The organism is Flavisolibacter ginsengiterrae DSM 18136 (assembly GCF_059568575.1).
The window spans coordinates 1-57,671 of the sequence record NZ_JCANTR010000008.1; the positions used below are offsets into that span (position 1 = coordinate 1).

Consider the following 57,671-nt stretch of genomic DNA (forward strand, 5'->3'; position numbering starts at 1 on the left):
CTTTTTTATTGCCCTGAACTGTATAAACTTATTATCCTCTTTCCAAAACTACTCATCAAAGGTGGATAAGCCCCTCATGGCCGATGGTACTGCACTCCCGCCATTGGCGGGACGGGAGCCCCGCCCTGCGGCGGGATAAAATACGGTAGCTGCCATATTTATTATAAAAAAGCCTTTCACTTGTGAGAGGCTTTTTTATTGTACCTATACCAAGGATATGAACCACTGGACGCATAGAATGTCGAATATCGAACAAGGAATATCGAAGGAAGAAGGAGGCTCAGGTCTGACAGACCTTTTTCTTAACGGTCTTTAGTTAGGGCATTTAGAAATGCTCAATGTTCAATGTTCAAGGGAGGGAGGAAGGATTATATATCCTTTATGCGGGTCTCAAAAAGATTTCTACTTCATGCCGGTACATACGGCTGATAGGCAATTCCTGCTTGGCAATCCACACTAATTCATGATTGTAAGATTCAATTTTTCCTGTAGCTACAATATAGGAACGGTGAATACGGATAAACATTTCTTTTGGTAAAATTTCTTCCAGTGAAGAAATGGATTGTTTAGTCACAATTGTATTTGTCACCGTAAATACTTTTACATAATCCTTTATGCTTTCTATGTACAAAATATCATTTAAAGCAACCTTTATCATTCTTCGGTCACTGCGAAAGGAAATGTAAGCAGGAGAGACTGTTTTTTTATTTTGCATTTCCTCTTCTGTTCTATTGTCTCCAAAGGAGGTATGCATTACTTTACTTACCGCTTTCAGGAAACGTTCAAATGATATTGGCTTTAATAAATAATCCACTGCGTCGAGATCAAATCCCTCAATGGCATATTTTCTGAAAGCTGTTGTGAAAATTACTTTTGGAGGATTGACAAGTGTTCGTATAAAGTCAGTGCCAAGAATCAAAGGCATTTGAATATCCAGGAACAATAAATCTATTGATTGATTTTGCAACTTTGTAAGGGCATCTACTGCATTATTACAAATGCCTGCAAGTTGCAAAGATGGAACAGCCGCAATATGTTTTTCAAGCACATGCAATGCTGGGGGCTCATCATCTACAGCCAGGCAAGTTATTTTCCTATGGTTTGTCATCGCAAAATGTTTTTAGCAATGTCTCTATTTAAGTTACGATAGTTAAGCGGCATTTGTATTTTCCACAGGTATCTGCATATTTACAGTAAAAGTATTTTTTGTTGATTCTATCACCAGTAAATGTTTTAAAGGATATAAAAGCGCCAGCCTTTTTTTTACATTGGTTATACCAATTCCATTTTTCCCATTTGTAATTGCATTTGCAGGTTTACTATTGGTTAAAGAGAAGTAAACCAGGTTTTTATCCGTTCGTATCAATAACTTAATCCATGGGTTTTTTAATATTTTACTGGTGCCATGTTTGAAGCTATTTTCCACAAAAGGAATCATAAGTAAGGGTGAAATTACCTTGTTAGTATAGTTCCCTCTTATATCCAACTGGATATTCAGGCTGTTTCCGTAACGTATGCGTTCTAGTTCAAAATAATCCTCGATAACTTTTATTTCATTGTTTACAGGGACAAGTGGCTGTTGACATTCTTCAATCATATAATGAAGCATGTCTTCTAACTTTGTTATGATATTTTTTGCCTGTGGAGACTTATCCAGGGTGAATGAATAAATATTATTCAGGGTGTTGAATAAAAAGTGGGGATGGATCTGCGCTTTTAATAATTGTAATTCAGCATTTGCATTTTCTTTTTGCAGCGTGAAATTTGCCCGTTCCTTTTGTTGAGAGTCTTTAAAAAATTTAAAAGAAACAAAAAGAAAGCTTATGAACGCAGGACCATTGATTGTTTGCAGTATGCTGAATAAAAAAACATGGGGAGCTGGATTAGCAAAAAAATTCAGGCGTTGCATGACAGGATTATAAACATAGCTAAATGCAGTATATCTAAAAAAAGCTACACTGATCCATAAGAGTAAAAGCATGCAAATGAATGTCAGGTATTTCTTTTTCCAGAAAAATACGGGCATTAAAAAATACAGGAGGGGATGGCAAAATATCATTTGAAAGACCAAATGAAAAAATGATCTTATTACCACCATTTCATAAAATTTAATAAATCCATCTGCATTTATTCCATTGGCAGAACCGCCTCCGCGTGGAGGATAAGAAATTATCAATAGTATGTAACATGCAACCCATAATACCACATGTCGTTGTATGCGTTGTTTGCGTTGTGTAGAAAATATTAAGTCATTAATATTCATATATCAGGCTTTCGCCAGTTTCAGTATTTTGATTTTGCATGTAAAAGCTTTTTTCTTTTTCGATATCAAGCATTATCGCAAAGCTGTCTATAGTTGGATGAACGTCTATTTTATATTTAGATAAATGGAAGAGTTGTAACCTCTTTTTCAAACCTTCAAGGGTTTCTTGTGCAGAAGTATTTTCCATAATTTGAATGCCGGGAACATTATTTTTTAATTGGAAATAAATCTTTGATCTGTCTGTTTTTAATGTAATCGATATAGAAAATGGTTTGCCTGGTGTTTCAACAGGCACAAAGCCTAACTCTAATAAAGGAAGAAATAAGCCAGGTGTAATATAACAGCCATTCGTATCCCGGCTTATTTCGATATTCAAAACCAAATTGTTTTTATAGGCTATTTTTTTTAAGGCGATATAGTCTTCAACCATTTTTACTTCCAGATGCAGGGGCACTTGTTTCAACTCACCTTCATACAATAAATAGCTTAACAGGTCAGAAAACCTTATGATCATTTCCGGGGCATATAAGGTCCCTGCTTCTATATCATTATAAATATTGTGTAAACACTCAAACAAAATGCGTGGATGCATTTGCATTTTTAATAATTGTATTTTGTTCGTGGTATTATCGATTGCCAGCATTTCGCTTTCGCGTTGCTTTAAAGAGTAATCTTTTATGATCTTTATAATGATGGCCGATCCGGAAATTATAATTTGCTCGCCTATCGATTTTCTAAATACTAAGGTTAATACATCGAGTTTATCCCAGGGCCAGGCAACTTTTTCAAAAATTTTTGTAGATATAAAATAAGATATCGCGACTGTGATGGTTACTAATAGGGAAAATGAAAAGATAAGAAATGCATTGCTCTTTTTATCCAGGTAGCCCGGCAATATGTAATAGATTGAAAAATAAACGGATAACACGTAAACCGGAAGAAATTCAACTGCTTCATAGAATGTGTCAATATAAAGCGATGGAGTTGTGAAAGTGTTTAAATGGAAATCAGGCAAATTGGTAAAGACTGTATATACATAATACATTAACCAAAAGGCCAGGTGCCTGGACATCTTGTATTTTAATTTCTCTGAGAATATACATTTATTTACAAGCACAAAATGTTTTTACCCTTATTAAAGTTAAACTGCAAATCATTGTATTAATTCTGTTTTTGCATAAATCGTTTTTTGGTCGACAGATGCCATTCGTCGCCAATAGTTTGAATACCTGCTTCGTTTTTGTTGTAATATCCTGTTACAAGTTCATGTTGCCGAAATATAAGGATGCCAGCCTTTGAGAGAATTAGTTTTAAAGCCTAATTGATTTTTCATCCTTAATTTTTTTAAAATGAAACCAGTAACTAATTTATTTGCTGCTAAATGGCTTTTCCCACTAAGCTCCCTCTTTATTCTACTTTCTTGTCAAAAAGAAAGTACCCAGGTTCCCGGTAATGAAGCATCATATAAAGCAGGGGCTTCTACGGTATTAAGGGAAAATGATCCCGAATTAAAGTACAATACATTTAAAGGCCCTGAGGTTGAAGTAGGAAACGGCATCGCCCGATCTTTTGTAACTATTAGCCATACTGGTGTGCCCCAGGAAATCGGTGTGGTCTTTACTGATGAAGCGCTTAGTGGATTGCCTGACGTGAATACGCCTTATGTGTTGGAGTTGCATAATAAGGCTTTGGAGGCTACGCCATTTGAACATATTGCCCTCGGTTGGAGTGCACACGGACATCCGTTGCCAGGTTCATTTATAAGCCCACACTTTGATGTGCGATTTTTTATGATGAGCCTTGAAAACAGGCTTGCGATTCCTGCACCACCGGCACCAGGCTTTACAAATCTTCCTCCTACAGGTTATATGCCTTCGAACTATTTTCCGGATGCGCCAGGGCCACAATTAGGGCTGCATTGGACTGACAAATCATTCACTGCTGGGGTAACTGTAAATCATACAATGATCTTAGGTTCTTATAATGGCGCATTTACATTTGTTTCACCAATCGTTGTAAAGAATGAGTTGGAAAGCGGTCAAAGCTTTTCAATAGCTTATGCCCAACCACAATCATTTGCAAGCCATGGTTATTATCCTACAAAATATAATATTTATAAGGACTCGAAACAAAGTCATTATGTAACACTTTCCGATTTCATGTGGAGATAGTCAAATGGATAAATTGATAGGAAAATGGGAATAATGCGAATGATTATTAAGCCTTAACCCATTACTCCAATTGAGATGGTTTAATGTATGTTGCCTGCTTCACTCATTTTAGCTTAAGCAAACAAAGAAGTAGGTAAAAATTGAATGGCCGTTCAAAGTGCCAGGCAGGGCCTGACCAGGTCTTTACTTTACCAACTGTTATCTTTTGGTGGTAATCATTCAAAAGTCCGGATGGGATAATAAGTTCATGACCCTGGAATACATTCAGACCCTGCTTTTTTGTACCAAAGCTGTGCAGTATTGTTTGGTTACAATTGTAAAAATGAAGGTTGTAACCACAGCTAACTGTTTAAGTGTATGTAGTGTCATACTAATAAGTCTCAGCCATAAAACTGAGACTTATTTTTGTAATATGGCTATCCATATCAAAATCAGGGAGCATTCCTTACTGGCCAGGTTGGCAGCCTGGAAATTAAATTCAGGTTCTGTGGCCATAGTTTTTGGTAGAACCATCCATTTATGGAAAGTGGATAAAAACAGTTTTTTGCAAAACCAGAGATGGCTACTCCATGAAATGGAACATATCCGGCAATACAAGGAGTTGGGTTTTACGCGTTTCATTTGGCTATACCTGCTGGAATCTATACGTAAGGGCTATCATAATAACCGGTTCGAAGTAGAAGCCCGGAAGGCGGAGGAAAAAACTACTTGTCCTGATTTTCTTATTTTATAATACCCGTGGTTTATATTATATTTATAAACAGCTTTCCTTATTGACCATATAACTTTATAACTTTCTGAATTCTTACCCCAAAGGTTTATAGAAGACATAGATCATCCAATCTGCTATTCAAGAACGTAGTTTGTTATCTAATTGATCTGCTATGAGCTTACTTAATTCCTGCTTTAAGAAACTTGAATACGTACTTTATTCAGGCTTATTATGTTGCTTAATTCCAAATTACCTTTTGGCACAGGGTAATGGAGAAAAGGGCTTGCCTTTCATCACTAACTACCTTCCTAAAAATTACAAGGCATTACCTCAGACCTGGTGCGTCATGGAAGACAGTCGGGGAGTCATGTATTTCGGTATCCAGAATGGCATACTGGAATATGATGGTGTCAAGTGGAGAAAGGTTCAGTTTAAAAGTATTCCTGTGGTTACCAGGGCGCTGGCCAAGGATAAGAATGGAAGGATCTATTATGGTGCGATAGGAGACTTTGGTTACCTGTCACAGGATAGCCTGGGGCAAACGGTAGGACGTTCCCTTGTGCACCTTTTGCCTGCCCGTTACCGCAATTTTTATGATGTCTGGACCATACATGCTGCTGATGAAGGCATTTATTTTCAATCTCGTGAACTGATAGTAAGGGTCAATGCAAGAAATGAGGTCAAAGTGTGGACCCCTAAGGTAAAATTTATGTACTCCTTTTACCTGGACGATAACTATTATGTACATGAACAAGGAGTAGGATTATTTAAGATGGTCAATGATTCACTGCAATTAATTCCCGGCAGTGAATTTTTGGGACAGGAACGCATGCAGGTGATGCTACCTTATACCATTCCTGGTGAGGAGAAAAAGACCAGTGAAAAAAAGTACCTGCTGGGCTTATTTTACAGCGGTTTATATCTTTTTGATGGAAAGAAATTTCAACCTTTTAACTCAGAGGCAACTCAATTATTGAAATCGGGTACACTTTATAAAGGTGTCATAACAAAGGATGGTTATTATGCACTTTCGACTACGGGAAAAGGATTGGTAGTGATAGACGCACGTGGTAAGATCATTCAGCAGATCAACAGGGATGTGGGATTGCAGGATGAATCTGTTTATGCCGTATATGCTGATAGCAAAGGAACGCTTTGGCTGGCATTGGATAATGGTATCTCCAGGGTGGAGACCTCCTCTCCATTAACACAATTTACCAACCAATCTGGCATCAATACAGCGACATTGGTTATAGACAGGTTTAAGGGTACACTTTACCTTGGAACAACTAATGGACTTTTGCGGTTTAATGACAAGGCCTCAAAATTTGAGAGTGTTTCAGGCGTTCCTCCCAATCAAACTTTTTCATTATTAGCAGACAATAATAACCTGTTGGTACCCAATGATGGTCTTTTCATGGTTGAGAATGGCCAGGTAAAAACTATACAACCATCTATTGGAGGAAATATGCAGTTGGCAGGCATGATGCGATCGAGGAAATATCCTCAAATGTTATATGCGGGAGCCACTTCAGGTGTAAAGATCTTTTATAAGGCATCATCGGGTTGGAAATATGCCGGTCCTATTCCTGGTCTTGATGACCAGATATGGACCTTTTCAGAAAATAATGATGGAACTGTTTGGGTAGGCACACAGGGCGGAGTAGTTTATAAAGTATACCCTGCCGTTGACCAATCAGGCACTCCATTAACAAATAAATTCCGTTTTGAGCGGCTAGGTGAAGAGCATGGGTTAAGGAAAGCATCGGGTAACGTATATAAGATCAAAGGTGAGGCTTTGTTTCCTGCAGATTCTGGCATCTACCGATTTGATGCGAAGAAACAATACTTCATAAGAGATACAACCTTTGGTAAGTTCAATGGTGGTGGTTTAGAGGAGTTTTATATTACCGAGGATAAAGGGGGAAGGGTCTGGTTACGTTTTGGCAAGGAGACCATTATTGCCACACCACAGCCTAATGGAAAATATCGTTTGGATAAAACCGCTTTATTGCCCATTGCCGACAGGTCTTTTTCCAGTATTTACCCAGAGGATAATGGAATTACCTGGATATGTACAACTGATGGCCTGGTTCGTTTTGATGAAAAACTGGAAAAGAATTATAACCAGGAATTTAAAACCATATTAAGGCATGTAACAGCAGGAAATGAAATATTAAATCCTTCAACAGATGATAGTATTTCACCTTCCATTTCATTTAAAAACAGTACGCTTCGTTTTGAATATGCCGCGCCTTTTTTTGAGCAGGAAGATAAAACGCAATACCAGACCTGGCTGGAAGGGTTTGAAAGTGGGTGGTCTGGATGGGACAATAACTATTATAAGGAATACACAAACCTTCCAGATGGTCATTACAAGTTTCATGTAAAGGCCTTGAATGTCTATCAAAAACCAAGCAATGAAACTGTATACACCTTCTCTATTTTACCACCGTGGTGGCGTACCTGGTGGGCTTACCTCTTATATGGCCTGGCTGCAATGGCAGTTGTGTACTACCTGGTCAGGTGGCGCACCCGCCAATTGGAGGCTAAGCATAAAGAACTGGAACAAACGGTTGCATTAAGAACCGCAGAGTTAAGCCATCGCGTAGAGGAGCTTGCCGTCATCAACCGGGTGCAGGAAGGTCTGGTGAGTGAAATGGAAATGGAAGGGATATACAACATGGTTGGTGAAAAGATCCGGGAGATATTCAATGCCCAGGTAATAGATATAGTTACCTATGATAGGAAGACAAATTTGTTGGAAGATCATTATTCTTTCGAGAAGGGTGACCGAACAAAAGTTGGTAAATGGGAACCTAAAGGATTCAGAAAGCATGTTATTGATACAGGCCAGGTTTTCGTGATCAATAAGGACCTGGATACGCTTAGTAAAAAATTTAACTCACAGGTCATTTATGGGGAACAGCCAAAATCGGCCGTATTTGTACCAATGATATCGGGTGGGGAGGTTAAAGGTATGATCAGCCTGCAGGATCTGGACAAGGAAAATGCATTCTCAGATTCAGCTGTCAATTTATTGACCACATTGGCCAATAGTATGAGCATAGCACTGGAAAGTGCCAGGCGTTTTGATGAGACCAACCGCTTATTGAAAGAAACAGAACAGCGAACCGCGGAATTGGCTGTAATAAATAGTGTGCAGGAAGGATTAGCCAAGGAACTAGATATGCAGGCTATTTATGACCTGGTGGGTGACCGTATCCGTGATGTATTTAATGCTCAGGCAGTCATCATAGCCACTCTTGATCAGCAAACCGGGACAGAGGATTTCAAATACCTCATCGAGAAAGGAGAAAGATTTTATTTAAAGCCAAGGCCTTATGATAAGTTACGCCAACACCTGATACTGACCAGGGAAAAGATCCTGATCAACAAAGATTACGAAGCAGCAGCCACTAAGTTTGGATTGAAAGTGTTGCCGGGAACCGAATATCCCAAGTCCCTGTTATTTGTTCCACTGATGACAGGAGATAAGGTCAAGAGTTATGTTAGTCTTCAAAATATTGATAAGGAAAATGCTTTTACCGAATCTGACGTAAGGCTACTAGAGACGCTTGCCAATAGTATGAGTGTGGCACTGGAGAACGCCCGTTTATTTGATGAGACCAACCGGTTATTAAAAGAAACCGAGCAAAGAAATGCTGAACTGGCGGTGATCAATAGTGTCCAGGAAAGCCTGGTGGCCCAAATGGACATCAAATCTATTTATGAATTGGTGGGAGAGAAGATCCGCGAAATATTCAATGCACAGGTAATTGATATTGTTACTTATGACCCGTCAAAAAACCTGATAGAAGATCAATATGCCTATGAAAAGGGTGACAGAACAATATTGGGCCCCAGGGCTCCCAAGGGTTTCCGCAAGCATGTAATTGAAACAGGCGAATTGTTACTGCATAATGACAATGTAGAAAAGGCAGTTCAGGAATTTGAAAATGAGATATTGATCGGTGAGATGCCTAAATCACAGGTGTATGTACCAATGATCGCCGGTGGTAAGGTGAAGGGTGTAATCAGCTTACAGAATCTTGACCAGGAGCATGCCTTCAGTGAGTCAAATATAAGCCTGATCACTACACTTGCTAACAGTATGAGTGTTGCCTTGGAGAGTGCCAGGCTGTTTGATGAAACCACCCGGTTGTTAAAAGAAACCGAGCAAAGAAATGCTGAACTGGCAGTGATCAATAGTGTACAGGAAAGCCTGGTGGCAGAAATGGATATGAATGGAATTTACGAATTGGTGGGTGAAAAGATGCGGGAAATATTCAATCCTCAAGTGATCGATATCGTTACGTATGACAGCCGGGCTAATTTGATAGAAGATAAATATTCTTTTGAAAAAGGTGACAGGACATTGGTTGGGCAAAGAAAGCCCAAAGGATTTAGAAAACATGTGATCGAAACAGGGCATATATTATTGCATAATAACAATGTTGAAAGAGCCATGCGTGAGTTTGGGAATGAGATCCTGATCGGGGAAACACCAAAATCACAGATATATGTTCCCATGATCGCAGGGGGAAAGGTAACAGGTATCATCAGTTTACAGAACATCGACCATGAGAATGCTTTTTCAGAATCTGATGTGAGCCTGCTTACTACGCTGGCCAATAGTATGAGTGTAGCACTTGAAAGCGCACGTCTGTTTGATGAAACCAACAGGTTATTGAAAGAGACAGGTCAGCGCAACGCAGAGTTGGCTGTCATCACCAGTGTCCAGGAAAGCCTTGTGGCGCAAATGGATATCCAGGGCATTTATGACCTGGTAGGGGAAAAAATGCGTGAGATATTTAATGCGCAGGTGATCGATATTGTAACCTATGACAGGAAGACGAATATTATAGAAGACCGGTATGCTTTTGAAAAGGGTGATCGCACATTATTGGGCCCTCGTGAACCATATGGATTTAGAAAACATGTAATTGAAAGTGCCCAATTGCTGGTGATCAATAAGGATATGGATAAGCTCAGGTCGCAATACGATAATACTGTGATAGTGGGGCAGGCTGCCAAATCACTGGTATTGGTACCTATGATGGCAGGAGGTGAAGTGACAGGAGTTATCAGCCTTCAGAACCTTGACCAGGAAAATGCTTTTTCTGATTCGGATATCAACTTATTGACAACGCTTGTTAATAGCATGAGTGTTGCCCTTAAGAGTGCCCGACTCTTTGATGAAACAACAAGACTGTTGAAAGAAACTGAGCAGCGTACCGGAGAGCTTGCAGTGATCAATAGTGTACAGGAAGGATTGGTAAGGGAAATGGATGTACAAGCGATTTACGACCTTGTAGGTAATAGAATCAGTGAATTATTTGATACACATACGGTCATCATACGCACGCTTGATGTAGAAAATGGGATGGAGCAATGGCGTTTTGCCTTAGAAAGGGGAGAAAGATTTTACAATGAGTTACGGCCGATGATCTGGGCAAACAAACAATTGATAGCGTCCCGTGAACCATTACTGATCAATAACAATTACCTGGAAACGGCAAGGAAATTTGGTGGAACAGGGGTAAGTAAGGGTCAGCCTCCCAAATCTGCAGTATTTGTTCCTATGATCGTCGGTGATGTAGTGAAAGGATCGGTGAGCCTGCAAAATATTGATAAGGAAAATGCATTTACGGAATCAGACCTTAGGTTACTGACCACATTAACCAATAGCATGAGCGTGGCGCTGGAAAATGCCAGGTTATTTGATGAGACGGCGCACTTGCTGTCAGAAGCCAAACAAAGAGCAACGGAATTAAGTACAGTGAATAGTATCAGCAAGGCATTGGCTTCGCAGTTGAATCCTGATGAATTGATAGAATTGGTAGGCAACCAGATGAAGGACTTGTTCCGGGCCAATATCGTGTACCTGGCATTGTTAAATCAAAAAACAAGGATTATTCATTTCCCTTACCAGTTTGGTGATAACATGTTGCCAATAAAACTGGGTGAAGGCCTGACCTCTAAAATTATTCTTACAGGCGAACCATTATTAATCAATAAGGATGTAGAAGAACTTAGATCTCATTTAGGTGTGCAACGTGTGGGTATACCGGCAGCCTCTTACCTTGGAGTTCCTATACCAGTTGGAGAGGATATAATCGGGGTATTAAGTGTTCAAAGCACTGAACATGAAAACAGCTTCAATGAAAATGACCTGCGACTTTTGTCTACCATAGCTGCATCCGTAGGTGTTGCATTGCGCAACGCCAAACTTTTTGAAGAAGTGAAGCAAGCCAAACTAGAAGCAGAAGCCGCCAGTAAAATTGCAGAGAAAGCAAATGAAGCCAAGAGTGCATTCTTATCGACTGTCAGCCATGAATTAAGAACTCCGCTTACGTCTGTATTAGGATTTACAAAGATCATACGTAAAAGATTGGAGGATAAGATATTCCCTGCCCTTGACAGAAATGATGGAAAGAATGAGAAAACCATCAACCAGATATCTGAAAATCTTAACGTAGTCATATCGGAAGGTGAACGATTAACTCATTTAATTAATGATGTTTTAGACCTGGCCAAAATTGAGGCAGGTAAAATGGAATGGAATTTTGAGAAGGTATCTCTTCCTGAAGTGGCAGAAAGAGCTATAATGGCAACATCATCTTTGTTTGATCAGAAATCGCTTCAGCTCGTAAAGAATATAGATACCAATATCCCTGAAATATCCGGTGACAGGGATAAACTGATCCAGGTGATCATAAACCTGATTTCCAATGCTGTGAAATTCACAGATTCAGGTTTCGTAACCTGCGATGTTTACCGTAAGAATGATGAATTGATCGTCAGTATTACTGACACTGGTATTGGAATAGCTATGGATGATTATTCGGCAGTTTTTGAACAATTTAAACAGGTAGGTGGTGATACGCTGACGGATAAGCCTAAGGGAACTGGGTTGGGATTGCCAATCTGTAAAGAGATCGTTGAACATCATGGTGGACGGATCTGGCTTGAAAGTGAAGTTGGTAAAGGAAGTACATTCTCTTTTGCTTTGCCCGTAATTCAAACTGATAATGTTCAACCTATTCATTTGAACGAATTGGTGAAGCAGTTAAAGGTGCAGATGGCTCAATCCAGCATTCATATCGATGGCCAGAATGCAACCATACTTATAGTAGATGATGAGGAAGCCATCCGTTCACTGCTGCACCAGGAGCTCAGCGAAGCCGGCTACCTGATTGAAGAAGCCTCCAATGGGAAAGATGCATTGGAGAAGATACGTGTAAACAAACCTGACCTCATCATATTGGATGTAATGATGCCGGAAATGAATGGATTTGACCTGGCAGCTATATTAAAGAATGATCCGCAAACAATGGATATCCCTATAATCGTTTTGTCCATAGTACAGGATAAAGCAAGAGGATATAGAATAGGTGTTGATCGCTACCTGACAAAACCTATTGACACTGCCCAGTTATTTACAGAAGTAGGCACATTACTAGAGCAGGGCAAGAGCCGCAAAAAAGTAATGGTGGTAGATGAAGATTCAGCTGCAGTAAGATCATTGACAGATGTGCTACAAGCTAAAGGCTACCATGTAGTGGAATCAGACGGCACCGCTCTGGTTCAAACTGCCATTGCCACACAACCGGATATTATAATTCTGAATTCTGTTCAATCAGGTAAAAACGAAATGGTACAGGCACTACGGTTTGAGAAAGGGCTGGAAAATGTATTATTCTTAATGTACCAGTAAACTACTTACTAACTTTTAATTTGAAGAAATGGAAAAGAAACTATTGATCGTTGATGACGAAGCACATATAAGGATGTTGATAGAACAAACATTGGAAGAACTGGAAGATGAGGGTGTTAATTTTTTAATGGCAGAAAATGGTGAGCAAGCCCTCGAGATCATTCAATCTGAGAACCCTCAGCTTGTGTTTTTAGATGTGATGATGCCCAAAATGAATGGAATGGAAGTTTGCCGCCGCGTAAAAAAGGAACTGTCTATCAATGTATATATTGTATTGCTCACAGCCAAAGGCCAGGAGCTTGACCGGCTGAAAGGGCAGGAGGTGGGGGCTGATCTTTACATGACAAAACCCTTTGATCCTGAAGTGATACTTGCCAAGGCAAGGGAAGTACTAGAGTTAAGCAACTGATCTCAACAAAGCATAATGGGAAGGATAAGTTTGAAAAACATTGTCGGTAAGAAGGCAGAAACGCTGTCCGCTATTCCATCATTACTTGATAGCCTTAAGGCCCAGGTATGGATTGAGGACGATAAAGGAAATACGCTTGCTGGTAACAAAACAGGAACAAATACAATTGAATATCCCATCCGGTACGAGGGAGAGCTATTAGGTTGGGTTAAAGGCGATGCGCAAACAATAACAATTGGAAATTTAATGGACCTTCTTGTTCAAAAGGAAGGTGAAAAAAAGAAACTAGGCACTGAAGTGCTAAACCTGTACCAGGAAATAAACCTCATATTCAATTTCTCAGAAAAACTGGCTAAGACCATTGATGCGCCAGCTATTTGTGCCATTACATTGGAAGAAGCAACGCATGTGATCAGGAATGATGACGGTGTGATCGTTTTGTGGGATGAAAAGGAAAAACGGTTAAACGTGATCGCTTCTACAGGGGATGAGTTCTTTCACACAGAAGTTATCAACTTGCAGATCCCTTTATTGAGTAAAATTATTATAAGCGGGCAGTCAGAAATCATAACTGATACTTCAGCACTGGTCGAAAACGGCATTGTACTACCGGAGATTCAGTCAATCATTTATTCTGCCCTAAAGGTGAAGCACAGGGTGATGGGTGCTATTATTCTTGCCAGTAATGAATCAGTTCAATATACGGCTGCTGATCTAAAATTACTTACCACGCTGGCTTTGCAATCTTCAGGGGCTATAGAAAGCGCACTGCTTTATGAAAAAAACATAAGGGAGGCAAGAGAAAGTGAAGAAGCCATGCGCAAGGTTTATGAGGTTACAGGCAAATTTGTGCCTTATGAATTTATTGGGGCATTAGGTCATCAGGTAATTACCGACGTTCAATTAGGCGAGCATGTTGAAAAAATAGTGACCGTACTATTTACAGATATCAGGGATTATACGACTCTCTCAGAGAACATGACACCGGAAGAGAATTTTCGTTTTGTATGTTCATTCAATGAGCGAATGGGACCCATTATCAGGAGCAACGGCGGTTTTATCAACCAGTACCTTGGTGATGCCATCATGGCCATATTCCCTGGTAATGCTGTTGATGCATTGAAGACAGCCATTGAAATGAGACGGGCTTTGGAAGAATTAAACACAGAAAGAAGATCCATTGATCTTCCGGTTATACAGATGGGTGTAGGTATGCATACAGGGCCACTGATCATGGGAATAACCGGTGATCATCACAGGCTCGACGCCACTACCATTGCAGATACTGTGAATACCGCCTCGCGAATTGAAAGCCTGACCAAGTATTACAAGGCGGGGATCATAATCAGCGAAGCCAGTTACAGGCAATTACTTGATGTTTCTGATTTTCAATTAAGACACCTGGGATTGGTACAGCTGAAAGGAAAGCAGGAAGCTATCGGTATTTATGAATGCTTTAGTGGTGATAATGAAATGGAAAGAGAAATCAAGATGTCTACTCTTTCAGTTTTTAATGAAGGTATGATCCAGTACGTCAACCAATCATACGAAAGTGCCAGAAAAGCTTTCCAGGAGGTTATTGAGCTTCATCCCTATGACAGGACTGCAGCATTTTTTCTCCAAAGATCAGAACTGTTACTCAACGGTGTTAGGGAGGAGAGCCTGGTGGGGGTGGTAAAAATGATGGAGAAGTAGATCCTCTTTATAATTTTTGCCAGGTATAATAACTATTTCTTTTTGTAAAATGGAATCGATATTTCTTCATGCGAATCAACAGGGCGGTTATGTGAAACTGCCGGATACCATTCCTTCATAGTTTCAAATAATCTTTCCACTTCTTTCTTTAATTCATCTTTATCAGAGGATATTTTTAAGTCAATAAGGTTACCTTCCTTTGTGATCGTAAAACTTACATCTACAGTTCCTTCTATTTTACTTTTAATTGCTTCCTCTGGCCATAACAGGTTTCTGAAAATATATTCATTATAATTTCCTTCAGGATTTAACATGGGGGGCTTACTGATACTACAAAATTCACCTATGTTTTTCCCGGTGCTGTCAAAGCACTGCAAGGCAGAAATTTTCCCTTCAATATAATATTCTATTGTACTTGTAATCCCATTAGTGAAATACCATTTCCATTCTCCATCCATTATCTCATTGAAATAATTTCCTCTTGATTCCATATTACCATTTTCGTACCATGTGGTATACAAGCCTTTCTTTGGACCTGTCCATGGCATGTCCAAAAATGCGGAATTGGTTGCTGTTTGTATATCGGAATAACTGCACTCTTTTTTAATCTGGCCATTGGGGAACCATTCTTTCCAGAGGTTGACCAATTGATTATTTATAACAAGTCCGGAATCTTTTTTATTACCATTAGGATGCCAGGTCTGCCATACGCCATTCATCTTATTGTTAGTATAAAAACCAGTGCTCGCCATTATGTGCTTTGGATAGTATATGGTATAGGGACCATTTTTAATCTTCAACTGTTTGTCCTGGAATGTAGCTTTGATTACAGGTGTGGTATCCGGATAAATGGCATACAACAACCAATACCCGTTTTGTTTGATGGCTACACCAAAGTACATTCCATTTTTTTCATCCGTTGGCTGGAGATTCGCATCCAGGTATTTATAAACCGTATCCCTTTTTTGTGAAAGGCAGACTAAGGGTAAGCAGATCAAAAAAAGAAAGAGGCTTTTCATCTTATTGTTTTGGAACCCTGTACACCGGGTATTGCAGGAATGCAGGTTCAAAATAGGGTGAATTCTGGAACACAAAGTTCAATTGAGCGCCACCATTTTTGGCAAAGGCAGAATCAGTTTTTTTTCTTTCGTCCAAACGCGACCTCATTTCCGGATGTTTCTCAAGGTATTCTGCAGCCACATCTTCGAAATGATAATCAGAATAGCCTTCTTTCTGTCCAAGTATTGGATCAAAGAAGTTCCAGGTGAAATAACTATCCTCGGCCTGTGGTTCCAATGTTTCAATTAAAAAGCGATTGGCTTGTTGATTCATTGATACATAATAGTCTCCTTTGCGGAAGTTCATTTTTTTCGTGTTGGTCGAGATCTTTACGTTAGTATTTGGATGATGACCTTCATAAGGCCTTGGGCTGGCCTGGTAACCCTCTATTTTATACCACTGAACCAATAATGTAGTATCTCTCGAAAGCTTTCTGACTTGCACTTTATTGGCCTGGAGTCTTTCTATTACTCTCCACCATCCCTGTGGAATAATATAGGCCTCAGGTTTTGCTACATCCAGTGTATCAACGTATTCATTGTAAAATGGAATTTTAGATTCAAAAGGCTTATTGCGGTCATAGTAAAGCCTGGGTAAACCTGAAACACCACTTGGTTTGTGGCCTGCTTCAAACCCCTTGAAATTTATGGCAACTGATCTTGATTTATCCAGTTTCCATGCCAGGGGAAAGCTATCCTGGAGGCTAATAGTTTTTTTAGACTGTTCTCTCAGCCCAATGATCTTTGTATTATTCTTCGAAGTGAATTCTATAAAGCTTTCTATCAAAGCCCTGGTGGCTTCTACTCTTTGCTTATAGGGTTTAAGCATATGGGTCTCAGGTGTAAAGCTAAAGGTGTTCCACAGGCTGGTATACCCACTGCTATAACGGGGACTGTCCCAAAATTCACTCCATCCCTTTTCGGGTGTTTCGCTAAAATGATTGACATAGGGCACCAGGTCATAACCTTTACCCTTCATTAAAGTATACAGAGCTGGTTCAAATTGTTTGTTCATGTAATCTCCCATTACCCCACCTAATTTATTATGCTGGGAGGTAAGGAGTGTCATAATATGCTGGTAGTCTGCGCCGTTACTTACATGGTTGTCAACAAAGACCTCCGGGTCGAGATAATGGAAGATTTTTGTGAAAGTAAGGGCCTCCTTTGAGTCACACTTTATAAAATCACGGTTAAGATCCAGGTTTTGAGAGTTACCCCTGAATCCAAATTCCACCGGGCCATTCTGGTCAACCCTGTAATCAGCACTCCTGTTTAGGCAGCCTCCTATATTATATACCGGGATAATAGCCAGGACAACATTTCCTGGCAATTTGTATCGGTTCTCCGCAATATCTCTTACCAATAACATACTGGCATCAATTCCATCCGGTTCGCCCGGATGAATGCCATTATTGACAAATATGATACTCTTCTTTTTCGCCTTTATAGAACCTATACTAAAATCTTTATCTGCCGAAACCATTACCAGGTGTAATGGGTAACCAGCATCGGCAGGTCCCATTTCCTGCATTTTAACGAGAGGAGACATGGCATCCAAGGATGTCCACCATTTAATAATATCATTATAGGTGGGGGTTTCTGTGCCATTGGAACGTTCAAATTGTGTTAAGATCTTTTGGCTAAATACAATAAGGGGTAGATTCAATAAGAGTATAAGGATCAACTTTCGCATGATGCTAAGATAGTAGTTGATACCCAGACAGCTAACCATGTTGCAGAGAGGGCATAAAAAAAGTCCCGCAATGTGCAGGACGTAATATAATCACAATGAAAGTAAGCTTACGCTAATACATTCACTCTTCTGGACAATTTGCTTTTCAAATTGCTGGCTTTGTTTTTATGGATCACTCCACGTTTTGCCAGTTTATCAATCATTGATATAACTTCAGGCGTTTTTTCACCTGCGGCAGCTTTTTCAGTTATTGTTCTAAGGTCGCGAATGGCATTACGGGTGGTTTTTCCGTAATATTTATTTCTTTCGCGGCGCTTAGCAGCCTGACGCATATCTTTCTTTGTTGCCTTATGATTAGCCATGTTCTTTTAATTTCGGACGGCAAAAGTAGGGTAAATTAATCAAAATTGGAAAGTAGCTGTGAAAAAATTTAAGGTTTTAAGGCGTTTTAAGAATCCTTAAGGGAAATTTTCGCTTTTGGGCGTATTCCAGACCAGGAAAATTTGGATTCTTATTTAAAACCACAAACAAAGATGATTTATATGTGAAATAAAACATAAGGTAATAAATTAATGAATGATTTATCCGGATGCAACAACTAAGCTCATCGGCATCATTTCATTCAGTAAATCAAACCAGCTATTTGTTTACAAGGTTCATTAACTGCATTTTGATCTTTTCAATCATGGATGTTACTAAACTTACTGTTTGGGCTGACATCTTTTTTTAAGCGATATTTGCCTACCCAAATTCAAATTTCCTTTCATGAAGGACTTTTCGTACATCACTCATTCTCACCCGGCTTATATTGAAAGCCTTTATAATGATTTTATTCAAAACCCTGAAAGCGTAGACCCGGAATACCGCAAATTCTTTGAAGGTTTTGATTTCGCCCTTTCCAATACTATCAATGGCCAGGCAGTTACTGCTCCGAAGGAAGAAAAGGCTGTAGATGCCGGGAAGTTAGTTAAAGAATTTTCAGTTTATAACCTGATACAGTCTTACAGGAAAAAAGCACACCTCGTGGCCCGTACCAATCCTATACGTGAGCGAAAGGATAGGGGGGCTAACCTGGACCTAAAGTATTTTGGATTAACTGAAGCAGATCTGCAACAAAATTTTGTTGCCGGCCAGTTCATTGGGCTTCCTGGCGGATCACTGCAACAGATCCTTGACCGCCTTCAACAGATCTATTGTAGCCATATAGGGGTTGAATACCAATATGTGGTCAACCAGGAACGAATTGAATGGCTGCAAAATGAAATTGAAACAACCTTGCAGAAGCAAGTGCCTTTAGACCAGAAAAAGCGAATCCTGGATAAGCTGAATGAAGGCGTTATTTTCGAAAAATTCCTCCATACAAAATATGTGGGGCAGAAACGTTTTTCGCTTGAAGGAGGAGAGACCACTATTGCCGCACTTGATGCAATACTCAATGTAGCGTCAGAAAATGGGGTACAGGAGGCTGTAATCGGTATGGCCCATCGGGGAAGGCTGAATGTGTTGGCGAATATATTAGGTAAAACTTACGAGCAGATATTCAGCGAGTTTGAAGGAACAGCAATACCTGATCAGACCATGGGTAGTGGTGACGTTAAATATCATCTTGGCTTTAGTAGTGAAGTGGAAACAACTAATGGCAAAAAGATGCATTTAAAGTTGACCCCCAATCCATCTCACCTTGAAGCCGTTAACCCCGTTGTGTTGGGGTATTCAAGGGCGAAAGCAGATGTATTGTATAAATCAGAATTCGATTCAGTGCTTCCTATATTGATCCATGGTGATGCCTCAGTGGCTGGCCAGGGAATCGTTTACGAAATCCTGCAAATGAGTAATCTGAAAGGTTATTATACAGGAGGAACTATTCATTTCGTTATTAATAACCAGATAGGATTTACCACTGATTTCGACGATGCCAGGAGCTCGGATTACAGTACTTCAGTAGCTGCATCTATCCAGGCGCCAGTATTCCATGTAAATGGTGATGATCCTGAAGCGGTGGTCAAATGTGTTGAAATAGCCACCCGCTACAGGCAGGAGTTTAATGCAGATATTTTTATTGACATGGTTTGCTATCGCCGCCATGGACATAATGAAGGTGATGATCCCAAATTCACCCAGCCTCAGTTGTATGCCTTGATAGATAAACATGCCAATCCCCGTGAAGAATACGTTCAGTATTTATTAAAGAATGGTGAAGCAGATGCTCAATCGCTGGCAAAAGAAATGGAAAAGAAATTCTGGGGCGACCTGCAGGAACGTTTGGATGAAGTAAAGCAAAACCCCCTTCCCTATAATTACCAGCAACCAGAGCTGGCCTGGAAAAGTTTGCGCAAGGCCAACGCCCAGGACTTTGACCAGTCTCCCGTAACCGCCATAAGTGAAGCGGATTTTAAACGGCTTTTTGACGGATTGATGAAATGGCCTGAAGGATTTAAACCTCTGAGAAAGGTGGAAAAGATCCTGCAGGACAAAATAAAACTTTATAATGCCGAGCAAAAAGTTGATTGGGCTACCGGAGAACTACTTGCCTATGGCAGTTTGTTGATTGAAGGCAAGGATGTACGCATGAGCGGGCAGGATGTTAAAAGAGGTACATTTTCTCATCGCCATGCAGTGATCTATGATGAAACAACTAACAAGGAGCATAACCGTTTAAATAGCTTCCAGGAAAAGCAAGGTGAGTTTCGGATTTATAATTCATTATTAAGTGAATATGCGGTACTGGGTTTTGAATATGGCTATGCCCTGGCTAGTCCCGATTCTTTGGTGCTGTGGGAAGCGCAGTTTGGGGATTTTGCCAATGGAGCTCAAATTATTATAGACCAGTTCATATCATCTGCTGAGACCAAATGGCAGCGTATGGATGGTGTTGTGTTGTTGCTTCCTCATGGTTACGAAGGCCAGGGCCCGGAACATAGCAGTGCCCGGCTTGAACGATTTTTGCAATCATGCGCCGAGTTGAATATGGTAGTTACCAATATTACTACTTCTGCCAACCTGTTTCATGCATTACGTCGACAATTGGCCTGGCCATTCCGTAAGCCTTTGATCAATTTCTCTCCCAAGGCAAACCTTCGTCATGCGGGCACTTATTCCACAGCCTCTGAATTTACCAGTGGTGGATTTAAGGAAGTGATTGATGATCATACTGTCAAAGATGCCAGCCTTGTAAAAAAGGTACTATTCTGTTCAGGTAAAATATATTATGATCTTGCCGAAAAACAGGTAAAAGAAGGCAAGACTGATATTGCTATCGTGCGCCTTGAACAGATCTATCCATTACCATTTGTTCAATTGGAATCTTTATATAAGAAGTACAACAAGGCTACATGGTTCTGGGTACAGGAAGAGCCCTTAAATATGGGTGCTGCATCATTCCTCCAGATGAACCTGAAGACCATAAATTTTGGTATCATCAGCCGTCAGCCAAGTGCTTCCACGGCCAGCGGATACAGTAAAGTACATGCCCAGGAACAAGCGGAAATAGTGGAAACGGCATTTGCTATTTGAAACTTAGGCTGATCTCATGTATTTACCATGTTTAAATGTGTAATAGAAGCTTAGGCAACAATAAATAAGAAGTTTAATAGATTTGTCAGCCTGTTTAATTAACAAGTAAGACATCAATAAAGGAATTATAAAGAAACATCTGAAATAGGAAACCATGATCGATATTAAAGTACCAACAGTAGGAGAGTCTATTAATGAAGTCACCCTGGTCAAGTGGTTGAAAAACGATGGTGATTATGTAGAGCGGGATGAAGTGATAGCTGAACTGGAAAGTGAGAAGGCAACCTTCGAGGTTAATGCTGAAAAAGCTGGTGTTTTGAAAACTGTTGGTAAGGAAGGTGACACTTTAAATATTGGCGATGTTTTGGCGCAGATAGATGATGCTGCAGCTAAGACAGAAACTGTAAAACCTGTTGCTGAAACAAACCTTGCGCCCACAGCCGAGGCCAAAGCAGCTCCGGCAGAACAACCCAAAAAGGAAGATGCGGCATCTCATTCCCATCCATCTGTTATTGCGCCAGCAGATGTAAAGGCAACACCAGTAGCTTCTGCAATTATCGCAGATAAAAAAGTAGATCCCAAAAGCATTCAACCGAGCGGCTACAATGGTAAAATATTAAAGGATGATGTTTTAAGCGCTTTAGAACACCCTGGCAGAAAACCTGGCATACAGGCATTCGGCAGGGAGGAGAAGAAGGAAAAAATGAGTAATCTCCGTAAAACAGTTAGCCGGAGGTTAGTGGAAGCCAAGAATACAACTGCCATGCTAACTACTTTCAATGAAGTGGACATGAGCAGGGTAATGGCCATTCGTACTCAGTACAAAGACAAATTCAAAGAATTACATGGAGTGGGCCTTGGGTTTATGAGTTTTTTTACAAAAGCGGTTTGCTATGCCTTGCAGGAATGGCCTGCGGTAAATGCCTATATAGATGGGGATTCTTTGGTCTATCATCAATACTGTGATATTTCCATAGCTGTTTCGGCTCCTAAGGGCCTTGTAGTGCCAGTTATAAGAAATGCTGAAAGCCTTAGCATGGCTGAGATTGAAAAGAAAGTTGTTGAACTGGCAACGAAAGCGCGCGATAACAAATTGAGCATGGAGGAAATGCAGGGAGGTACCTTTACTATTACCAATGGTGGTGTATTCGGTTCGCTTATGTCTACGCCTATAATTAATATTCCCCAATCTGCCATACTGGGAATGCATAAAATTGAAGAAAGAGCAGTGGTTGTTGATAAGCAAATTGTTATCAGGCCCATGATGTACCTGGCTTTAAGTTACGATCACCGCATCATTGACGGTCGTGAATCTGTTTCTTTCCTTGTTCGTGTAAAAGAATTATTGGAAAATCCTGAATTATTATTATTTGGAAAAGACCCTGTAAGAACTTTACTGGAATTGTAATATTTTACCCTGGAAATCTGCTCAATGAAAAAACTACTAACTGCTTTGCCATTTATGGCTCTTATATTTTTTTCCTGTCAAAAAGAAGTGAATTTTGATGATATAACTGATCCTGGAAATAATAACGGGGGAGGTGTTGTTCCAGGAACCTCAGGTGATCTTCTTGTTAAAACGATCGCTGTTACCGGTGCAGAAACACTTACAACCTTATATAGTTATGATGGCCAGAAGCGCCTGGAAACATCAGTAATGGATGAATCTTCAGGAGGAATGAAAATTCACAACTTTACAAAATATATAAGGGATGCATCCGGTCGTATTACCCGGATATTGCAGAAGGTAGACCAGGATGGTATGGCCTCGGATACCGCAGTGAACCTTATTCATTATCCTGATGCCACTACGTTGGAGTATGATTATAGTGTGAATAATATTAGTATGATGGGTTTTTCTACATTGGATAGTGCGGTGTATAAGTATTCTTCAGGAAAAATGCTAAGCGCTGTTCATTACCTTTCATCTCCCTTATTTGGTGCTCCTATACAATCATCAAGTTATACTTTTACGTATGATGTTTCTGGCAGGGTAACGATATTAGACATAGCTGCGACGCTTTCACCAACAGGAGGCAGTTTATCGCCAATTGCAAAAGAAACTTTTACTTATGGCAATTCTGTTAATTACTTGTGGGCCACTAATAATGCCGCACAAAACTTTTTATTAGGCGGAATGCCAAACAAGGTCAATAATGAGGTAACAAAAATGCAGATGGATGATCTTACAGATCCATCTAACAGCCTATCTATTACGTCTGCTTTTGTTGTCGGTGCAAATGGAAAACCTGCAACAGGTAAAGTAACTTCTGTTAGTCCTAACCAGGGAACACAGGTTACAAATTATACTTTCTTTTACCAGTAATAAAGTTCATACTGAATAGATCAATAATGGCTGCCAGGGCAGCCATTATTATTTAAAAACATGTTGGTTGCCTTAATGGATATTCATAAGTAATATCAATGTGATAAAACAAAAAGATTTAACATTGAACCTTCATAGCTACCGACAATGAGCAGATTTTATTCCTGGTTAAATGCTTCGAAGGAACTGGTATCCCGGTATGATGGAAAGGAACCATTTGCTTCTTTTATTAAGAAGCATTTTGCGCAGCATAAAAAGTATGGATCCAGGGACAGGAAGATCATTAGCCAGCTTTGTTATGGATTATTCAGGTTGGGAAATGCATTTACACGGCAGCCTGTTGAAGAAAGACTATTACTTGGTATTTTTTTGAGTTCCACCAATTACAGTGATATACTCCAGGAATTAAAACCGTTATGGAATGAAAATATCAGTTTAACAGTAGTACAAAAATTTTCTTTTCTGGAGTCGACTGAAGAATTGTCAAAACTATTTCCTCTTCATCAGGAATTAAGCGATAAGATAGATAGGGATTTCTACGAGATTTCCCTGTTACAACAGCCTTTGTTATTTATAAGGGTTAGACCTGGCAAGTTGAACATTGTTAGTCAAAAGCTACAAGCTGCACATATTGATTTTGAAAATTTAGGTGACAGTTGTTTTTCCATGACCAATAGTGCGAAGGTTGACAGTATTATAAAATTAAATGAAGAAGCGGTTATCCAGGACCTCAACTCACAAAAAGTGCTTGATGTTTTGTTACAGCATATTAAGGATAATCAACCTCTTAATGCATGGGATTGCTGCGCAGCCAGTGGTGGCAAATCAATATTAGTATCAGATAAGTTTCCAGGAATTCAGTTAACAGTTTCCGATATAAGGGAATCAATAATTAGGAATTTACGCCAACGCTTTCAGCAGGCTGGAATAAATAATTACAATGCTTTTATAGCTGATCTTTCCAATCCTTCCTTTTCTTACAAAAAGGAGTTTGATTTAGTGATTTGCGACGCCCCATGCAGTGGTTCAGGAACATGGGGGCGTACTCCAGAGCAATTATGCTTTTTCAAAAGCGAAAAAATCGAATATTACACCCAATTGCAACAAAACATCGCATTAAATGCGATCAGCTCTGTAAAAAAGGGCGGATTCTTTTTATACATAACATGTTCTGTATTTAAAAAGGAAAATGAAGATGTTGTAAATTTTATTTTAGCTCATTCTTCATTACAGCTTATTTCTTACCAGTATTTTATTGGTTATGATAAAAGAGCTGATACTTTATTTGCTGCATTGTTTACGCTATAATCTAACCAGTTGCCGGGTGACTATTCTTGTATTGGATTCATACAGGCTAACAAAATATTTTCCGGCAGCCAAATGAAAAACGGGGATTTCAATAATTGACAGACCTGCGGGTTTTGAAGTGTGCCTTTCAATTACCATCTGACCTAAAGAATTGAAAATTCTTATAGTAATATTTTGAGATGCGGTGGATGTTGTTAGCTTGATGGTAAGCGGTCCTTTGGTTGGATTAGGAGCAATTGTAAATGCATTCAAACCTGTAAAACAATTGCCAGGTACATCAATACTGGTTGTGTCAATATATCCGCCAACTAGTCCTGTTGAAGTACTATCTACAATTTGCCTGATCCGGTAAGTAACTGAACCTGCTGGAACATCTGAAAGGTCATCCTCAAATTCCCTGGTTTGCTTGCTGAATGAGGCACCAGTTGCTCTTAGTTCTCCTACTTTTATAAAATCGTTTTGGCCGGAAGTTTTTCTTTCAATATCATATTTCATGGAACCCATATCCTTACTGGTCCAGTTTATTCTTGCCTTGCATCCATTTAACTGTATTGAAGAAGTGGCTAGTTCATCCAAAAGAATTAAGGTTGCTTTTCTGACATCGGGAATACCATATCCAATTGTGTCATTAGGGTTAGAAGCCCTGCTTCCTGAGCGACGCAAGGCATCAATGATCTGGTAATTATTAAATTCAGGAAACCCCTGCCATATACAGGCTGTTAACCCGGCCATATTCGGGCAGGCAAAAGACGTTCCATTTCCAGTGCCTATTGTATTATTTGGTAATTGAATTACTGTTGCCACACCAACAGAGGCAACATCTGGTTTCACTTGTCCATCTGAGGATGGACCCCGGCTGGTAAAGCCTGCGGGCACACCTGATGCATTTACAGCACCCACTGCCATTACACTATCTCCATCGGCTGGAGTAATGATTTTTCCCCAACTGCCGGCTCCTTCATTTCCTGCTGAATTGACAACAAGTATTCCTTTTTTAGCCGCCATGTCCGCCCCGATGGCCGCCATGGTTATATTGCCATTCATGTCAGCATAAGTATGATCAAAAGCCGGATTGTCAAATTGGGAGTATCCAAGCGAAGAAGAGATCATATCGCCACCTGCACTGTCAACTCTTTCTGCAGCACATACCCAATTGTGTTCTTCAATAGGATTTTCTGATCCGGCATCTTCACTTCTGAACAGGTAAAATGAGGCCTTAGGGGCTGTACCTACAAATTGCCCCGGGATATTAGCAGCGATTGTAGACAGGCTTTCCATGCCATGCTGGTTATCTTCATTTACGCTTTCTTCCCTGGCTACAAAGTCCCAGGTGCCTAATATTTGCCCATTTGCACGCGCACTGTCAAATGCTTTAACGGTCAGGTAATTCATATAGCCTGCATCAAGCATTCCTATGACCATATTTTCACCATGCAAACCTATGTTATGGAGAAACTCACCATTATGAATATGTACCTGAGCCAGGGATGCGCCATAATCAAAATGGTCGGCTGAAATGCCATTTTCCCTATTTGATATGGAAGTTTCATTTGCCCGGGTGCTATCAGATTTGATCCGTTTCTGGGAAAGTCGTGCACCAACTGCTTTCGAACTTTTAACAAAGGGAAAGCTATTGATCTTTGCTAAAGCCGTAGCATCAGTTGTCTGTATGCTAACAGAATTTAGCCATTTCGAAGCATTTAGAATGGTTACAGCTCCTGCCAGGCGTACACTATCTATATATTTCTTTGTAACAGGCAAGTCTGAACTATCAATTTCAATAGCATATTTTGATCTTCTTGCTAATGCCCGTTCGGATAAAAAAGCTGAAGGATTGCTTAGGGAGAAAGAATTGTTGTCTTTATCTGTAAACTGAATTACATACCGGGTAGATTGTGCCTTTATAAATTGAGTTATTGAAATGGCTATCAATAAACACAGGGCAAATTTTTTCATATCAATTGTGATTGATCATTCTTCTCTTTACACCAAAGCCTGTTTTAGTGCCGTCGTCATTGCCATTGGAGATCTTGTATTGATATTCCCATAATACGTATTCCTGGTAAACAAGACCAATGCCTTTTGCATATTTATCAACCATTAAAGACCTTGACCCAAAAGGCAATTCAGGATTTAATACATCAATTCTGTTGCCATTATTATCTTTTGTACCGAAAGTCCAGTTGCCATTTACAAATTCATAAGTTCTGCCCTGGCCAGCCGGAACAGCTATACCGTTCAATGAAAGTGGCTGGTTCGTCCTGTTGTAGAGTGCCAAAATGGAAGCATTAGGAACAGGCGTTCCAGCAGTAATGCGAATAGTATCGGAAGCAGTACCCCGTAAATAAACAGTTGTTTTACTGGAAACATTAGCAGCGTTGCCCGAAACCGTAATAGTATCTGCAAGGTTTGCATAATCTATCCCGGTCACAGTAACGATATCATTCAGTTTGGTAGAGTTATAGGAAAATTCATCATTCAGTTTAGAATAGGTATAAGCCCAGATATCCATCCTGTTGTCATTGCTGAAATTATACATTGTGCTATAGGGCTCATCTGGCAAATACAGGTTGCCATTCCAGGTAGTTCCCTGCCGTAATGGAACTGCCAGTTTTACGAAACGAAGGTTATTTTCGATAACCTCTACTGTGGATGAAGTAGGGGTAATAAAATAGGTGCCGCTGCTAAACCATGGTCTTAAAGCATTCATGTCTTGCATAAACCGTGTGACACGATAACTGGTGCGGCCCATAGCATCCAAAAACTGGTTGTCAATAGTATCCTTTTCTATATATGAATGGATTTCCTCATTGCGGTTAAAATTGGTAAATACCAGAGAGTCTGTTTGGTACGTAATGGTTTTGCCCACTTGCAAAGGGAGTATCTCAGCCAGGCGGGCTGCTTCATAATCATGGCCATCAGGGACTTCAGTTTCTTTTTTGCAGCTAACTATTGCAAGTATGATAAAGGCAGCACTTAAGCAGTGTGTAAGAATTGCTCTCATAAGTATTATGGATTCATAAGCTTACCGGCTACTGGCCAGTATATTGATACGGGCTAAAGCTAATTAAAAACAATGGAGTTGGCAAGCTCAATCCCCCGAAACCTAAGGGGTAAACATGCCAGGAGCTAACTAACTCTTGTTACTTAATTATAGATTCACGCTGAATAATTCCTCCTCCAATAACATCATTGCCTTCATAAAAAACAGCACTTTGGCCGGGAGCTATACCTTTTGCTTTCTCAAAAAAGCGAACAGATACACCCTGTTCTGACGGAATGATAGTAGAAAAGCTTCCTTTATCTTTATAACGAATTTTTGTTATAACTTCTTTTTCAGCATCCAGTCCAGGATATTTTATCCAGTTGATACCAGTTACTCTCATGTGTTCTTTTTCCAGTTCTTCTTCATCACCCAAAATAACTGTATTTGTATCCGGGTCAATAGCTGTCACATAAACGGGCTTGCCAAAGGCTATATCCAGTCCTTTGCGTTGACCAATGGTATAAAATGGGTAACCTTTATGCTGACCCAGGATATTTCCTTCTTTATCCACGAAGTGCCCTCCATTAACCCGTTCTTCTAAGCCGTCAACTTTACGTTTTAAAAACCCCCGGTAATCATTATCTGGTACAAAACAGATCTCGTAGCTCTCGCTTTTTTTGGCCAATTCGGGATAACCGTAATCATGAGCCATTTGCCTGATCTGGGTTTTTCTATATCCGCCCAAGGGCAACAGGGTCCTGCTTAAAAGGTCTTGCTGCAAGCCCCAAAGCACATAGCTCTGGTCTTTGGTTTCATCAACTCCTTTGGTCACTACATATCTTCCATTTTCATGCTTGTATACTGAAGCATAGTGACCGGTAGCAATAAAATCACATCCCAGGGCATCAGCACGTTTCAAAAGCGCTCTCCATTTAATATGGGTATTACAAAGCACACAAGGATTTGGAGTACGTCCTGCAAGGTATTCGTCTACAAAATTTTCCACTACGAAGCTTCCAAATTCAGCCCTGATATCCAGGATATAATGGGGGAAACCATGCTGTACTGCGGCCATTCTCGCATCATTAAAACTATCAAGGTTACAGCAGCCTGTTTCTTTTTTTGAACCACCGCTTGCCGCATAATCCCAGGTTTTCATGGTAATGCCTACAACCTCATATCCTTCATTATGAAGCATTAATGCCGTGACAGTACTGTCAATACCGCCGCTCATTGCTACCAATACTTTTCCTTTCCTGCTCATATTTATTTGAAAGATATCCCAATAGGGATAACCGGGCGGCAAAGATAAGAAGAGTGAAGGTGTTAATGGTTTACAGCCATGTTAAGGTATGGAACTGCCAAAAACCAGTTGTTTGCCTATTTATAGAGAGCTGCAAAATATGGGCACATATTATAAATAAGTCTCAGGTTAGGGCATAATTACAGCAATGCAGTCTCTATTTTTTTTATACAAACAATGTTCAATCAGTTTCTAATTCTTTAACTGTTTATATACTCATCAATAAAAGATGAGTTTATAAACTATTAAGTACTCCAATACATGAACATTTTATTGAAGTAATTATTGAACTAAGCTTTCAATGACGGCTGTCACAAAAGCTTGTAATGGGGGTCATATGAATGAATAGTGTTGGGTTATTAGATTTGGATAAATGGGTTTTTATGGAAAAGATCTTACTTGTCATTAATGCCCACAAGCCAAATGTAAAAGCCATCAGTTTTGCCTGCGGTATAGCCAGGGATGCAGGCTCAAAACTAACAGGAGTATTTGTTGAAAATGTATACTTCGAATATATCCCATCGTCGTTGCAGGCAATTTATGATGAACACACTGTAAACGGTTTTGGAAATGCCTTAAAAGAGCCAGACCTGGTTCTGGATACCGATTTAAGCATACGCATATTTAAAGAACAGTGCGAAAAAGGAAATGTGATTTATGAAATTTACGAGGATAAAGGAGAGCCTATACAGGAAATAATTTTTGAAAGTCGTTTTTCTGATTTGCTAATAATCGATCCTGCAATAAATTTTCAGGATAGAGAAGAAGATGTGCCATCGCATTTTACCAAAGAAATCCTTCTTCATGCAGAATGCCCTGTATTACTTACCCCTGATGAATTTGATGAAGTTGAAGAAATAGTATGTTGTTATGATGGAACAGCATCTTCTGTGTATGCTATCAAACAATTTATCTACCTGTTTCCTTTTTATAGCCATAGGAAAATTACCATTTTGGAAGTGGACCATAAAAATGCAGAGGAATTCAATGAGTCACGCAGGAAGTTAATGTACCTCCTTCGTTGTCATTTTTGTTCAGTGCATACAAAAGATCTGAAAGGAAATGCAGAGGAAGAGCTATTTAAATATTTTTTCAAGCAAACTGGTAAAATCATTGTCATGGGCGCCTATGGGCGGGGTTCGCTGTCAAATTTATTTAGAAAAAGTACTGCTGAAATGCTAATACGCATGGTAGATCTTCCACTTTTCATTACACACCTTTAAACTTATTTTATGAAAAAGATAATTGCCGCTTTTGATGGATTGAGTTTTTCGGAAAGTACAAAAGACTATTCCATTTTTATGGCGAAGCATATGGAAGCACACCTGGTGGGTGTTTTTTTGGATGATGTTACCCGTCATAGTTACAGTGTTGCTGAACTTACAAAATATGCTGGCTCATTTGATGACCACCTGGAAGAATTAAATCAAAAAGACAGAGATGCCAGGGACCAGGCCGTTGACAATTTTTCCAGGGATTGTCAGGAGGCGGGAGTGAACTTTTCCATACACAGGGATAAGAATGTGGCTTTGCAAGACCTTCTTCATGAATCAATTTACGCAGACCTGCTGGTTGTGGACAGTAAGGAAACATTGACAAGATTCGAAGAAATTCCCCCTACACGTTTTATGCGGGATCTCCTGACAGATGTACAGTGTCCCGTGCTTGTAGTACCATCCAGTTATAAGCCTGTGGAAAATATTGTATTCCTGTATGATGGGGAGCCATCATCCGTTCATGCAGTGAAGATGTTCAGTTACCTGATGCCGGGATTTAAAAATTTCGATATCGAGTTTCTGTGCGCCAAAGGCGAGGATGAATCACTTCACCTGCCAGAGAATAAACTGATGAAGGAATTTATGAAGCGCCACTACCCCAAAGCAGCGTATGTAGTAATTAAGGGATTTATTGAGGATAAGATTGTCAGCTACCTGGCACATCAAAAGAGAGAATCACTTATAGTATTGGGTGCCTATCGTAGAAGCCGGATGTCAAGGTTGTTCAGGCAAAGTATGGCAGATGTATTAATGAATCATTTAAAGCTCCCCCTTTTTATTGCTCACAATAAATAATAGCATGTGTTATTGGAAATTGATGATAATAAAACAATAGGTGATCTGCAGGAGAATTTTAATGAAAGTTTTCCCTATTTAAAACTTGAGTTCTATGATCGCAAGTACCGGGCTGTAAAGAATATTCATTTGCTATTTCCATTACCAGCCAGTGCACAGCTAGAATCTATACGGAAGAAACATGAACCTGGCATTTTAACGATCAAATCATGGTTCAAAACAGGAGAAGTGGAAGATGAGCTTTGGGAGATGTATGGCTTGAATGCGCGAATATACCGTATGGAAGGGAGTAAATGGGTTCCATCGCATCCTGGTGAGGCCCTGGCAACTCGTATAAATTCTATATAAATGCAGGATCAAATCCAAATGGATTACGCAATTGTGGAAGGGTAATCCAATAGTTCTATGCCCGCCAGCCTGGCTGGCGGAATCTTTTTTAACTCAGATAAATTAATGTCATATGAAATCGTATGTAAAAAGTTTTTCCGGGATAGGTATCAGTGATGTTCCAATAGTGGGTGGAAAAAACGCATCTCTTGGTGAGATGTTTAACAAGCTTTCATTAGGTGGTATCAAAGTACCTGACGGTTTTGCTACTACGGCATTTGCTTTTGAAACATTCCTGGAACAAAATCATTTAACAGCACAGTTAGAGGAATTGATGAAACATCTTGACCGAATTTCCTTTTCCAATCTTAAAGAAACAGGTGCAAAGGCAAGGGAAATGATTCTTGGTGGAGAATTGTCCAGTGAAATAAGTGAAGAAATAATTAAGGCGTATGGAATACTGGGGGAAGGGACGGTAGTGGCAGTTCGTAGTAGTGCTACTGCAGAAGATCTTCCTGGGGCCAGTTTTGCCGGTCAGCATGAATCGTATTTAAATGTGCAGGGGAATGCACCATTGCTGGAAGCCATTAAGAAATGTTTTGCGTCACTCTACACTGACAGAGCTATAAAATACAGGGAAGATAGAGGGTTCGCTCATGAAAAAATCTCTTTATCTGTGGGTGTTCAAAGAATGGTCCGGGCCGACAAGGCCTGTTCAGGTGTGGCATTTACATTGGACCCTGAATCTGGTTTTCGGGATGTTATTCATATAAGCGGTGTTTGGGGCTTAGGAGAAAACCTGGTACAGGGAACCATAACACCTGACGAATTCTATATTTTCAAACCTACCTTGAGAGATGGGAAAAATGGCATCATACAGAAAAAGCTAGGTGCAAAAGAACTGACCATGGTATATGATGATAGATCCAGGTCAGCCACTGTCAATACGGAAACACCAGTTGACAAGCGAAATCAATTTGTGCTTACTGACTTTGAAATTTCAATGTTGGCCAAATGGGCCATGGTTATAGAAGACCATTATCAAAAGCCAATGGATATTGAATGGGCAAAGGATGGTTTGACAGGTGAATTGTTTATCATTCAGGCAAGGCCGGAAACAGTACATTCTTCAAGAAATCCCATGCTTTCAACTGAATACCAGTTATTGTATAAAAGTGACGTTTTGTGCAGCGGCAATGCAATAGGAAGTAAAATAGCTACAGGTATCGCCCGATTGGTTCAATCACCAAAAGAAGGAGATAAGATAAGTAAGGGAGATATAGTGGTCACAGATGTGACGAGCCCTGACTGGGACCCTCTTTTACAAAAATGTGCAGCGATTGTAACTAACAAAGGTGGAAGAACCAGTCATGCCTCTATTGTAGCCAGGGAGTTGGGTGTGCCTGCAATTGTTGGTTGTGGTAATGCTACCGGAACAATCAGGGATGGAGACGAAATTACAGTATCCTGCTGCGAAGGTAAAATAGGCTATATCTATAAGGGGAAGATAGGATATAGGGTAAAAGAAACGGATTTCTCCACCATTAAAAAACCTGAGATAAGCAAACCTATGTTGATAGTGGCTGATCCTGACCAGGCTTTTCAATTATCTTTTTACCCCAACGATGGAGTAGGATTAATGCGGCTTGAGTTTATCATCAATCATTCAATCAGGGTACATCCTATGGCATTGATTCATTTCAATAAATTGAAAGATGGTAAGGCAAAAATTCAAATTGAAGAGCTGACACATTTTTATCCTGATAAGAAAAAATACTTCGTTGATAAACTGGCACAAGGAATTGCAACTATAGCGGCAGCTTTCTATCCCAAAGATGTCATTGTACGATTAAGTGATTTTAAGACCAATGAGTATTCAAACCTCATTGGTGGCAAAGAATTTGAGCCTCATGAAGAAAACCCTATGCTGGGATTTCGCGGCGCTTCGAGATACTATCACCCATTGTATAAGGAGGGGTTTCAACTGGAGTGCCAGGCAATTAGGGAAGTAAGGAATGAAATGGGCCTGACCAATATCAAATTGATGATCCCATTTTGCAGAACTGTAAGAGAAGCTCACCAGGTGCTTGATGTATTAATGGAGTATGGGCTGGATAGAAACAGGGATCATACCCTGCAAGTATATATGATGGCAGAGATACCAAGTAATGTTTTGCTAGCTGAAAAGTTTGCTGAATTATTTGATGGGTTTTCAATTGGATCAAATGACCTTACACAATTAACTCTTGGGGTGGACAGAGATTCTGAACTGGTAAGTAATATTTTTGATGAACAGGATGAGGCTGTGAAAATGATGATAGGCATGATGATCGATAAGGCAAAAAAAATGGGTGTTACAGTAGGTTTATGTGGCCAGGCGCCAAGCGATATGCCACAATTTGCACAGTTTCTTGTAAGAAAAGGTATCCATAGTATCTCTTTTAATCCTGATGCCTTGCTGAAAGGAATTCAAAATATAAATGCAGCCGAGCAAAAGTTAACTGTTTCTTTATAACAAGATTCAATTGAGCTAAATGGGAAACCCTTTAAAAAAAATAAATAAAAATTATAAGGGTACAATTAAAGATTTTGATAAGGAGGAGGTGCATAAATTTAGGGTGGGGGTGAAGAAATTGCGGGCCTTGTTGCGATTATTATTTTACAATAAAACAGGAAATATAAACAAGGTACCCTCCCGTGTAAAGGGTCTTTATAATTGTTTGGGAAATATCCGAAATCTTCAACTTCAGGAGGAAAGGATTGTTCAGTTTACTTTCAGGAGCAATGTATGGCCTTATAATTATGTTGGTTTTATTGGGTCAGAACAACAGGTATGGAAAAGGGAAGCAGGGAGGTACAAACAAAAAAAACTTGTTAAACGAAATGAAGCAATACGCATCAGAAAAGGGATGAAAAAGCCGGATAAAAAACAACTTAAAGCATATGCTATCCACCAGTCAGCGTTATTGCAAAACTTACTGCTTGTAGAACATTTTAAAGACGATGACCTGCACGAGTTGCGAAAGATCTTAAAGGATATACTATATAACTGGAAACTTATTAAACATTATATAACTCCGCTGCTTCCTCTTTTCCTGGAGAAAAGGGAAGATGTTGAAGCTTTTACTGTTATTTTAGGAGAGTTCCAGGATGCATGTATATCCCTGGAATTCCTGGGAAAAGAATTTTATCCTTATCCTGAAAGTACTGAGGATCTCATTTTAAAGGACTTTCGGAAAGAGGTAGAGTCAAATAAACTTTATCTTAAAAAGAGAATCCTGAATATGATATCGCCTTCCATTATTCCAGTTCACAATACTACCATGGAAAGCTTCCTTTTCAGTTTTAGAAATGGTTTGCTATAAATTTACCAGGAATAGTTATGGGCTCTCTATTAAGCGCTCAATATAAAAGATGAACTGGCATAATACAGACATTGATACAGTTCTCAATCTTAATAACTCTTCTAAGGAAGGCTTGTCATCTTTATTAGCTGAGCAAAGACTGGAGGAATATGGTCTTAATACGCTGGAAGAAAAAAAGAAAACCCCTGCATGGGTATTCCTTTTAAACCAGTTCAAAGATTTTATGATCCTCATTCTTCTTATTGCTGCTATTATTTCAGGTATAATGGGGGATAAAGCCGATACTATAATCATTCTAGTCATAGTTTTATTAAATGCTCTTGTTGGTTTTTTGCAGGAATACAGGGCGGAAAAGGCAATGGAAGCTTTACGTAAAATGGCTGCGTCGAATGCTACAGTTTTACGTGATGGGATGCCAGATATTATCCCGTCTGAAAATTTAGTCCCAGGCGATATTGTATTAATGGAAGCAGGCAATACCATACCTGCCGATCTACGTTTAATGGATTCGCACTCACTGCGAATAATAGAGTCCTCTCTTACAGGAGAATCAGTTCCTGTGGATAAGATAACCAAGTCAATCGTTGAAAAGGACATCCCCTTAGGTGACCGGTGTAACATGGCCTATAAGGGAACGCAAGTGGCCAATGGAAGGGGAAAGGGAGTTGTGGTCGCAACAGGCATGGACACAGAGATTGGCCATATCGCCAGGATGTTAAAGGAAAAGGAGCCAGCTACTCCTTTACAGACACGGATGGCCGATTTTGGTAAAAAACTTTCCTACCTGATCATTTTGATCTGTTTCATACTATTTGCTGTTGGTTTACTGAGGGGAGAAGACCCTGTAAAAATGTTACTTGTATCGATTTCATTGGCAGTAGCCGCCATCCCTGAAGCATTGCCTGCACTTATAACTATCGCACTATCACGGGGTGCCAAACGTCTGGTAAGGAATAATGTGTTGATCAGGAAACTGGCAGCTGTCGAAACATTAGGCTCTGTTACTTATATCTGCACTGATAAAACTGGAACACTCACCCAGAACATGATGTCAGTAGTTGAAGTTAAACCCTATTCAAATCTTCATCTTGAAAAACATAATTGGACCTTGCTTGATGTTGCCATTTCTTTAAACCATGATGTGAAAAAGGTACAAGATGGTAATTTAAAAGGAGATCCAACTGAGTTGGCTTTAGTGCAATATGTCCATCAGAAGGATACTGATGATGACTATAGGAGCATTCAGTTGCAGTTTCCAAGGTTAGCTGAAATTCCTTTTGATTCAGAAAGGAAATGCATGACAACGATCCATGCTTATGGTAAGCAGTATCTCGTCATTTTTAAGGGCGCTGTTGAATCCATTACAGAAATGCTGGAGAGGAATCAAGATCATGCTTCTTATTTATCCGAAGGCAGTGAAATGGCTGCAAGGGGCATACGTGTGTTGGCTTATGCATTTCGTATTATGGATGCTATTCCAGATATTGAAGGAAACAATTCTATTGAGAAGGATCTTATAATGGCAGGCATGGTAGGGTTAATTGATCCGCCAAGAAAGGAAATCCCAGGGGCGATCAAAGAATGCCATAATGCAGGCATCAGGCCTGTTATTATTACAGGAGATCATAAGGAGACTGCTACAGCCATAGCACAAAAGATCGGGCTCTTAAGTGGCACAGAAACTATTATGACCGGGGAGGAATTGTCTGGAATGAGCGAAGAGGAATTTTTGCAAAAGGTTGAGAATGTAGGAGTGTACGCAAGAGTTTCACCACAGCAGAAATTAAACATTGTAAAAGCACTTCAACACCGTTCGCATTTTGTAGCGATGACGGGTGATGGTGTAAATGATGCTCCTTCACTGAAGAGAGCGAATATTGGGATAGCAATGGGCATTACAGGAACGGACGTAAGCAAAGAGGCCGCTCATATGATCTTACTGGATGATAATTTCGCCTCCATTGTAAAAGCAGTTAAAGAGGGTAGAAGGATTTATGACAATATACGCAAATTCGTGAAGTATATAATGACCTGTAATGGTGCCGAGATATGGACCATTTTTCTTGCACCATTAATGGGCTTGCCCATTCCGCTTTTGCCAATTCACATTTTATGGATCAACCTTGTAACAGATGGATTGCCCGGTCTGGCACTTTCTTCGGAAAAAGCAGAAAAAGATATTATGCACAGGCCTCCCAGGCCAGCTAATGAAAGTTTATTTGCTGAGGGGATTGCCAGGCATATTATCTGGGTGGGTTTATTAATGGCTTCCGTCACGCTGGGAATACAGGCATGGGCCTTGCATGAGGAAAACCTGCATTGGCAAACAATGGTCTTCACTGTATTGTCTCTTTCGCAATTAGCACATGTGTTTGCTATTAGGAGCGATAATGAATTTATTTATAAAAAAGGTTTATTCTCTAATAAAATACTCGCCTGGGTACTGGTAATGACCTTCATCTTGCAAATGGTTGTGATCTATTTACCAGGTGCAAATATTATCTTCAAAACACAGCCACTTACCTTAAAAGAATTATTCATTTGCTTAACAGCAGCAGCACTCATTTTCCATGCTGTGGAGGCTGAGAAATGGTTTAAACAAAATAGTAGAAAAGGCAAATCATTGCAATGAATTCCTGTTAACAGGAATCACTGACCACTCTCATAAAAATCGCTGACCACCGTCTTTGAATTGGGCGATGAATGCATCTAGATTTGACAGGTAAATAATCATTCAGTAACCTTAAAATTAATAGTATGTCAAGCAGAGCCTTAACCAGATTGAGCATGACACCTTCTATTTTTGATGACTTTTTTAGACCCTGGAACGAGTGGTTTGATAATAACGAATTTGCCAATAAAATGATGACCATTCCTGCCGTTAACATTACTGAGAAAAAAGACCATTATGAGCTTTCATTAGCAGCACCCGGTTTAAAGAAAGAAGATTTTAAGATCAATGTAGAGGGCAATATGCTGACCATTAGCTCAGAAAAAGAAGAAAGAAAAGAAGAAAAAGATGAAATGGTTACCCGTAAGGAGTATAACTATACATCTTTTAATCGCAGCTTCACTCTTCCTGAGGATGTAAAACAGGAAGCCATCGATGCCAAATACGAAAACGGTGTCCTTGTCCTGGCTCTTCCAAGAAAGGAAGAATCTAAAAAACTGACAGCAACCAAGAAAATTGCTGTTCATTAAAAAGCCATCTACCGTATGGCTTAGGTCTCTACAGAACTGCCCTGTCGCCCCTATGCGGCGGGGCTTTTTTTCCACTTAAAGCCTATTTTATGAAAGGCTCCATCAAATTATTCGAAATTAAAGGAGTGACTATTCTTGTTCACTTTACCTTTTTGTTTTTAATAGGGTGGGCTGTTATCGTGAATATATATTCTGGCATTCACCCCGATCTAATACTTTGGACGCTGCTTTTTTTAGCTGCCATCTTAACAAGCCTGTTACTACATGAAGTTGGTCACGCACTGGTTGCGGCACAATATGGAATTGACGCCAAATGGATCAAGTTGTATCCTGTAGGAGGTATAGCAAGTATAGATAAGTTACCTGGAAACCCAGGCCAGGAATTGTCTATAAGTTTGGCGGGTCCTTTTACGAGTGCCTTATTGGGCTCAATACTTATTTTGTTTTCCGGTTTGACATTTTCTATAAATGAACTAAGATCCTACAGTGGAATTATTGATTCATCCAACTTTATCTATAGCCTTGGAGTGGTAAACCTGGCTATAGCAATTATTAACCTTATCCCCGCCTTTCCATTGGATGGTGGTAGGATTTTAAGGGCCTTGTTTGGATTAAGATTCAATTATATCAGGGCTACTGCCATTGTTGGCCATACGGGTAGAATTATTGCTTTTCTGCTTATACTATCCGGTTTGTTGAGTTACAATTTTCTTGTATCACTACTGGGACTTTTTATTCTTGCCTTTGCATCAGATGAGGCATCATATTTCAATATCAGTCAACTTGTACAAGGAATTGTTGCCAGGGATGTTATTATGTACGATTATAATCATATGGACGCAACCATGACTGTCAACGAAGCAGCTAATCTGTTGGCGCAGAATCATAGCCGCTATTTTATTGTTATGGATGGCAGTTTGCCAGTTGGTATTGTCAATAGATTGGAAATCGTCAAGGCTGTTGCAGAAATGAAATACACAAATGTAGTAAGCGACGTGATGAAAGAAAACACCCTTGCTTTTGACGCTGCTAAACCCATATCAGAGGTATTAGATGAACTTTCAGGTCATGAAGGAAAGGTGTACCCCGTAATGGAAGGAGATCAATTTATTGGGGTAATAAGCTTTCAGAATATTATTGAGCATCTCATTTTACTAAAATCAAAGACCAGGGAATATCAAAAAGCTAAATCCCTTGCTGAAATAGTTTGAATTCAAATTTTATTCGTATGCCTGCAACTTTTATAAGACAATTTATTTATGAAAGTGAATCGTGGAAAAGATTATTATTCTTTTACAAAGAAGAAAATATTTATTGCCGCAACCGGTTGTCAGAAATATTAAGTGATTCGGTTAGTGAAGAATTATTAGAGCGTTCAGAATATTTCCAGGGATGTTTCCTGATGAGTGATGAAACGATCGAGTGGTTAATGGATGAGATCCAGCAACATAAAAAAATCCTTATCCAAAATAACAGTGATATTCAAATGCTGGAATGCGCGATCAGGAACCAGCAACGATTAAAAAATGATATAGTAAAAGCAGAGGAAGTGTTGCTGAAATTGAAAAGGGAATTTAATGACTTCCTGGCGGAAAGCGTAGTTGGATATTATAATTAGTTGATCATCTTCCGCAGCTTATTTTCATTGAGTATTATAATATGACCCTCCAGTATCTCCAATAACTTTTCATTTTTAAAATCACTTAATGTACGAATCAGGGATTCCGTGGCAGTTCCTGCAATAGTTGCAAGGTTTTCACGGCTAATATCTATCATATAATGATCATTTACTTTTCGCCCATATTTTTCCATTAGCGTGATCAATGCATCTGCCACTTTTTTTCTCAAGGAGTTATATGCCAGGTTGAGCAGTTGTTTTTCCTTTTCTGTAATATTTTTCGCAAGGAGTTGGATAAATTTATGCGTTACCTCGGGATTGGTATTCATTAGTTCTTCAAATTCCTCTTTGGGAATTTCGGCTATTTCACATTCTTCAATGGCAACAGCTGAGGCCTTGTAGGAAGTTCCTTCCAGTAAAGCAGTGTATCCAAAAAAGTCCCCTTCATTAAATAAATTAACAACAAGCTCTTTGCCTTCATCATTTGATTTAATGATCTTAACCTTACCTTTTTGAATATAATAAAGCCGGGTAGGCCTGTTTCCTTCAGAAAAAATTATCTGTTTCTTTTTGTATTTATTCGTGTTGCGACCATCAATAAATTGCTGCAAAGCTTCTTTGCCGGATGTAAGACCTAACAGGTGGTTATACCCATGTATATCTGATGATATGGTTGATTTTAATACTTCTACCTTTTTAAGTCTGCTTTCAATGGCATTCAGCAGATCAGTAGCTGTAAAAGGTTTTGGAATATAATCATCAGCACCGAGTCCCATCCCTTTCCGGACTTCAGCAGGCTCTGTTTTGGCTGATAAAAATATAAAAGGTGTGCTTTTTAATTCCGGATTGTGCTGGATTACATGTAATACACCATATCCATCCAGTTCAGGCATCATGATATCACAGACAATCAGGTCTGGTTTATTAGCTATGGCAGATTCAACACCTTTCAATCCATTCTCTGCTGTATATACCCTGTAATTTGCCATTTCCAGAATCTCAGCCGTATTATCACGGATGTCAATATTATCCTCAACAACCAGGATCTTTTTCATAATAATCAGGTGTTAGTAACGGTAAAGGAAAAGGACTTTAAATTAAATTATTGACTAATCCCGTTTTATAAGGTTGGTATTCCCGTTCACTGCAAGGTGAGCTATTTTGGCAATCCCTGAGCTGATAAACATCAATTATAAATTTGACTTTACTCACTCAAAATTAAGCTATTTGTAAAGGTCAAATAAAGACTGCCAGATCCTTTTATAGCAAGGATCATCTTGTGAAATAAGGATTATTTAGAAGATGATTTTGAAAAATGAAGACATGGACTATTTATTCCTGGAAATCTTTACTGGGCATTTTTTCTTTTATACAATCCGGTCAGTTCACCAAATGCAATTATTTGGTCCGACATTGCTTTCTCAAGTTGTTTTTTAGTACTACCGGGAGGGAGGTTCAGTATGCCATTTAGAGCATATACTTTAATATAGTACCTGTGTATGGCGTTTGGAGGACAGGGACCTTCATAGCGGGTCCTTCCAAAGTCATTGATTCCATTGATGCCATGATTAAAGCCTTCGTGAATATGATGTGTTACCGGAATATTCCAAATTACCCAATGAACAAATGGATGGTACCTGGCATCAGGGTCGTCCATGATTATGGCAAGGCTTTTAGCTTCCTGTGGAATTGACTCTATATTAAGTGGTGGGTTTGTATTTCTCCCATCACAGGTATATTCTATCGGTATCATCCTGTCTGCGTCAAAGGATGGGCTACTAACTTTTAATACTTTATAGTCAACTGCTTTTGAGGGCTCAAATTGCCTGGATAAGTTTGACATAGCTGTATTATTTTAAATGATTGATGCACTATGGGTATACTGAAATCACTTTGTAATTATTCCAAAGCAAGCCATTTAAAAAGGGCCATACAATGAGCGCCATCAAATAAAATAGTGATGCCAGTCATTGGATGCAAGCATTAACATTATTAAGTTTAAACAAAGGTCCTTTATGAAAAAGATTGCAACTATATGTACATTACATGATTTGTTAATATATGATACACGAAAGATCCTTCATTGCGAGGATCTGCTTATAGTAACACTCCCCGATTGGATAGAGAAAATAAAATCTCCACGCCTGAAAGTAGTTCTTGACCACTATCTTGTTTATTTAAAATACCATGTGGAAGGGATTAGGAAATTCTTTGAACGAAAGAAATTAATGGATTTCCAGGTTCAGAATAATATGGCAAAGGCTTTTATTGATGATGTTAATGAAAAATTGAATGATTGCAGGGATGCTGAAATTACTGATGCTCTTTTGCTGTCAAGTATACAGGAGATCAATCATTATAAGATTTGTGTTTATGGTACTATTGCCGCATTTGCTGCAACACTTGATCTTGATATTTCTGCGAGTGAATTTTATACCAATGAAAAAGATGAAAAGGATATAGATTCCCGGTTGAGTTTTTTGGCAGAACAGGAAATAAATCCACATGCAAAATCGCCCATTATTGACTGAGCTTTTATTATTACTGATAGCCATCATAGAACATGTCAATTGCCGTCATTGAAAACTAGGCAAGCCTCAATGATCTTTACAGAGGTTTTTCAATTAATATCTGGATCTTACAAGGGGCGGAATTTCTATTCTGCCTCTTTTGTTTCATAACCTTTGTCAGTGTATTTACCCACGGTGGTCATAAAAATTATTACCTGCATGTAATAGTTTAGATCCTGCATTTCAAATTAAATTGTTATCAATGAAAAAGATTATCATAGCTTTCAACGGACCACATTTTTCTCCTTCGGGATTTGAATTTGCAAGGAGAATTAATGAATTGCAACCTGTGCTTCTCACAGGTGTATTTATGACAGAGGCAAGCTATACAAATTTGTGGAGTTATACCGCTGGTATGGCAGGTCCTGCATACATACCTTTAGCTGAAGAAGGTCCCGATGTCGTGGAAAATTCCGTTTCCCGTTTTGAAGACTTGTGTATAAGGAATGGAATAACATTTCGGATACATAATGACCAGGGGAAATTTGCAATCCCCGAACTCAAAAAAGAAACCCGGTTTGCCGATCTGCTGATCATTGGTAGCGACGCTTTTTATCAAAACCAGGTTGGAATAAATCCCCTCGATTACCTAAAGGAAGCTTTACATGAGGCAGAATGCCCGGTTATGGTAGTTCCTGATAAATTTGAATTTCCGGAATGCAATATCCTGGCATATGATGGAAGCAGGGATTGTGTTTTTGCTATTAAGCAGTTTGCTTATCTATTCCCTGAACTTTGCGGTAATAAAACAGTATTGGTTTTTTCCAAAAATGATACGCAGGATCGTTTGCCGGATGAAACATATATTGAGGAACTGGCTACTCAACATTTTACTAACCTTGAACTATTAAAACTGGATATAAATCCTAAAAAGGATTTTTCAAAATGGTTGATGGCAAATAAAAGTGCTGTATTAATTAGCGGATCATTTGGTCGTTCGGCTATTTCGCAGTTTTTAAGAAGGAGTTTTGCCGAAGGGATCATTGCAGAAAGAAATATGCCTGTATTTATTGCGCACTTATAATAAATCCTGAAATGATTCCCACAGGATAAGTTTGAACTGATCAAATAAATAGAATCTTATTTAACCTGAAAATTGAGGTGAAGCTTTGCTTTCTTCAAACCTTCCTGTTTTTTTATCCAGTGTAATTTTAAATACAACACCGGGTATGCCTGCAAGATCATTTGAAGAGAAAGGCCAGTTGCTTCCAAGATGAGTAGTGGAGCTTGATTGCAAGGGTAATTGCCTGTTGACCAATATCTGCAGCGCGCTTTTTCTTTCATCTATATCAGTTAATTCCGAAAATTCTCCCCATGCTATAACACTTCTCCAATTGGCCATGTCCCGGCGATTATCTACCTGGATGCATACCTTAGGATTTTTCCTCATCATCTTGATTTTCATCCCCTCTTCTGAATGAACATATAGTGTATTGTTGTCATAAGCATAACTAATAGGAATAATATAGGTTTGATCATCAGCATGGCAGGCTAAATGGCCGACTATCTGCGTCTGTAGCACTTCTTCAATTTGTTCTTCCGTTAATTTTCCAAACATGTGAGTTATTATTAGAGTTTTATAGTTATACTAATTGAGTAATTTCGAATGTTACTTTCCTTCTATTGATACGTTTTAAGGTGATTTAATTCAAGCTAAATTTTTGCATGTATACATAAGTTTTATTGGTATCGAAACAAAAACTTAATCGCCTTTGTTTATTTTTAAGGCGGTCATTTAATACCGGGTTATAAGCGCAATTTGTTTGTAATTTTTTAACATGCCATTATTTACCAATAGCATTTTCCCGTTTTTCTTCAGGTGCATTTCTATGAGTTTATCAACCGGGTTTTCTACTATGCAATGCAATCGCTTAGGTGCCGTTACTTGTATTTCCAGTGGAAAATATTTATCCTGGTACACCCTGGTTTCGTAATCTTTTTCCACCAGTAAAACATTACCACGGCCTTCTGTAACTGCTGCCCAGACATCAAACAACCCTACTTCTGCCAGACCTTCCCCAATTTTTTCCTGGAGTTCAGAGATTTCATCCAGCATTTTTTCCTCCTGGTCTGCCTTGAGAATGGGCAATACCATTTCAATTAGTTCCGATTCACTTAAATGACTGTAGTTCCCGTGAATAACTCCTGCTATCTTGTCATCATGTTTTGAGTGATTTAAAAATGAAGCTGTAGCGCTTTTCACACCACAAATAATAAGCTGTGCGTCTTTTTTAGTAATATACATATCCATTAATTCATCAACATGCTTAAGGAATGATAAGTAGCGACTCTTTTTTAGTGTGCTTTTGTCTTTTTCAAAGCTGCTGATATTTGACCTGCTGCTATATGAGCTCGATCTTGATGGAACCTGGTATTCAAAATCATCTGTATAGATTAATGGAAAATTAGAATCCTGGATCTTGTGTAGTACATTAAATTGCCCCGTATATAGTGACGCTTGTTTTTCATCAATTAAAAGAACATAGTAAGAGTTTGAGTAATTAATCTTGAATAATAGGTCTCTTAAATCAAAATGATCTGAAATGACAATCTTTTCATCTATGGGAAAAGGAAATTGAACAACATATTGAATTCCCTTACTTACATACAAACCAAGCCCTAAAGGAAACTGTTCCAATTTCAGGCTTTTATATAGATCAAGCAGCTTAGTTTCCAATTCATTCTTTTCATTTGGATACATCTGGTTTAATTGTTCAATTGCTTTTTGTACAAAACGGTCCAGGTTGCCTGACTCAGGTCCTTTTATCCAGTGATTATGTGCAGGCACTCTGATCGATATACATATATCTGTTTCGTTTGTCTGCAGCATATCCATTTCTTCATGGGTAAGCCTGGAGGATGTGATATACATAAAATATTTTTAGCTCCATTACAAACATATCATGATGGAAATTTTGTATCAATGACGGCTATCACAGCGAATTGTAATAGCTGTCAGTGAAATGTTCATTGTAAAATGGAAAGCTGGACTGATTATAATCAGTTGATTTGGTGTTATTCCGTCATTGTTCCGGGTATATTTTAGTTATAGTTTGTATTTATAATCAAGCGTTATGAAAAAGATCTTGCTTGCTTTTGATGGTACCAATTTTTCAGAAGGTGCATTTGAATTTGCCCGGCAGTTGAATGAGATGCAACCTGTTTTGGTAACTGCAGCATTTATGCCGCAGGTAGACTATGCTAATTTATGGAGTTATTCAGTTGGTGTTGCTGGAGGAATGGTTATTCCATTGCTGGAGGATGAGGACACTTCTTCGATCGAAAAGAATATCTCACATTTTGAGGAATTGTGTAAAGTAAATAATATGAAATATCGAATCCATAAAAACTTTTATGGATTTGCTATGGCAGAGCTTAGAAAAGAGACTCGTTTTTCAGATCTCTTATTATTGGGAGGAGAAATGTTTTATAATAATATGGGTATCGAAATGAATGATTATATGAGGGAAACATTGAAAATGGCAGAGTGCCCAATATTGATTGTGCCGGAACATTATGATTTTCCCCAAAGTACTATATTGACTTACGACGGAACGGAATCATCAGTATATGCTGTCAAACAATTTTCTTACCTGTTTCCTGAACTGACTTCTGAACCTTCTCTGCTTGTATATTCAAATCCAGGTGATGATCCTATGCCAGACAAGGAAAACATGGAGGAATTAGTAAGTCAGCATTATACAAATAATGAGTTTTATAAACTTAAAGTGAATTCAAAGAAATATTTTGATAACTGGGTAAATGAAAAAAAGGGAGCTATGGTGGTATTTGGAGCTTTCGGCCGGTCGGCATTATCCCAAATGTTCCATAAAAGCTTTGCATCAGATGTTATTCAAACACTTAAGTTGCCTGTATTTATAGCACATAAATGACAGAAAATTCAAAATATAAAAGCAACAAAGATTTGCAGGCACTTTTAGATACTGAAAATCAACAATTGCAGAAGCTTAATGAAATTGTTATCCAATCTATCGAAGAGGAAAAACTGATTTCTCAAAAGCTTTATGATTTTGAAGATAAAAACCTGGGTTTTGATAAAAGGCTTGCAGATAAAATTGCCTCCTTTGGCGGGAGTTGGGTCTTTATTGTATTCTTTTTATTATTGATGCTGTTTTGGATCATTCTCAATCTTTATTTGATAAGTACACCTTTTGATCCCTACCCATTCATCTTGTTAAATCTCATACTATCAACTATTGCTGCATTACAGGCACCTATAATAATGATGAGCCATAACCGCAAAGAGGAAAAAGACAGGGAAAGGGCCATAAATGATTACCTGGTTAATTTAAAGGCGGAAATTGAAGTACGTAACCTGCACCAGAAACTGGATCTCCTGATTGCCGAACAAATGAAAACAATGTTTGAAATCCAAAACGTACAGATGGGATTAATGGAGGAGATAAAGGCAGGTTTGAAGACTGGTAATTCCATTTGATATAATTCAAAACCAAATTTTACTATTACTGCAACCAGGGTTAAATCTATTAGGTAAGAACCTTTAAATCAACCATTTATCTTTTAAAATCCAATTCGCTGGGTTAAATGGGGGAAAGTTTCGTTTTCCATGTTCCTGCTGCGGGGTTGCGACTAATATGAGCCGCCTATGAGCCGTGTATGAGCCGCCTTTGAGCCGCCTTTGAACCGCCTCTTTAAAGAGGCGGTTCAAAGGCGGCTCATGCATATATGTAAGGCAGGGGAAGCCCGGGAGAAAGTAAGATTTGGATGGGATTGAACCTGGCTTGAAAGCGAGGTGGCTTTGAGATGTGACCAGATGTAACGGAAATTTTAAATATAGGTTGGAGAAGCAAGAATGAAAACCGTAGTGATTTTTTAATAATGATTTGTGTCATGTAATGATTTCTATCATGGTTTGTGGTTTTTTATATGTTTAGCTTAGCTATGATCAGGTGAATACCTGGTGAGTTTCTGCCATTTCCGTGCTATCAAAACAATGTTTTAAACTACCCGCTTTTAATTAGTCATTTATTAAAGGAAATATATTGTTTATGAATAGCTATTACACCATGGACAATGATCCCACAACATTATACCCGGGTCAATATAATCCCCAACCGTATAATATACAGGATCTTCTAGCAAACAAAGGACTAAATAAGGGCACATCTCCTTTGATCAATACTTTTGAATTTCCTGATCATATAAAGGTGGAAATGGTAATGCCCGGGTTAAAGAGAGAGGATTTTGCTATTTTTATTAATGAGCATGACCTGATTATTTTTGTCATGCAACCTGTAGATCCGCAGGCGGTATTTTATGAAGTGAAAAACTACAATTTTAATTCCTTAATGGGTAGAATTCCTTTACCTGAAGACATCGATACCGATTTCATTAAAACTGTTTACGAAGACGGGCTTCTAAAAATATATTTTCCCAAACTTAAAGGTGGGTTCAGTAACAGGAAGGGCAGAATCGTGGTGTATTGACCTGTTACCGTTTTATTTATTCATCTTTTTTGAATATAGCTTTTGAATTTGATGAATTTATAAACTTCAAACCAGGCTATAGTAATTATGCTGACAGTTGTAGCGGTTAAGAAATGACCTATCGAAATATTACTCAGATAAAAAGCATTCTTCAAAAAAGGTAGATATAATATGCTCCAAAGAAATGTTGCTGATATGATAAGTATCCAGGGAGCAAGATTATTTTTATATTTTATCGTTCTGTTTAAAGTTTCTCTGAATGAACGATTGACAAAAGTGAGAAATACATTGCTTAGGATCAGTGTTACAAATACCATCGTCCTGACATAATTTATTTCGTATCCCTGGTTCATATAAAAATAGTAAACGGAAAGTACCCCGATAGCAATGATCAATCCCTGTAGCAAGCTTGTTAGCAATTCATTCCAGGTAAACATAGTTTGCGATCTTTCCCGGGGAGGTATACTCATTATATCTTTTTCAGCTGGTTCCCTTTCATAAAAAATAGAGCATGTAGGGCCCATAATGATCTCAAGAAATATTACATGTATTGGTGTAAATATGTTTGGGAATTTCCATCCTAAGATTACCGGGAGGGAAGCAGTTAAAATTATTGGGGTATGAATAGAAATTATATACCTAACGGCCTTCTTCAGATTATTGAAGGTCTTTCTCCCCTGGTAAATGGCTTCTGTTATTTTATCAAGGTTGTCATCAGTAAGAATAAGATCCGATGCCTCCCTGGCAATATCAGAGCCCTTGCTCCCGACTGCAATGCCGACATGTGAAGATTTCAAAGCCGGTGCATCATTAACGCCGTCGCCCATCATAGCAACAATTTCCCCATTGGATTTTAATGCATTTATAATTTTCAGTTTAGCATCGGGGAACATTCTTGAAAAAAGGTTGGTGGATTCAGATATTTCTTTTAATTCAGCCACTGAGCAATTCTGAATTTCTTCGCCTGTTGTATGTTGTTCAAAATTTCTTAGGCCAACCTGTCCTGCAATATTTATAGCCGTTTCAGCATAATCACCTGTAATGAGTTTGATCTTTATTCCCGCCTTGTACCATTTTTCCAGCTCGGCAACCACTGAAACCTTCGGAGGATCATATAGGGCCATGAGCCCTTCGAATTTCCAATTAAAATCATCCTGGTCTTGCGGGTATTCTTTGCTGGTCAAAAAAGCAGAACATATAGCTAAAACCCGGTATCCCTGGCTTGCCATTTCGATAACTGTTTTCCGGATTTTTATAATATTTTGCTGATCAAGCCTGCACACTTTTATCACTCTTTCTGGTGCACCTTTTCCTGCAACAATTTTGACTTCAGAATGCCCATGTACATGGGTCATCATCGGGGGAAAGCCATCGAGTGGATATTCATGTATCATGGAAAATGCGCCTATCGGATCCTGGTCAGTATTTTTATTATAGGCATCAATGATTGCCTTTTCCATGGCATCAAACGGAATTTCTTCACTAGCCAGCCTGGCATAGTGTAAAACGGGTATAAATGCATTTTTTGATTTTTGCAGATCAAGAACTTCATCGTTTTCGAAATCGTAAATCAATTTTACAGCCATTTTATTTTGTGTTATCGTGCCCGTTTTATCAAGACAGATAACACTAACCGCTCCCAGGTTTTCTATAGTGGCGGGCTGCCTGGTAATAATTCCCAATTTAGCCATATGGAATGCCCCTAATGCCATAAATGAGGAAAAGGCAACCGGTATCTCTTCAGGGATAACAGACATGGCCAAAACAAGACCTACCAACAGGCTTTCTGCCAGGTTTCTTGTCTGGCTATAGTTAATTAACCAAATAAGCAGGAAAGCTACCATGCTAAAACCTGCCATTCTTTTAACAAATGTGCTTACCTGCTTTTGTAATAAAGTTTTTGTTGGTTGTATAGATATAATGGATCTGCCCAATGTACCCAAAGTGGTATCATTGCCAATTTCTGTTACACGTGCATAACACCAACCTGAATTGATCGTTGTTCCCTGGTAAAGTTGGGTTTCCCCCGTATTTGATGATTTATTGACTGGCAATGATTCTCCGGTAATAATAGATTCATTGATAGTGAAGTCATTTGCCTGGATAATAACTGCATCTGCAGGAATACGATTACCTTCAGAAAGATACATTACATCACCTGGCAATAAATCAATGGAAAAAATCTCTGTTTCTTTTCCATCACGGATGACAGTGACCTTTGGTTCAGTGAATTCCTTAAGGGCTGCCAGTGCTTTAGAACTTTTTGATTCCTGGTAAAAAGAAATAGCCGAAACAAATATCATTGCAGCGAGCATCAGGAATCCTTCTTTGGATTCTCCCAGAATAAAATAGAGGGCACAGGCCACCAATAAAATGATGAACATGGGTTCGGAAATAATTCCCCATGTCAGTCGTAAAAAATCTCCGGATCTTTCTGATTGGATAGCATTCTTTCCATATTTCTTTTGTAGTTCGGGAATATCAGATTTCGTTAATCCGGTCAATGAATTATTGTAAATAACCTTGTCCAAGAAATTATTTTGGTTAAGGTAGCCTAAAGCATTTTATTGGGAAGTGATGTTGGTCAGATAAACCAATGATTTTAAAATTTATCTGCTATACTTTTATAATGATCACCGTTCTGTAGATCACTGATAGCTATCATTGAAAAGCATGGGTGTATTCGATAATTTGTTCTTTTATGAAAAAGTTTATTTTATTCAGTTTGTTTTCTGCATGGTTGTTTATTTCATGCGGAACGACCACTGCAATAACAAATTCCTGGAAGGCACCCGGAACAACGGCCCGCACATTTAATAAATTAATGGTGCTTGGATTGATACGTGAAACAGATCGGAGTATTCAGCAGAATATGGAAAATCACCTGGTAGGTGATCTTAAGGAACTTGGCTACAATGCTTTTTCTGCTTTGGAAGAATATGGTCCTAAGGCTTTTGAAAATTTAACTGAGGAACAATCAAATGAAAAACTCAGGTCAAGCGGCTTTGATGCAGTGCTTACTATAGTATTACTGGATAAACAGCAAGAAAGGTATTACGTTCCCCGAAGAGTTATGTATACACCATACTTCACGTACCATACCCGTTTCTGGGGCTATTACAGGACTATTTATGAAAGAATTGAAACTCCCGGATATTATAGTAGTTATGCTAAGTATTTTTGGGAAAGTAATCTTTATGATCTTACCGTGAACAAGCTCATTTATTCCATCCAAACACAATCTTTTGAACCTTCCTCAAGGGAGGCACTGGCACATGAATATGGTAAACTGATCATTAAGAATATGATAAGCAATAATTTATTAATTAAACAAACCACCATTGGAGTAAAATCCATGTAGTTGTTAAACTGTTTTTGTTTTATTGATTCCCTCACACATATCGTTTTAGGTGCCTGTATAGGAGAAGCCATACTTGAAAAAAAGCTGGGTAAAAGAGCCATGTTCCTTGGTGCTTTGGCCCAAAGTATTCCGGATATTGATTTCATTGCAGCATTTTGGAATGATCCTGCCTCGAATTTATTGGTTCACAGGGGATTTACTCACTCCCTTTTTTTTGCTTTGATTGCAGTCTGTTTTTTTGGTTTGCTGGCTGAGCATTTTCATAGACAGCATAAGGTTGGTTTCAGAATGTGGGTATTTTTTTTCGCGGTAGAGATAATTGTTCATTTATTTCTTGATCTTTTTAATAATTATGGAATGGGATTGTGGGAACCATTTAACCATTCCCGGATTTCTTTCAATACCATTTATGTTGCTGATCCCTTTTTTTCTATTTGTGCAGGAATAGCATTTGTAGTGTTATTAATTCTTAAGAGAAAGGACAGGCGTAGGATCCTCTTGTGGAAACTGGGTATAACCATTCCTGCTTTTTATTTGTTGTATTGTGTTTTTAATAAACTGCTTATAGATACAGAAACGAGAACCGCTTTGGCCAATGAGCATATTCATTATGATAAATATTTAACAACACCAACGCCCCTGAATAATTGGCTATGGTATGTGGTTGCAGGGAATAAAAATGGATTTTATATAGGTTTCCGTTCTGTTTTTGATAAGAATGCAAACATGAGCTTTCATTATTTCCCTAAAAATGATTCCTTATTGCTTCCTTTAAAAGACCATGAAGAAGTTCAAAAATTGCTCAGGTTTTCCAAGGGGTTTTATACCATTGATAAATGGAAAGACACACTTGTATTCAATGATCTGCGTTTTGGGCAGATTGTAGGCTGGTACGACCCAAATGAACATTTTGTTTTTCATTATTTTCTACAACATGATCCAAGAGATAACAGGCTGGTAGTGCAAAGAGGAAGGTTCGCCAATTGGAACATCACTACTGTGAGGTCATTATGGAGCCGCATAAAGGGAGAATGATTTCCAGTTTTGAACTATATCAAAGCGGATTTATACTTATTATTGGATTAAGTCTTTCTGAATGATATCTGTAGTTGTTTGTGATCTGCCCTGTTTAATTCGAATAATTTTTTGATTGGAGAGCTTATTTTGGTGACAAGATTGGATGGCTGACTGCCATCATCATGAATACTGACAGCCCTCATTGTAAATGGAATTGAGTCTGGTTAATTTGCCAATACCTTAATCCATTCAATGTTTACCACAGCTCCCTATACTGTTACAACGGATATCAGGCAATTAGCTTTATGGTTGATCTCTGTTTTACTAATTGCTGTTGGGTTTAGATATATAAAGGACATTATCGTCTTTGTGCTTGACCAGTTATATAGATTATTCATCCAGGAAAACCGGGTACTATGACCATCGAAATCAACGAGATATCCTGTATTAAAGATATACAGAAGGCTTTCTGCCAGGCATACCCTTATTTAAAGATTGAATTTTTTGATATGCCTCATAGTTGGGGTGAAACTACCAGGAAGGCACATCGTTATTCACCTGGATGTAAAATTTATGCAATTGAACGGAAAAAACATGCGCCAGACTTTATTCATTTTCATTCCTGGATGAAAACCGGCCAGGTAGAGGAGCAAATGAAGGAGCAATTTGGGTTATTTACACAGGTTTATCGGCGAAATGGGTATGAGTGGATTGAAACAGCCGGTACAGATGAGTTGTCGCTCGATGAGCAGAACGAAATTGGCAAAAAAAGCGTTTTAAATTATCATAATAATTTGTGGATAGAACGAGAGGTTCTATTATAGTCTTAATGGTGATCAATATCATTCTTTCTCTTGACAGGCTTCATTAAAAAATTGAGTAAAATGTCAAATATTTGATTGTCAAATAATCAAATGAAATTCTCTGAAACCTTGAGAGAATATTTTAGAGAAGCTGGCGCCATTTCTCAATTTGCCGGTCGTTTTTTCCAACAAAGCATAAAACCAAGAAATGAATGGAGCGAATTTTTTCGCCAGTGTTATGTTATAGGCTATCAATCCTTGCCACTTATTGGTTTGACAGGATTTATTATGGGGCTTGTACTCACTATGCAGCTTCGCCCTTCTTTGATTGAATATGGAGTTGAATCACAGTTACCTGCCATGGTTGGGGTAGCCATAGTTCGCGAGATTGGCCCTGTTATAACGGCGCTGATATTTGCGGGTAAGATAGGTAGTAGCATTGGCGCGGAGCTTGGGTCTATGAAGGTGACTGAGCAAATCGATGCAATGGAAGTTTCTGGTACCAATCCTTTTAAATACCTGGTTGTTACAAGGGTTCTGGCAGCAACTGTTATGCTTCCTGTACTTATTTTATTATCGGATGCTATATCACTTTATGGATCCTACCTCGGTGTGAATATTCGTGGCTTTACATCTTTTTCTTTATTCTGGAACCTTGTTTTTGACAGGCTTGAATTTGGGGATGTTCTGCCAGCCTTTTTTAAATCCTTTTTCTTTGGTTTTGCCGTTGGCATCATAGGTTGTTATAAAGGCTATTTTTCCAGTAAGGGCACTGAAGGAGTTGGGCGTTCGGCAAATACAGCCGTTGTTGTTGGTTCTATCGTGGTATTTGTTATAGATCTCATTGCTGTGCAGATCACAGATATTTTGGGTTTAAACTAAAGACATGTTAGCCAGGGCACCTCATACTATTCCTGTCATTAAAAACAATACGCACATATCTGTTATCAGGATTGAACATCTTAAAAAATCTTTTGGGTCAAATATGGTATTATCAGATTTTAATCTAAGCCTTGGACAGGGTGAAAATGTTGTAGTACTCGGCAAATCAGGATCAGGCAAATCTGTTTTGATTAAATGTATCATTGGTTTGATGGATCCGGACCAGGGTCAGATCTGGGTATTGGGAAAGAACATACCAGAAATGAATGAAGATGAGCTGGACCAGATTAGGGTAAAAGTGGGTTTTTTATTTCAGAGTAATGCTTTGTATGATTCCATGACGGTGAGGCAAAATCTGGAATTTCCATTAAGAAGGCATTGGATGAAGATCTCTCAGAATGAAGTTGATCAGATGGTGATGGACGCATTGGAAAATGTTGGATTGGAATATACTGTGAATATGATGCCTGTTGAATTATCCGGTGGCATGCGGAAAAGGATTGCTCTGGCAAGAACCCTGATATTAAAGCCCGAGATCATCTTATATGATGAACCAACCACAGGGCTTGACCCTATAACCAGCAGGGAAATAAGTGAATTAATGGTGAAGCTTCAAAAAAAATATAATACATCATCATTGATCATTTCTCATGATATGCGATGCGTGCAATTGACTGCAGACAGGGTAGTAGTGCTCATTAATGGCATTTGTTATGCAGAGGGCAGCTATGAGGAGTTGCAACGTTCCGATGACAAAATGATCAAGCAATTTTTTAATTAGCAAATGGCAAAGAAAGTAATCAACCATATCAAGTTAGGTGTATTTGTTTCGGCAGGTTTGTTCTTCCTGATCCTTTTGTTATATATGATTGGTAAAAATCAAAACCTTTTTGGATCAACCTTTATACTTAAGGCAAAGTTTGAGGATGTGCATGGTTTATTACCAGGCAATAGTGTGCGGTTTTCCGGTATCAGTGCAGGCACAGTAAAAACCATATCTGTTTTAGATGATGGAACACTGGAGGTAGCAATGCTGATCAAAACAAAAATGAAGAAGTATATACATAAAAACGCACAGGCTAATATTGGTACTGACGGGCTTATGGGTAATAAGTTGATCAATATTAACCCGGTCAAGCCTGCTGCCGCAATTGTACAAGAAGGAGATGTTTTGGCCAATGGTAAATCTATAGATACCGAAACCATGCTGGCAGTTCTTGACCAAACCAACCAGGACGTAGCCATAATCGCATCCGGATTGAAAGCTACCATTAACCGCATTAATTCCAGCGCTGCTTTTTGGGAGATTTTGAATGATAAAAGCCTTCCAAAGAATTTAAGAAATTCTTTGATTAATGCACGTAATGCAACAAATGGCGCTAATGGCCTTGTTGGTGAACTTCATCTTCTGGTAGCAGATATTAAAGCCGGAAAGGGATCATTGGGTAGCCTTTTAAGGGATAGCAGTTTTTCCCAAAACCTTGAAGAAGCTGTTGAAAAAATTAAAAATATTGGAATACAGGCAGACACACTTTCTGGTCACATAAATGCATTGGTTATAAGTATAGACAAAGATATCAATAGCGGTAAAGGAACAGCAAATGCCCTATTGAAAGACCAGGGATTGGTACTTAAAATGAATAGCAGTTTAAATAATATTGAAAAGGGCACTGAATCTTTTAACCAGTTAATGGATGCACTTAAAAAAAGTTTTTTATTCAAAGGATATTTTAAAAAACTTGATAGACAAAAGAATGTTCCGGACCCTTCAACTTCCTTTAAACCAAATTAATATTTAAATGTATTGGCTATGATGGGATTATTAACTGAAGAGGAGATGAGGAGTGTATTGAGTTCCAATATACTGGGTCGGATTGGTTGCAACGATGGCAATGTAATCTATGTAGTTCCTATTACTTATTTTTTTGACGGCACAGACATCATCCTGCATTCCAAGGTTGGAATGAAAATCGATATAATGCGATCCAATCCGCAAGTTTGCTTTGAGGTTGATGAAATACATTCTTACAATAACTGGAAATCTATTATCGCCTGGGGTAAGTATATAGAAGTGCTTGATGCTAAGGAAAAGGAATCTCTTATGAAATCCTTTGTTGAAAGAATGCTTTATATGAAAATGAGTGAGACTGCCTTGCCCCCCGAACAATTTCCTATTCGGCTTCATCCCCGGGATGAGCCGGTTCCGTTTGTTGTATACAAGATCATAATTGATAAAATGACAGGTAGGTTTGAAAATCCCGAAGCCTGAGCGATTGTTATAATCTTAATTGTTTTTCTGACAGATTGTTTTAAGCAAGAATTCCTTGATTATTCAAGAGATCCTGTCGGTCATAGTTTGATTGTCTTGAACAAGCTTAATTTTGGACATGGCAAATGAAACGAATCCTATTAAACGGAGCAGGCAATTGACTCCACTTTCAAAGGAACATCATGAAGGCTTATTGTTTGTATGGAAGATAAAACAAGGATTAAAGAACGGAACAGATATTAATACTATTGGTCGTTTTGTTCAGTGGTTCTGGACGGGTCACCTACAGGATCATTTCAGGCAGGAAGAGCAAGTGCTGGCAGTATATTTACCTACAGATGATCCGCAGGTGCTCAGGATGGTAGATGAACACCAGGAGATCGAAGCCCTAATACATATTAATGAGAATATTGTGGATCAGGAAAATTTGAGCCAAATTGCTGATGCCCTGTCTGATCATATTCGCTTTGAAGAAAGAGAGTTTTTCCCTTATGCTGAGAGAACCATTCCATTGGAACAGCTGGAAAAGATCTATGAAAAGCTTTCTATAGAAAAACCACCTGCAAAAAATTGGGATTTGGATTTTTGGTCTAATAAAGAAATAGGAAAACACTGAACAGGCATTCTTTCCGGTAACGTACTTACCACCTTGCGACGATCTTAAAGTTTACCAATCTTGGGGTTAGGCGATTAGGCATGGTAAACACATTATTTTGAAAATCCTTTATCAAAAGGTAAGAAATTGTATTGGGCCGATCGATTAGGTTAAAGATCTCCAGGCTTGCCCATATATTATTAAAATTCCGGAACGGAGAATGACTTCTCCTGTTAGATTTTTCTGAATCAAGCAATAAGGCACTAAATCCAATGTCTACACGGATATATGGATTAATGCGTAAGGCATTACGGTATTTGATGCTTCCAGGAATATTGTAGGGAAGATTAGAACCATATAAGGTATTGATATAAACTTTAAAGTTTTTGTTTGTTGCCAAATAATCCTGGAAAAACATTCCAAAGGTTATTAAACGGTCCGTAGGTCTGCGTAACCATCCACCTTCCATCCTGCTACTATCGACAGGTTTAAAATTTGAATCAAGTGTATAATTGGTAAAGAAGTCATTTTCCAGGTTCTCTCTTGTTTTCATCAATCCAATACTAACCCAGCTTTCTGCATCTTTAACCAGTTCTCCAAAAAGCCTCATTTCAATTCCGGCAGCATAGGCTTTTGCCATGTTCTGTCCAAAATAACGTACACGGACATTATCAATGTCATAAGGAACCACATGGGTCATATATTTAAAATACGCTTCTGTGGTAAGCCGAAGTGGTCTTCCAAGCCCGATAAAATTGTAATCTGTTCCAATCACATACTGGCTACTTCTCTGGGCTTCCAAATGAGTATTGATCGTTCCATCATAACGTCGTAATTCACGGTAAAATGGAGGTTGGTGGTAGGTACCTCCTGCAGCCCTTAAAACAATATCTTTTTTACCGGCCGGTTTCCATGATATTCCAAACCTGGGGGAAACCAGTAGTTGACCATTAAGATCATTATAAT

General features: G+C 38.9%; 47 protein-coding genes (1 of these 47 running past the window's edge). 32 read left to right on the plus strand and 15 right to left on the minus strand.

Annotated features, from left to right (window positions below):
* Nucleotides 1-379 precede the first annotated feature (379 nt).
* The 3 genes from BP74_RS09825 to BP74_RS09835 are packed head-to-tail and all read right to left on the minus strand — an operon-like array spanning nucleotide 380 to nucleotide 3,335.
* Nucleotides 380-1,108, minus strand: a complete 729-nt coding sequence (locus BP74_RS09825) for a LytR/AlgR family response regulator transcription factor (RefSeq protein WP_496373571.1) — start codon at nucleotides 1,106-1,108, stop codon at nucleotides 380-382.
* Nucleotides 1,109-1,150: 42 nt separating this feature from the next.
* Nucleotides 1,151-2,263, minus strand: coding sequence for a sensor histidine kinase (locus BP74_RS09830; protein WP_496373573.1), 1,113 nt, complete (start codon nucleotides 2,261-2,263; stop codon nucleotides 1,151-1,153).
* Nucleotides 2,253-3,335, minus strand: coding sequence for a sensor histidine kinase (locus BP74_RS09835; RefSeq protein WP_496373575.1), 1,083 nt, complete (start codon nucleotides 3,333-3,335; stop codon nucleotides 2,253-2,255). Before BP74_RS09835 ends, BP74_RS09830 begins: the two co-directional genes overlap by 11 nt.
* 277 nt (nucleotides 3,336-3,612) lie before the next feature.
* Between BP74_RS09835 and BP74_RS09840 the strand changes: the two genes are divergently transcribed.
* The 5 genes from BP74_RS09840 (at nucleotide 3,613) to BP74_RS09860 (ending at nucleotide 14,970) form a co-directional block, all read left to right on the plus strand.
* Nucleotides 3,613-4,434 carry a DUF5602 domain-containing protein gene (locus BP74_RS09840; protein WP_496373577.1) on the plus strand — a complete coding sequence of 274 codons (822 nt, stop codon included), beginning with the start codon at nucleotides 3,613-3,615 and terminating at the stop codon, nucleotides 4,432-4,434.
* Between the two features lie 412 nt (nucleotides 4,435-4,846).
* On the plus strand, nucleotides 4,847-5,167 hold the full coding sequence (locus BP74_RS09845; RefSeq protein ID WP_496373579.1) for a DUF4157 domain-containing protein: 321 nt from the start codon (nucleotides 4,847-4,849) through the stop codon (nucleotides 5,165-5,167).
* Nucleotides 5,168-5,402: 235 nt separating this feature from the next.
* Nucleotides 5,403-12,866, plus strand: a complete 7,464-nt coding sequence (locus tag BP74_RS09850; protein WP_496373581.1) for a GAF domain-containing protein — start codon at nucleotides 5,403-5,405, stop codon at nucleotides 12,864-12,866.
* Nucleotides 12,867-12,894: 28 nt separating this feature from the next.
* On the plus strand, nucleotides 12,895-13,275 hold the full coding sequence (locus BP74_RS09855; RefSeq protein WP_496373583.1) for a response regulator transcription factor: 381 nt from the start codon (nucleotides 12,895-12,897) through the stop codon (nucleotides 13,273-13,275).
* 15 nt (nucleotides 13,276-13,290) lie between these two features.
* Nucleotides 13,291-14,970 carry an adenylate/guanylate cyclase domain-containing protein gene (locus tag BP74_RS09860; protein WP_496373585.1) on the plus strand — a complete coding sequence of 560 codons (1,680 nt, stop codon included), beginning with the start codon at nucleotides 13,291-13,293 and terminating at the stop codon, nucleotides 14,968-14,970.
* A gap of 32 nt (nucleotides 14,971-15,002) precedes the next feature.
* Here BP74_RS09860 and BP74_RS09865 read toward each other — a convergent pair whose 3' ends face one another.
* From BP74_RS09865 to rpsT, 3 genes are all read right to left on the minus strand, one after another.
* A complete protein-coding gene (locus BP74_RS09865; protein WP_496373587.1) occupies nucleotides 15,003-15,989 on the minus strand; it encodes a TonB family protein in 987 nt (328 codons plus the stop codon).
* A gap of 1 nt (nucleotide 15,990) precedes the next feature.
* Nucleotides 15,991-17,721 (minus strand): M14 family metallopeptidase, encoded by a 1,731-nt coding sequence (locus tag BP74_RS09870; RefSeq protein WP_496373589.1) that lies wholly within the window; start codon nucleotides 17,719-17,721, stop codon nucleotides 15,991-15,993.
* Between the two features lie 107 nt (nucleotides 17,722-17,828).
* Nucleotides 17,829-18,083 carry a 30S ribosomal protein S20 gene (gene rpsT, locus BP74_RS09875; protein WP_496373591.1) on the minus strand — a complete coding sequence of 85 codons (255 nt, stop codon included), beginning with the start codon at nucleotides 18,081-18,083 and terminating at the stop codon, nucleotides 17,829-17,831.
* A gap of 403 nt (nucleotides 18,084-18,486) precedes the next feature.
* On the opposite strand from rpsT, the gene BP74_RS09880 reads away from it, so the two are divergent.
* The 4 genes from BP74_RS09880 (at nucleotide 18,487) to BP74_RS09895 (ending at nucleotide 24,868) form a co-directional block, all read left to right on the plus strand.
* Nucleotides 18,487-21,234, plus strand: a complete 2,748-nt coding sequence (locus BP74_RS09880; protein ID WP_496373593.1) for a 2-oxoglutarate dehydrogenase E1 component — start codon at nucleotides 18,487-18,489, stop codon at nucleotides 21,232-21,234.
* A 154-nt stretch (nucleotides 21,235-21,388) separates the two neighbouring features.
* Nucleotides 21,389-22,642: a 2-oxoglutarate dehydrogenase complex dihydrolipoyllysine-residue succinyltransferase gene (gene odhB, locus BP74_RS09885; RefSeq protein ID WP_496373595.1), complete on the plus strand. Its 1,254-nt coding sequence runs from the start codon at nucleotides 21,389-21,391 to the stop codon at nucleotides 22,640-22,642.
* Between the two features lie 24 nt (nucleotides 22,643-22,666).
* The gene (locus BP74_RS09890; RefSeq protein WP_496373597.1) at nucleotides 22,667-23,560 is read left to right on the plus strand and encodes a hypothetical protein; all 894 of its coding nucleotides are present in this window, start codon (nucleotides 22,667-22,669) and stop codon (nucleotides 23,558-23,560) included.
* A gap of 147 nt (nucleotides 23,561-23,707) precedes the next feature.
* Nucleotides 23,708-24,868, plus strand: a complete 1,161-nt coding sequence (locus BP74_RS09895) for an RsmB/NOP family class I SAM-dependent RNA methyltransferase (RefSeq protein ID WP_496373599.1) — start codon at nucleotides 23,708-23,710, stop codon at nucleotides 24,866-24,868.
* Here the strand turns inward: BP74_RS09895 and BP74_RS09900 are convergent.
* The 3 genes from BP74_RS09900 to mnmA all read right to left on the minus strand — a co-directional run bounded on the left by BP74_RS09900 (nucleotide 24,863) and on the right by mnmA (nucleotide 29,118).
* Nucleotides 24,863-26,824 (minus strand): S8 family serine peptidase, encoded by a 1,962-nt coding sequence (locus tag BP74_RS09900; RefSeq protein ID WP_496373600.1) that lies wholly within the window; start codon nucleotides 26,822-26,824, stop codon nucleotides 24,863-24,865. The genes BP74_RS09895 and BP74_RS09900 overlap by 6 nt on opposite strands.
* 1 nt (nucleotide 26,825) lies before the next feature.
* Nucleotides 26,826-27,872 (minus strand): hypothetical protein, encoded by a 1,047-nt coding sequence (locus tag BP74_RS09905; RefSeq protein ID WP_496373602.1) that lies wholly within the window; start codon nucleotides 27,870-27,872, stop codon nucleotides 26,826-26,828.
* 139 nt (nucleotides 27,873-28,011) lie between these two features.
* A complete protein-coding gene (gene mnmA / locus BP74_RS09910) occupies nucleotides 28,012-29,118 on the minus strand; it encodes a tRNA 2-thiouridine(34) synthase MnmA (RefSeq protein ID WP_496373604.1) in 1,107 nt (368 codons plus the stop codon).
* Nucleotides 29,119-29,540: 422 nt separating this feature from the next.
* Here mnmA and BP74_RS09915 point away from each other — a divergent pair, with 422 nt between their 5' ends.
* The 9 genes from BP74_RS09915 (at nucleotide 29,541) to BP74_RS09955 (ending at nucleotide 39,740) form a co-directional block, all read left to right on the plus strand.
* Nucleotides 29,541-30,380, plus strand: coding sequence for a universal stress protein (locus BP74_RS09915; protein ID WP_496373606.1), 840 nt, complete (start codon nucleotides 29,541-29,543; stop codon nucleotides 30,378-30,380).
* A gap of 9 nt (nucleotides 30,381-30,389) precedes the next feature.
* Nucleotides 30,390-31,229, plus strand: a complete 840-nt coding sequence (locus BP74_RS09920; protein WP_496373608.1) for a universal stress protein — start codon at nucleotides 30,390-30,392, stop codon at nucleotides 31,227-31,229.
* Between the two features lie 6 nt (nucleotides 31,230-31,235).
* The gene (locus tag BP74_RS09925; protein ID WP_496373610.1) at nucleotides 31,236-31,577 is read left to right on the plus strand and encodes a hypothetical protein; all 342 of its coding nucleotides are present in this window, start codon (nucleotides 31,236-31,238) and stop codon (nucleotides 31,575-31,577) included.
* Between the two features lie 112 nt (nucleotides 31,578-31,689).
* Nucleotides 31,690-34,071 carry a phosphoenolpyruvate synthase gene (ppsA, locus tag BP74_RS09930; protein WP_496373612.1) on the plus strand — a complete coding sequence of 794 codons (2,382 nt, stop codon included), beginning with the start codon at nucleotides 31,690-31,692 and terminating at the stop codon, nucleotides 34,069-34,071.
* 19 nt (nucleotides 34,072-34,090) lie between these two features.
* Nucleotides 34,091-34,921: a CHAD domain-containing protein gene (locus tag BP74_RS09935; RefSeq protein ID WP_496373614.1), complete on the plus strand. Its 831-nt coding sequence runs from the start codon at nucleotides 34,091-34,093 to the stop codon at nucleotides 34,919-34,921.
* Between the two features lie 49 nt (nucleotides 34,922-34,970).
* Nucleotides 34,971-37,553 carry a cation-translocating P-type ATPase gene (locus tag BP74_RS09940; RefSeq protein ID WP_496373616.1) on the plus strand — a complete coding sequence of 861 codons (2,583 nt, stop codon included), beginning with the start codon at nucleotides 34,971-34,973 and terminating at the stop codon, nucleotides 37,551-37,553.
* Nucleotides 37,554-37,678: 125 nt separating this feature from the next.
* Nucleotides 37,679-38,122 carry an Hsp20/alpha crystallin family protein gene (locus BP74_RS09945; protein ID WP_496373618.1) on the plus strand — a complete coding sequence of 148 codons (444 nt, stop codon included), beginning with the start codon at nucleotides 37,679-37,681 and terminating at the stop codon, nucleotides 38,120-38,122.
* 89 nt (nucleotides 38,123-38,211) lie between these two features.
* Entirely contained in the window at nucleotides 38,212-39,333 is a 1,122-nt protein-coding gene (locus BP74_RS09950; protein WP_496373620.1) for a M50 family metallopeptidase, read from the plus strand.
* Nucleotides 39,334-39,350: 17 nt separating this feature from the next.
* Nucleotides 39,351-39,740 (plus strand): hypothetical protein, encoded by a 390-nt coding sequence (locus tag BP74_RS09955; RefSeq protein WP_496373622.1) that lies wholly within the window; start codon nucleotides 39,351-39,353, stop codon nucleotides 39,738-39,740.
* Here the strand turns inward: BP74_RS09955 and BP74_RS09960 are convergent.
* Both BP74_RS09960 and BP74_RS09965 read right to left on the minus strand, forming a co-directional pair.
* Nucleotides 39,737-40,795: a response regulator gene (locus BP74_RS09960; protein ID WP_496373624.1), complete on the minus strand. Its 1,059-nt coding sequence runs from the start codon at nucleotides 40,793-40,795 to the stop codon at nucleotides 39,737-39,739. The two genes, BP74_RS09955 and BP74_RS09960, sit on opposite strands and share 4 nt — an antisense overlap.
* Before the next feature lie 293 nt (nucleotides 40,796-41,088).
* Complete coding sequence (locus BP74_RS09965) at nucleotides 41,089-41,583, minus strand: YbhB/YbcL family Raf kinase inhibitor-like protein (RefSeq protein ID WP_496373626.1); 495 nt, start codon at nucleotides 41,581-41,583, stop codon at nucleotides 41,089-41,091.
* A 172-nt stretch (nucleotides 41,584-41,755) separates the two neighbouring features.
* Here BP74_RS09965 and BP74_RS09970 point away from each other — a divergent pair, with 172 nt between their 5' ends.
* Nucleotides 41,756-42,271 (plus strand): YciE/YciF ferroxidase family protein, encoded by a 516-nt coding sequence (locus BP74_RS09970; RefSeq protein WP_496373628.1) that lies wholly within the window; start codon nucleotides 41,756-41,758, stop codon nucleotides 42,269-42,271.
* A gap of 241 nt (nucleotides 42,272-42,512) precedes the next feature.
* Nucleotides 42,513-43,334 carry a hypothetical protein gene (locus tag BP74_RS09975; RefSeq protein WP_496373630.1) on the plus strand — a complete coding sequence of 274 codons (822 nt, stop codon included), beginning with the start codon at nucleotides 42,513-42,515 and terminating at the stop codon, nucleotides 43,332-43,334.
* 60 nt (nucleotides 43,335-43,394) lie between these two features.
* Here the strand turns inward: BP74_RS09975 and BP74_RS09980 are convergent, their stop codons facing one another.
* Both BP74_RS09980 and BP74_RS09985 read right to left on the minus strand, forming a co-directional pair.
* Nucleotides 43,395-43,868, minus strand: coding sequence for a pyridoxamine 5'-phosphate oxidase family protein (locus tag BP74_RS09980; RefSeq protein WP_496373632.1), 474 nt, complete (start codon nucleotides 43,866-43,868; stop codon nucleotides 43,395-43,397).
* A gap of 177 nt (nucleotides 43,869-44,045) precedes the next feature.
* Nucleotides 44,046-45,182, minus strand: coding sequence for a baeRF3 domain-containing protein (locus tag BP74_RS09985; protein ID WP_496373634.1), 1,137 nt, complete (start codon nucleotides 45,180-45,182; stop codon nucleotides 44,046-44,048).
* 202 nt (nucleotides 45,183-45,384) lie between these two features.
* Here BP74_RS09985 and BP74_RS09990 point away from each other — a divergent pair, with 202 nt between their 5' ends.
* The 3 genes from BP74_RS09990 to BP74_RS10000 all read left to right on the plus strand — a co-directional run bounded on the left by BP74_RS09990 (nucleotide 45,385) and on the right by BP74_RS10000 (nucleotide 47,778).
* Nucleotides 45,385-46,203, plus strand: coding sequence for a hypothetical protein (locus BP74_RS09990; RefSeq protein ID WP_496373636.1), 819 nt, complete (start codon nucleotides 45,385-45,387; stop codon nucleotides 46,201-46,203).
* Nucleotides 46,200-46,769, plus strand: a complete 570-nt coding sequence (locus tag BP74_RS09995; protein ID WP_496373638.1) for a DUF1003 domain-containing protein — start codon at nucleotides 46,200-46,202, stop codon at nucleotides 46,767-46,769. The genes BP74_RS09990 and BP74_RS09995 overlap by 4 nt, the downstream gene beginning before the upstream one ends.
* A 571-nt stretch (nucleotides 46,770-47,340) precedes the next feature.
* Nucleotides 47,341-47,778: an Hsp20/alpha crystallin family protein gene (locus tag BP74_RS10000; protein ID WP_496373640.1), complete on the plus strand. Its 438-nt coding sequence runs from the start codon at nucleotides 47,341-47,343 to the stop codon at nucleotides 47,776-47,778.
* Nucleotides 47,779-47,798: 20 nt separating this feature from the next.
* On the opposite strand, the gene BP74_RS10005 is transcribed toward BP74_RS10000, so the two are convergent.
* Complete coding sequence (locus BP74_RS10005; RefSeq protein WP_496373642.1) at nucleotides 47,799-50,309, minus strand: cation-translocating P-type ATPase; 2,511 nt, start codon at nucleotides 50,307-50,309, stop codon at nucleotides 47,799-47,801.
* Between the two features lie 170 nt (nucleotides 50,310-50,479).
* Here BP74_RS10005 and BP74_RS10010 point away from each other — a divergent pair, with 170 nt between their 5' ends.
* The 9 genes from BP74_RS10010 (at nucleotide 50,480) to BP74_RS10050 (ending at nucleotide 56,726) form a co-directional block, all read left to right on the plus strand.
* Entirely contained in the window at nucleotides 50,480-51,139 is a 660-nt protein-coding gene (locus BP74_RS10010) for a hypothetical protein (RefSeq protein WP_496373644.1), read from the plus strand.
* Nucleotides 51,140-52,174: a metal-dependent hydrolase gene (locus BP74_RS10015; RefSeq protein WP_496373645.1), complete on the plus strand. Its 1,035-nt coding sequence runs from the start codon at nucleotides 51,140-51,142 to the stop codon at nucleotides 52,172-52,174. It abuts the gene before it with no gap.
* A gap of 234 nt (nucleotides 52,175-52,408) precedes the next feature.
* On the plus strand, nucleotides 52,409-52,576 hold the full coding sequence (locus BP74_RS10020; protein WP_496373647.1) for a hypothetical protein: 168 nt from the start codon (nucleotides 52,409-52,411) through the stop codon (nucleotides 52,574-52,576).
* On the plus strand, nucleotides 52,573-52,980 hold the full coding sequence (locus tag BP74_RS10025) for a hypothetical protein (RefSeq protein WP_496373649.1): 408 nt from the start codon (nucleotides 52,573-52,575) through the stop codon (nucleotides 52,978-52,980). The genes BP74_RS10020 and BP74_RS10025 overlap by 4 nt, the downstream gene beginning before the upstream one ends.
* Before the next feature lie 90 nt (nucleotides 52,981-53,070).
* A complete protein-coding gene (locus BP74_RS10030; RefSeq protein ID WP_496373651.1) occupies nucleotides 53,071-53,841 on the plus strand; it encodes an MlaE family ABC transporter permease in 771 nt (256 codons plus the stop codon).
* Nucleotides 53,842-53,845: 4 nt separating this feature from the next.
* Complete coding sequence (locus BP74_RS10035) at nucleotides 53,846-54,622, plus strand: ABC transporter ATP-binding protein (RefSeq protein WP_496373653.1); 777 nt, start codon at nucleotides 53,846-53,848, stop codon at nucleotides 54,620-54,622.
* Nucleotides 54,623-54,625: 3 nt separating this feature from the next.
* Nucleotides 54,626-55,633 carry an MlaD family protein gene (locus BP74_RS10040; RefSeq protein WP_496373655.1) on the plus strand — a complete coding sequence of 336 codons (1,008 nt, stop codon included), beginning with the start codon at nucleotides 54,626-54,628 and terminating at the stop codon, nucleotides 55,631-55,633.
* 18 nt (nucleotides 55,634-55,651) lie between these two features.
* Complete coding sequence (locus tag BP74_RS10045) at nucleotides 55,652-56,110, plus strand: pyridoxamine 5'-phosphate oxidase family protein (RefSeq protein ID WP_496373657.1); 459 nt, start codon at nucleotides 55,652-55,654, stop codon at nucleotides 56,108-56,110.
* 118 nt (nucleotides 56,111-56,228) lie between these two features.
* Nucleotides 56,229-56,726 carry a hemerythrin domain-containing protein gene (locus BP74_RS10050; protein ID WP_496373659.1) on the plus strand — a complete coding sequence of 166 codons (498 nt, stop codon included), beginning with the start codon at nucleotides 56,229-56,231 and terminating at the stop codon, nucleotides 56,724-56,726.
* 25 nt (nucleotides 56,727-56,751) lie between these two features.
* Here BP74_RS10050 and BP74_RS10055 read toward each other — a convergent pair whose 3' ends face one another.
* Nucleotides 56,752-57,671, minus strand: the 3' end of a protein-coding gene (locus tag BP74_RS10055; RefSeq protein WP_496373661.1) for a TonB-dependent receptor. The gene runs 1,561 nt beyond the window's last position; only the last 920 of its 2,481 coding nucleotides appear in the window; its start codon lies off the right edge, out of view — the gene reads right to left on this strand; its stop codon occupies nucleotides 56,752-56,754.

What these genes read in the sequence shown, in the direction of transcription:
- BP74_RS09825 (WP_496373571.1), bottom strand. Translation starts at nt 1,108, where the DNA reads ATGACAAACCATAGGAAAATAACTTGCCTGGCTGTAGATGATGAGCCC.
- BP74_RS09830 (WP_496373573.1), bottom strand. Translation starts at nt 2,263, where the DNA reads ATGAATATTAATGACTTAATATTTTCTACACAACGCAAACAACGCATA.
- BP74_RS09835 (WP_496373575.1), bottom strand. Translation starts at nt 3,335, where the DNA reads ATGTCCAGGCACCTGGCCTTTTGGTTAATGTATTATGTATATACAGTC.
- BP74_RS09840 (WP_496373577.1), top strand. Translation starts at nt 3,613, where the DNA reads ATGAAACCAGTAACTAATTTATTTGCTGCTAAATGGCTTTTCCCACTA.
- BP74_RS09845 (WP_496373579.1), top strand. Translation starts at nt 4,847, where the DNA reads ATGGCTATCCATATCAAAATCAGGGAGCATTCCTTACTGGCCAGGTTG.
- BP74_RS09855 (WP_496373583.1), top strand. Translation starts at nt 12,895, where the DNA reads ATGGAAAAGAAACTATTGATCGTTGATGACGAAGCACATATAAGGATG.
- BP74_RS09860 (WP_496373585.1), top strand. Translation starts at nt 13,291, where the DNA reads ATGGGAAGGATAAGTTTGAAAAACATTGTCGGTAAGAAGGCAGAAACG.
- BP74_RS09865 (WP_496373587.1), bottom strand. Translation starts at nt 15,989, where the DNA reads ATGAAAAGCCTCTTTCTTTTTTTGATCTGCTTACCCTTAGTCTGCCTT.
- BP74_RS09870 (WP_496373589.1), bottom strand. Translation starts at nt 17,721, where the DNA reads ATGCGAAAGTTGATCCTTATACTCTTATTGAATCTACCCCTTATTGTA.
- rpsT (WP_496373591.1), bottom strand. Translation starts at nt 18,083, where the DNA reads ATGGCTAATCATAAGGCAACAAAGAAAGATATGCGTCAGGCTGCTAAG.
- BP74_RS09880 (WP_496373593.1), top strand. Translation starts at nt 18,487, where the DNA reads ATGAAGGACTTTTCGTACATCACTCATTCTCACCCGGCTTATATTGAA.
- odhB (WP_496373595.1), top strand. Translation starts at nt 21,389, where the DNA reads ATGATCGATATTAAAGTACCAACAGTAGGAGAGTCTATTAATGAAGTC.
- BP74_RS09890 (WP_496373597.1), top strand. Translation starts at nt 22,667, where the DNA reads ATGAAAAAACTACTAACTGCTTTGCCATTTATGGCTCTTATATTTTTT.
- BP74_RS09895 (WP_496373599.1), top strand. Translation starts at nt 23,708, where the DNA reads ATGAGCAGATTTTATTCCTGGTTAAATGCTTCGAAGGAACTGGTATCC.
- BP74_RS09900 (WP_496373600.1), bottom strand. Translation starts at nt 26,824, where the DNA reads ATGAAAAAATTTGCCCTGTGTTTATTGATAGCCATTTCAATAACTCAA.
- BP74_RS09905 (WP_496373602.1), bottom strand. Translation starts at nt 27,872, where the DNA reads ATGAGAGCAATTCTTACACACTGCTTAAGTGCTGCCTTTATCATACTT.
- mnmA (WP_496373604.1), bottom strand. Translation starts at nt 29,118, where the DNA reads ATGAGCAGGAAAGGAAAAGTATTGGTAGCAATGAGCGGCGGTATTGAC.
- BP74_RS09915 (WP_496373606.1), top strand. Translation starts at nt 29,541, where the DNA reads ATGGAAAAGATCTTACTTGTCATTAATGCCCACAAGCCAAATGTAAAA.
- BP74_RS09920 (WP_496373608.1), top strand. Translation starts at nt 30,390, where the DNA reads ATGAAAAAGATAATTGCCGCTTTTGATGGATTGAGTTTTTCGGAAAGT.
- ppsA (WP_496373612.1), top strand. Translation starts at nt 31,690, where the DNA reads ATGAAATCGTATGTAAAAAGTTTTTCCGGGATAGGTATCAGTGATGTT.
- BP74_RS09935 (WP_496373614.1), top strand. Translation starts at nt 34,091, where the DNA reads ATGGGAAACCCTTTAAAAAAAATAAATAAAAATTATAAGGGTACAATT.
- BP74_RS09940 (WP_496373616.1), top strand. Translation starts at nt 34,971, where the DNA reads ATGAACTGGCATAATACAGACATTGATACAGTTCTCAATCTTAATAAC.
- BP74_RS09945 (WP_496373618.1), top strand. Translation starts at nt 37,679, where the DNA reads ATGTCAAGCAGAGCCTTAACCAGATTGAGCATGACACCTTCTATTTTT.
- BP74_RS09950 (WP_496373620.1), top strand. Translation starts at nt 38,212, where the DNA reads ATGAAAGGCTCCATCAAATTATTCGAAATTAAAGGAGTGACTATTCTT.
- BP74_RS09955 (WP_496373622.1), top strand. Translation starts at nt 39,351, where the DNA reads ATGCCTGCAACTTTTATAAGACAATTTATTTATGAAAGTGAATCGTGG.
- BP74_RS09960 (WP_496373624.1), bottom strand. Translation starts at nt 40,795, where the DNA reads ATGAAAAAGATCCTGGTTGTTGAGGATAATATTGACATCCGTGATAAT.
- BP74_RS09965 (WP_496373626.1), bottom strand. Translation starts at nt 41,583, where the DNA reads ATGTCAAACTTATCCAGGCAATTTGAGCCCTCAAAAGCAGTTGACTAT.
- BP74_RS09970 (WP_496373628.1), top strand. Translation starts at nt 41,756, where the DNA reads ATGAAAAAGATTGCAACTATATGTACATTACATGATTTGTTAATATAT.
- BP74_RS09975 (WP_496373630.1), top strand. Translation starts at nt 42,513, where the DNA reads ATGAAAAAGATTATCATAGCTTTCAACGGACCACATTTTTCTCCTTCG.
- BP74_RS09980 (WP_496373632.1), bottom strand. Translation starts at nt 43,868, where the DNA reads ATGTTTGGAAAATTAACGGAAGAACAAATTGAAGAAGTGCTACAGACG.
- BP74_RS09985 (WP_496373634.1), bottom strand. Translation starts at nt 45,182, where the DNA reads ATGTATATCACATCCTCCAGGCTTACCCATGAAGAAATGGATATGCTG.
- BP74_RS09990 (WP_496373636.1), top strand. Translation starts at nt 45,385, where the DNA reads ATGAAAAAGATCTTGCTTGCTTTTGATGGTACCAATTTTTCAGAAGGT.
- BP74_RS09995 (WP_496373638.1), top strand. Translation starts at nt 46,200, where the DNA reads ATGACAGAAAATTCAAAATATAAAAGCAACAAAGATTTGCAGGCACTT.
- BP74_RS10000 (WP_496373640.1), top strand. Translation starts at nt 47,341, where the DNA reads ATGAATAGCTATTACACCATGGACAATGATCCCACAACATTATACCCG.
- BP74_RS10010 (WP_496373644.1), top strand. Translation starts at nt 50,480, where the DNA reads ATGAAAAAGTTTATTTTATTCAGTTTGTTTTCTGCATGGTTGTTTATT.
- BP74_RS10020 (WP_496373647.1), top strand. Translation starts at nt 52,409, where the DNA reads ATGTTTACCACAGCTCCCTATACTGTTACAACGGATATCAGGCAATTA.
- BP74_RS10025 (WP_496373649.1), top strand. Translation starts at nt 52,573, where the DNA reads ATGACCATCGAAATCAACGAGATATCCTGTATTAAAGATATACAGAAG.
- BP74_RS10030 (WP_496373651.1), top strand. Translation starts at nt 53,071, where the DNA reads ATGAAATTCTCTGAAACCTTGAGAGAATATTTTAGAGAAGCTGGCGCC.
- BP74_RS10035 (WP_496373653.1), top strand. Translation starts at nt 53,846, where the DNA reads ATGTTAGCCAGGGCACCTCATACTATTCCTGTCATTAAAAACAATACG.
- BP74_RS10040 (WP_496373655.1), top strand. Translation starts at nt 54,626, where the DNA reads ATGGCAAAGAAAGTAATCAACCATATCAAGTTAGGTGTATTTGTTTCG.
- BP74_RS10045 (WP_496373657.1), top strand. Translation starts at nt 55,652, where the DNA reads ATGATGGGATTATTAACTGAAGAGGAGATGAGGAGTGTATTGAGTTCC.
- BP74_RS10050 (WP_496373659.1), top strand. Translation starts at nt 56,229, where the DNA reads ATGGCAAATGAAACGAATCCTATTAAACGGAGCAGGCAATTGACTCCA.